We start from the raw sequence: 54677 nt of genomic DNA, 5'->3' as shown, positions 1-54677 counted from the left end.
ACCGGGTGCTGGTGCTCGACGGCGGCAGTATCGCGGTGGACCAGCGCATCGATCTGGAACGTCCCCGCCACCACAGTGATCCGGCCTTCAACCACTACCGGTCCCTGCTGCTGGCCAGCCTGGGCGTCGGTCCCGCCGGTCAGCCGGCCCCTCGCGCGGAAGAGAAGCAAGCCTCATGAGTACTCCCCGTCAGCTCAGCCTGAACGCGTTCATCTACCCGTCCGGCCATCACGAGGCGGCATGGCGGCATCCCGACAGCCAGCCGCATCGGATCTACGACGCCGCCTACTACCAGGAGATCGGCCGCACGGCCGAGGCCGCGAAACTGGACGCGGTGTTCTTCGCCGACGGTCCGGCGCTGCGCACCAACGTCGAGCACAATGCGGGCTCCGGCCTGGAACCGATCACGCTGCTCACCGCGATCGCCACGGCGACAACACATCTCGGGCTGATCGCGACAGCCTCGACGACCTATTACGAGCCGTACAACCTGGCCAGGCTGTTCTCCACGCTCGACCACATCTCCGGTGGCCGCGCTGGCTGGAACATCGTCACCACCGGCACCGATCTCGCCGCCGCCAACTTCGGGTTGGCCAAGCACCCCGACCACGCCGAACGCTACGCGCGGGCAAGGGAATTCGTGGACGCGGTGGTCGCGCTGTGGGACAGCTGGGAAGACGACGCCATCGTGCTGGACCGGGCAGGCGGGCGGTACGCCGATCCCGCGAAGATCCACCCGATCGACTTCGTCGGCGAATATCTGCGGGTGCGTGGGCCGTTCAACGCGCCGCGCACGCCGCAGGGTTACCCGGTACTGGTTCAAGCCGGGGCTTCCAACGAAGGGCGTTCGTTCGCGGGCAAATACGCGGAGGCGATCTTCACCGCTCATCAGCGGCTCGAGGACGCGCAGGCCTTCTACGCCGATATCAAGGCCCAGGCGGCAGGTTTCGGACGCGCGCCCGAACACGTCAAGATCTTGCCCGGGATCAGCCCGTTCATCGGCGATACCGAGGCGGCGGCCAAGCGGCTCGAACGGGAGTTCAACGAGCTGACCGTTCCGGAGTACGGTCTGACCCAGCTGGAGAACATCGTCGGCAAGAGCCTGCGGCACCTGCCGCTGGACGGCGATATTCCGGTCGATCTGTTCGACGACGCCGGCGACGTCACCGACAACGGCCGCAGCAGGTTGCAGGTCGTCGCGGGCATCGTGCAGCGCGAGCGGCCGACCGTGCGCGCTCTGCTGCACCGCCTCGCCGGTGCGCGCGGGCACCGGGTGTTCGCGGGTACGCCGGAACAGGTCGCCGACACCATCGAGGAGTGGTTCCGCGGCGGCGCCGCAGACGGTTTCAACGTGATGCCGCCGTACTACCCCGGCGGCCTCGAGGTGTTCGCCGCGACCGTCGTTCCGATCCTGCAGGAACGTGGCCTCTTCCGCACCGAGTACAGCGGCACCACGCTGCGCGATCATTTCGGCCTGCCCCGCCCCGAAAGCCGTTTCGCCCGCCGCCCCGCGCTCGCCCGGTGAGCCCACCGGTCCCACGCGTGCCCGAACCGGCTGTCGCGCAGCGGGATTCTGCGGGATCCCGGGTAGGTCCTACCCGGCGGGCATCTGGCTCGACCGGCGCGGCGGTCGCGCCGTCGGTGTAGCGGCAATGGTGTTGTTCGCCTTGGGTTTCGGCGTGTTGCCGGACACCTCGTCGCTCATCGGACGGCGTGGTCGCGGTGCTGCTCGGGCTCGCCGACGGGGTCAGCAACGGCGTGATCATGACCGTCGGCGCCGACGCGGCGCCGGACGGCAGGCGGGCCGAATTCCTCGGCGCCTGGCGGCTGACCCATGACGTCGGCATGTTCGCCGGTCCGCTCGTGGCGGGCGCGATGTATCGCTGGTTTCCCGGCCACAACGGTGTCCGCGTGCAACCGCTTCCGGTCGATCCCTGAACCGCCGTGCCGTCGCCGAAGTCCGGCATCCCGGCATGGGCGGGAATCAGCGGACGCGGGTGCCGAGCAGGTGCCGCACGCCCGCGACGAACAGTTGCAGGCCGAAGTCGAAACGTGCCGTGGGATCCGGGATCTCGTCGAGCGGGGTGTCGTCCTCGGGTAGTGCGCCCGCGGAATCCATCTGCATCCTGGACTGTTCGTCGACGGTCTGGCCGAGCACGTAGTACAGCAGCGTGAAGGAGCTGAGTTCGGCCTCGGAGCGGGGCATGCCCGCCCGGATGGCGGCGCTCACCATGCGTTCGCGGCCTTTGCTCGTGGTGAGCCGGGAAGCGTAAGTGGCCGAGACCAATTCGGCGCCGTCCCGGTAAGCGAGCAGGCAGTCGCGCAGCCGGTGCGCCAATTCGATGACCTGGCCGGACCATTCGGTCGCGACGATCGGATCGTCCATCGGCGCGAGGATCTTGTCCGCGACCGCGCCGAGCAGCGCCTGCTTGTTCGGGAAGTGCCAGTACAGGGCGCCAGGCTGCACCTGGAGCGAGCCGGCCAGCCTGCGCATGGTCAGATCGGCGAGGCCGTACTGGTCGAGAATCGCGATGGCGCCGTCGACCACGTCCGCTCTGTGCAGCTGCACCCGATTTCCTCCGTCTATCCATGGCAGTACCTGTCTGAGCACGCACGCTACCGCCTCGGGACGCTCGGTTGTGCCGCCGCGTCCGAGTCACGCCTCGGGTGCCGCAGTGTTTTGACTCACTGCCCGCGCTACCCTAACCTGAACGCCGTTCAAGTTGCACGGCCACCTCGGCCGGACGAAGGGATTCGTGCAGTGACCCAGGCCCCCGTTGATACCTATCCGCCCGCCCCGCCGGCGGCCGCCGCGATCCTGTCCGTCGCCCGGGCGCAGGTGCTCGAGCGCGGTGTCGGGCTCACTCAGGAGCAGACCCTCGAGGTGCTCCGCCTCGGCGACGACCAGCTCGAGGAGCTGCTCGCCCTCGCCCACGACGTGCGGATGAAGTGGTGCGGCCCGGAGGTCGAGGTCGAAGGCATCATCAGCCTCAAGACCGGTGGCTGCCCCGAGGACTGCCATTTCTGCTCCCAGTCCGGCCTGTTCCAGTCGCCGGTGCGGGCCGCCTGGCTCGACATTCCGAGCCTGGTCGAAGCCGCCAAGCAGACCGCCAAGACCGGTGCCACCGAATTCTGCATCGTGGCCGCGGTGCGCGGCCCGGACGCGCGCCTGATGGCGCAGGTCGCCGCGGGCGTCGAAGCGATCCGCAACGAGGTCGATATCCAGGTCGCGTGCTCGCTGGGCATGCTCACCCAGGACCAGGTCGACCAGCTCGCCGCGATGGGCGTGCACCGCTACAACCACAACCTGGAGACCTCCCGCTCCTACTTCCCGAACGTGGTCACCACGCACACCTGGGAGGAACGCTGGGACACCCTGCGCATGGTGCGCGCGGCGGGCATGGAGGTGTGCTGCGGCGGCATCCTCGGCATGGGCGAAACGCTGGAGCAGCGTGCGGAATTCGCGGCGAACCTGGCCGAGCTGGAACCGGACGAGGTCCCGCTGAACTTCCTCAACCCGCGCCCCGGCACCCCGTTCGGCGATCTCGAGGTCCTGCCCGCCGCGGACGCGCTGCGCGCGGTCGCCGCGTTCCGGCTCGCCTTGCCGCGCACCATCCTTCGTTTCGCGGGCGGTCGCGAGATCACCCTCGGCGACCTCGGCGCCAAGCAGGGCATCCTCGGCGGCATCAACGCCGTCATCGTCGGCAACTACCTGACCACGCTCGGCAGGCCCGCCGAGGCGGATCTGGATCTGCTGGGCGAGTTGAAGATGCCGATCAAGGCGCTCAACGAAACCCTCTGACCCGGCCCATGAGTAGTGTCATGCCCATGGACGAGCGCTACAACCCGTTCACCGGCAAACGGATCGTGCCCGGTCTCGACGACGCCGTACCCGCGGCCGCCGCACTGGGTCTGGAACCGCCACGGTTCTGCGAGCAGTGCGGTCGCCGGATGATCGTGCAGGTGAGTCCGGACGGCTGGTGGGCCAAATGCTCCCGGCACGGTGTGATCGACGCCGCCAGTCTGGAACTGCGCTAGTGCCGGGGACGCCGACCGCCGCGCCGCACGAGGTGCGCGGCGCCGCCGTGCTCACGCTGCTCGTGGTGCTGGCCAGTGCGCTCGTCGGGGTGCTGTGGGGCGCGGTCGCGCCGACCGAGCAGCTGTTCGTGGTGGAGCAGGGCCGCGGCGCCGTGCTGACGGGGGAGAGCGCGCATCAATTCGACGCGGTCGCCATGTTCGTCTGCTTCGGCGCGGTCACCGGTCTGCTCACCGCGATCGCGGCGTGGCGCCGGCGGGCTCTGCGCGGGCCGCTGCTGCAGATCGGGCTGCTGGTCGGCTCGCTCGTCGGGGCCGTCGTGATGGCGAAGCTCGGCGAGCAGGTCGCCGAATGGGCGCATCCGCGGCCGCATGATCCGCCGATCGGGCAGATCGTCGAGTTGCCCAGCGAAATGGGCAGCTGGCTGGCGCTGATCGTGCAGCCGTTGGTCGCCTCGCTCATCGTGCTGTTCTGTGCGGCGCTGAGTCCGTCGGAAGATCTGGGCACCGGTACCGGTCTCACCCGTCCGATAGCGCCGTTCGGGTCGTTCGGCGCGCCGGCCTACCCCGCGGGCGACGCGTCGTACCCGGCGGGTGGAACGGCCGTGCCCTACGGTGATTACGAGCCCGCCGGGGAGGCCGATTCCGGATCGCCGCCGCAGACCCGGCCCAGCCACTGACGGTGTTGTCCGAACCGTTGCCCGGCCGACAGCTCAGAGGTACCGCAGGCTCCTAGAATTGGGGGACACGCTGTGCGTTCGGAGAGGAACGGGTTGTGGCGTTCGTCGGTAGCGGGCTGGTCGTCGAGGAGCTCGACGCAAAGTTCTGGCGGGTGGTCGAACCGCTCGTGTATCAAGGTGATTCCCAGGAATTCGTGATTCCGGCCGGGTTCCGCACCGACTTCGCGTCGGTGCCGCGGGCGCTGGTGTGGCTGGTGCCGCGCTACGGCGCCTACACCCGCGCCGCCATCCTGCACGACTTCCTGCGCAGTACCGGAAGGGTGAGCGTCGCCGACGCGGACGGCCTGTTCCGCCGCTGCCTGCGCGAGATGAACGTGGCGGTGCCGCGGCGCTGGATGATGTGGGCGGCAGTGCGTTTGGCCAGCGGCCTGCGCGGCGCGAGCCTCGGCGCCGTCGCGGTCTGGGTGCTGATCGCCGTCCCGTCCGTGCTGTTCCTGGCGGTTCCGGTCATCGTCGTGCAGCTGTTCCTGGTGCTGTTCTGGTTCGTGGAGTTGTTCTGCTGGGCCGTCTCCCGCCTCTTCACCCGCACCGCCGCGCCACCGCCCGCACCGCAGATGAAGACGGCCTGACCGCGCGCATGAGCCTGCCCACACTGGTGGTGGTCAGTGGACCGCCCGGCGTCGGCAAGACCACCCTCGCGCACGGTCTGGCGCGGCGGCTCGGCTGCCCGGCCGTGTGCCGCGACGAGATCAAAGAGGGGATGGTGCATGCCACTCCGGGATTCGTTGCCGGGGTGGATAATTCACTCGACCTGCGGACGTTGTCGGTGTTCTTCGAAACGCTGGAGCTGCTCGTGCGCGCCGGGGTGACGACGGTGGCGGAGGCGGCTTTTCAAGACCGGTTGTGGCGGCCGGGACTGACCCCGCTGCTGGGTCTGGCGCAGGTGCGCGTCGTGCACTGTGTGGCCGCGCCCGAAGTCGCCGCCGAGCGAATCCGGCAGCGCCGGAACGAGAATCGGCTCCGGCGCGCGCATTCGGCGCCCGGGTCGGCGGTGCCGGTCGGCAGGCCGTTCGACCGGGTCGCCCTGGATGTGCCCTGCCTCGAGGTCGACACCGCCGCCGGCTACGACCCGTCGCTCGACGAGGTGCTCGCCTTCGTCAACCGGTAGTGCCGGTCGCGATGACACGGGCGCGTAGCGCGGAAAATGGGTGGAGGGGCGTCGTGGGCCCGCGTAGGGTCGCGGAGCGGAAAGGAGGTCCGGTGCGAAATGAAAAGAGCGGGGCGGCGGCAGAACCGGCCTCCGCGCCGAGCCGCGAGCGAGCGGATCTGGTGGCCTGGCGGCGGCGGGATGCGTTGCGGCGTAGCAATGCCGCGCAGCCGCTGCCGAACAAGCGGCGGTACCGGCGGGTCACCAAGCATCGCAAGGCAGTAGCCGAGTAAGCCTGCTGGACGGGAGACGAAGCCGCGCTTTTCGGTAAGCGCGCCATCAGGTCTCCTCGATCAGCGCCCTGGCGACGGGTAGCAGGGCAGACCCACCGGGACCTGCCCGCCGACCCGCTCGAGCACAGCCGCCGCCCAGTCCGGCCCGACGCCGCCGTACAGTTCGATCAGGTGCAGGCCCTCCGGTTCCGCGGCCGGTTCCGCGGCGATATCGGCCGCCTCCGCGGCGGCGCGGGCGGCCGCGGCTACGTCCCCGCTGAATCACTACCGCCCGGCTGCCTCGAGCCCCCAATGAGGTCGTCAGGTGCGGGGGCGCAGGGCAGCGAACTCGTCGGTGACGCGGATGCCGGAGTCGGTGTAACGGTAGACGGCGGCGGGGCGGCCGCCGGCCCGGCCGGGGGCTCTGGTCTGCCCGGTGGGGGTGATCACCTTGCGGCGACTGAGGACTCGTTGCAGGTTCGTCGTATCGACGTCGTAACCTAGTGCTGCGCAGTAGATTTCACGCAGGGTGGACATGGTGAAATCGGCGGGGGCGAGGGCGAACGCGATATTGGTGTAGGAGAGTTTGGCGGCCAGCCGGGTACGCGCGTGATCGACCACCGTGCCGTGATCGAAGGACATCGGCGGCAGCGCCGAGACGGGATGCCAGGCCGTGTCCGAGGGCAGCTGAGGATCGGCGGTGAGCGGGACCAGTCCCAGATAGGCCGAGGCGATCCGGCGCGGCGCGGGCACCCGGTCGGGCGCGCTGAACACCGACAACTGCTCGAGGTGGGCCAGCTCGCGCACGTCGACCTTCTCGGCGAGCTGCCTGCCCGCCGAGGTGTCGAGGTCCTCGTCGTCGCGCAGGCGCCCGCCGGGCAGCGACCAGGTGCCCTTCTGCGGGTCGAGCGCGCGCTCCCAGAGCAACACGGCCAATTCGGTCCGCTGGCCGGGCGGGCAGCGCCCGATGATCTCCTTTCCGGCCTTCGCAGAGCCGGGACCTGCGGCGATGTTGGCGGGGAAGCGGCGAACCTGGAACACCGCGGTGAGCGTTTCGTGGATGGTGCTACTATGGGCCACGTTTTCGATTATAAGTCGAAAACCTGGTTAGGTGCGAATCGGTGGTGTAACTGGTCGCACGACGAAGGGAGCCATCATGGCGACGATGGGTGCGAAACTGGCGCCTCCGCTGATGGAGCAGGTGTTCGACGGGCCGTCGGGGTTCACCGGTGTCGAGGCGACGCCGCAGTGGGCTCAGGAAGTCAAGCGACTGGCCCGCGAGCGAAACGCGACGATTCTCGCGCACAACTATCAGCTGCCGGAGATCCAGGACGTGGCCGATCACGTCGGTGATTCGCTGGCCCTGTCGCGGATCGCCGCGGAGGCGCCCGAGGACACGATCGTGTTCTGCGGGGTGCACTTCATGGCGGAGACCGCGAAGATCCTGTCTCCGGAGAAAACCGTGCTGATCCCGGATCAGCGCGCGGGCTGCTCGCTGGCCGATTCCATCACCGCGGACGAATTGCGGGCCTGGAAGGCCGAATTCCCGGACGCGCTGGTGGTGTCGTATGTGAACACCACCGCCGAGGTGAAGGCGCTCACCGATATCTGCTGCACCTCGTCGAACGCGGTCGACGTGGTCGCCTCGATCGACCCGGACCGGGAGGTGCTGTTCCTGCCGGACCAGTTCCTCGGCGCGCACGTCAAGCGGGTCACCGGCCGGGCGAACATGCACATCTGGGCGGGGGAATGCCACGTGCACGCGGGCATCAACGGCGACGAGCTGACCGAGCAGGCGCGCACCCACCCGGACGCGGAGCTGTTCGTGCATCCCGAATGCGGTTGCGCCACTTCGGCGTTGTACCTGGCGGGCGAGGGCGCGTTCCCATCCGAGCGGGTGCACATCCTGTCCACCGGCGGCATGATCGATGCCGCCCGCGAGGTGCGTGAGCGGCGCGGCTCCGGTCAGTCGACGCAGGTGCTGGTCGCCACCGAGGTCGGCATGCTGCATCAGCTGCGAAAGGCCGCGCCCGGCATCGACTTCCAGGCCGTGAACGACCGGGCCTCGTGCAAGTACATGAAGATGATCACCCCCGCCGCGCTGCTGCGCTGCCTGGTGGAGAACCGCGACGAGGTGCACGTCGACCTGGAAACCGCGGCCCGCGGCCGTAGTTCGGTGCAGCGGATGATCGAGATCGGCAATCCGGGCGGTGGTGAATGACGCCGACCCCTGCCCGCGCGGCAGTGGTCGGGCAGTCGTTCGAGTGGGAGGCCGAGGCCGACCTCGTGGTGATCGGCGGCGGCGTCGCCGGGCTGACCGCGGCGCGCACCGCGTCGCTGCGCGGGCTGCGGGTGCTCACGCTCAGCAAGGGCGGAGCGACCGACACGTCCACGCAATATGCCCAGGGCGGCATCGCTGTCGTTGCGCCGGAAGGCGATTCGGTCGAATCCCATGTGCAGGACACGGTGGAGGCCGGTGCCGGGCTGTGCCGGGTCGACGCGGTGCGCTCGATCGTCGAGGGCGGCCAGGACGCGGTCGCGGCACTGACCGACCTCGGCGCGGTGTTCGATCTCGGCCGCGACGGTCAGATCTCGCGCACCCGGGAGGGTGGGCACAGCACGCGTCGCATCATCCACGCCGGTGGGGACGCGACCGGTGCGGAGGTGCAGCGGGCGCTCAACGCGGCCGGACTGCCGGTGCTGTTCGGCGCGGCGGCCGGTGACATCGTCACCGGGCCGAACGGTGTGCAGGGCGTCGTCGTGGTGTCCGACAAGGGTTTCGGTGTCGTGCACACCCCCGCGGTGCTGCTCGCCACCGGTGGGCTCGGCCAGCTCTACGCGCTGAGCACCAACCCGCCGGGCGCCACCGCCGACGGCGTCGCGCTGGCGCTGTGGGCCGGCGCGGCGGTCGCCGACCTCGAGTTCGTGCAGTTCCATCCGACCGTGCTCTACACCCCGGGCGGGCTCGGCCGCCGCCCGCTGATCAGCGAGGCGGTGCGCGGCGAGGGCGGGATTCTGGTGGATTCCGAGGGCGATTCGGTGACCGCCGGACTCCATCCGCGCGGCGACCTGGCCCCGCGCGACGTGGTCTCGCGCGCGATCGCGGCCCGGATGCGCGCACTGGGCACCGATCACGTGTACCTCGACGCCCGCCCCATCGACGGCTTCGCGCAACGGTTCCCGACGATCACCGCCTCCTGCCACGCAGCGGGTCTCGATCCCGCGACCGACCTGATCCCGGTCGCACCGGCCGCGCACTACCAATGCGGCGGCGTGGTTACCGACCCGCACGGGCGTACCGCGGTGCCCGGTCTCTACGCCGCGGGGGAGGTCGCGCGCACCGGTTTGCACGGCGCGAATCGCTTGGCCTCCAACAGCTTGCTGGAAGGTCTCGTGGTCGGCGAGCGGGTCGGTGTGGCCGCCGCCGAACGCCGCGGCGTGCCCGCCACGGTGGCCGAGATCCCGGCCCGGTACGCCGAAACGGCCGATCGCCGGGTGCTCCAGCAGCTGATGACCGAGCACGCCTCGGTCGTCCGCGACCGGGCCGGGCTGGACGAGGCGATCAAACGGATGGAAGACGCTGTGACACAGCGCCGCACGCTCAGTGCCGACGGCACGTTAGACGAACGGGTCGCCGGTCTCGAGGACGCGGCGCTGACCCTGGCGGCGCGCACGCTGCTGCTCACCGCCGCGACCCGCACCGAAAGCCGGGGCTGTCACACCCGATCCGATCATCCGCACCCCGACGACCGGTTGCGCCTGAGCTTCTCGGTTCGACTGGACGGCGCCGGCCGGCCGCAACTGGGCCCACCCGCCTGACCCGAACGTCGTGCGGCACACCCGACACGTCGGCCGTGGTGTGCCACGCGGCGAAACACAGACAACTGGAGGAGTGCGTCGATGGCTCTGGATACCGCGTTGGACCGCGATGAGGTGCTCACCCTCATCCGGACCGCGCTCGACGAGGACCTGCGCTACGGACCCGATATCACCACCGCAGCAACGGTTCCGGCCGACGCGGTGGTGAAAGCGTCGGTGGTGCCGCGCCAGCCCGGCACGGTCGCCGGACTCGACGTCGGGCTGCTGGTGCTCGACGAGGTGCTCGGCGCGGGCAGCTACGAGATCACCGGCCGCGTGGCCGACGGAACCCGGGTTGCCCCTGGACAATCCGTGCTCACCGTCGTCGCGCCGACCCGGGGGCTGCTCACCGCCGAGCGCACCATGCTCAACCTGGTCTGCCACCTCTCGGGCATCGCGACCGCGACCGCGGCCTGGGTCGACGCCGTCGCGGGCACCGACTGCCAGATCCGGGACAGTCGCAAGACCCTGCCGGGCCTGCGCGCGTTGCAGAAGTACGCGGTCCGCGTCGGCGGCGGTGTGAATCATCGGATGGGACTCGGCGACGCCGCGCTCATCAAGGACAACCACGTCGTCGCGGCGGGCTCGGTGGTCGAGGCCCTGCGCGCCGTGCGCGCCCTCGCTCCCGATGTCGCCTGTGAGGTCGAGGTCGACAGCCTCGAACAGCTCGACGCGGTGCTCGCCGAGAACGTGGCACTGGTGCTGCTCGACAACTTCCCGCTCTGGCAGACCCAGGCCGCCGTGCAGCGCCGCAACGCCACCGCGCCGGGCACGAAGCTGGAGTCCTCCGGTGGGCTGGCCCTCGACGTGGCCGCGGACTACGCCCGGACCGGCGTCGACTACCTGGCCGTCGGCGCGCTCACGCATTCGGTCCGGGTGCTCGACCTCGGGCTCGATATGTAGCGGAACGATCTCGTTCGCCGATCTAAGGACGTGTTGTCTCGACCCGATCGGTACCTTGATTCACCGCGCGCCCGCTCACCCCTGTGTCACGCTCCGAATATGAAGCCGACGACGGCGCTGCTGGTCTCGGTCGTCGCCGCGCTGGCCGCGCTGTGGTTCGGCGTTCCGGCTGCGGCCGCGGCGCCGGACTGCGCACCGGACAAGGTTGCGCGACAACCGATCACGATCGCGGTCGACGGGGAGCAGGCGAGCGGCTGGGCCTACGAGCCCTACACCTGTAGTCCTGGTGACCTTCCCGCGCGTCAGTTGATCGTGGCGGTACACGGCTTCAACGAGAAGTCGGCCGATTACCCCGACGTGATGTCGGCGCTCGCGCAGCGCAGCGGCGCGACACTGCTCACGCTGGATCAGCGCGGCGGGAACAGCCGGTGGAAGACGGGGGAGTGGAACCCGTGGGCGGGCTGGCACGATGTGGTCGCCGCGGCCCAGTGGTACAAGGGCGAGCATCCGTCGGTCAGCAGGACCGTGCTGTGGGGTTGGAGCCAGGGCGGCATGACCAGCGGGCTGGCCCTGGCGCACGGGCCCGCAGGGTTGTTCGACTACTGGGTGAACACCGCTGGGCCGTCGAACGCCGTCGACTATTGGAACCTGGGCAACAGCCTCGGACTACCGCAGCTCACCCAGATCGAGCGGGACGCGGGGGACTGTTCACCCGCGGAGTGTCCGCAGGCGTACCGGGACCGTTCCACCGCGGCGCTCGCCGCGCAACTGCACGCGCGACGTAGTTTCCTGGTGCACGGCACCGCCGACCCGATTGTCCCGTACCAGCATTCGCTCGACCTTAAGGCGGGACTCGCGGCGGCGGGCAAGCCCTATTCGATGTACACGATCGTCACCGGCCGTGGTCCGGACGGGGCCGTCCTGCCTGGAACGCACTGGATCGGACCGGTCTGGTTCCAAGGTGCGTGTGTGGTCGAGCGGATCCTCACCGATCGTGAGCCGATGGACCGGACCGCGCTCGAATACACCACCGACGTGCTCACCGGCGTCGACACCGCGCCGCCGGCACCGCCCGGTGCGACCTGTGCGGGGTGAACCGCGCTAGGCAGTCAGTTCCCGCTCCAGCGGGGTCCTGAAGCGGGGGATGGCGCGGACCTCGCCGAACCACGCGCCGGTGCGCTCGGCCTCGGCCTCGATCATGGCCTTGGCCTCCGCGCCGACGTCTTCCAATAGCCGCCAGACGATTTCGCCGTCTCTGCGCTGCGCCCAGCCGCCGACGATGCGGCCGTCCCACCAGATCGTCGGGCCGACGTTGCCGTTGCGGTCGAACAATGACGGTGCGTGCGGGCCGAGGTACCACTGCCTGGACTGCCAGCCCATCGGCGTCGGATCGAGCGCGGGCAGCAATGCGGCCCAAGGTGGCGGTGCCGCAACGGGTTCCAGATCGTCGGCGAGCAGCAGGCCGGTGCCGTCGTCGAGTTCGACCTCGACGGTATCGAGAGCGGTGAGCGCCTTGCGGACTTCGCCGACACCCCAGCCGGTCCACCACTTGAGATCGGTGAGCGGCGCGGGACCGAACGCCCGCAACCACTGCCGGAGCAACTCGGTGCGCGCCTGCTCGGCCGAGAGCGCCGGAATGCCTTCAGGGAGCCAGGATTCGATCGGCGACCAGGTGTACTGACTGCTGGTCCAGCTGCCGTTCGGGCGGCCGCGGACGATGCGGCCCTCGCAGCCGAGGGTCACCAGCACCCAGGTGGTGATGTTGGTCGGCTTCGAATACGCCTTCTCCGGTGCGGTGTTCACCTGGGTGCGCAGCCGGGGCACGTCCTTGCTGAGCTGTGCGCCGGTGGCCGCGCCGCGGGCAAGTAGGGCCGCGTGCGTTTCGGCTTCGACTTCGGCGAGCCACGGGGAGACGTCGCCGTCGACGACCCCGGCGACCTCGAGGTACTTGCCGTAGGTGCGCCGCTGCTTGTGCGCCAGCGCATCCGCGCACGAGGACTGCAACACCGGCAGCGACTCGACCGGGACGACGAACATGGTGCGGCGCATCGCCAGCATGCGCAGCAGCGTCCGGTCGTCGTAGAGCGCCCGTTCGACATGTGCGGGGGTGAGCGTATTGCTGCGCGCCCCGACGGACAGGTACACCGTCGCCGGGTCGGTCGCGTGCAAGGCGACCAGCGAGCGAGCTATCTCGGTGACCTGATCGCACCGGTTCGCCGTCGCGAGCCGGTGCCGTACCGCCAGCCGAGCGCGACGCTCGGCCACATCAATCGAACACATAGGCGAAAGCCTAGCGTTCGCCGGTGACCGATCAGAGTCCGAAGTCGTGCGGGTTCAGCCGCAGCGTCGCGGACGGCGGCGATCTCGGCCCGGTCGAAGCTGCCGTCGGCGTTGCCGACCATGATGCCGGTCTGGATCACGGCGGTCGCCTCGGTCGGCTTGCCCGCTGGGCGCGTCGTGTGCCGTACTCAGCTTCAGCGCGTGTCGGGTGCGCGGTGTCAGGGTTCCGCCGTAGTCATCTGGCTGTCGTCGCGTCTCGAACGGCTCGGGAAAGCGGGCGGGGGCCTGTACCAAGCGACAGATAGGTGGGGGTTCACAGAGGACCCATACGGTTCACAGGAGCTACAACCCCTGTGAACCGTATGGAAGGTCTGTGGGCCCTTGGTCGACTGGGTGGGGCGCCCCGAGGCGCAACGACACCCACTGGCTACCGCAGTGATGCCCCCGAGCCTGGTAGTCAGGCCCAGGCACGGAGGTGCGTCGCTGTGGGCGGGCCGTCGAGTTGCGCGGCAGCGGAAGTGGTGACGTGTCGGTGGGCAGGGGGCGGGGCGGGCTGCGTGTCATCATTCGAGGATGAGGCGCGGGAAAGTACTGGTCGCAGTGGGCGTGCTGTGGGGTGCGCTGGTGGTGGGTGCGCCGGTGGGGGCGGCGGAGGCGGAGTGCGTGCCGCAGGTGGGGGTGCGGGCGGTGGCGTTGACCGTGGATGGGGAGGAGGCGACCGGGCGGGTGTACGAGCCGTCGGGGTGCGGGGTGGCGGCGCCGGCGAAACTTGTTGTCGCAGTACATGGGCACGACGGGTCGTCGGCTGACTATGCCGGGTATCTGATGTCGATCTCGCGGCGTACCGGGACGCCGGTGCTGTCGATGGATCTGCGGTCGGCGGACAGTGTGTGGCGGACCGGCGAGTGGAATCTGTGGGCGGGGCAGCGCGATATCGTGGCGGCGACGCAGTGGTATCGCAGCGAGCAGCCGACCATCGAGCGCACCGTGCTGTGGGGCTGGAGTCAGGGTGGCATCATGAGCGGCCTCGCGGCGATGCACGGTCCGCGCGGACTTTTCGACTACTGGGTCGACAATTATGGTCCCGCAGACGATTTCACGATGTGGCTGGCCGCGGGCAAGGTCGATCCCGCACTGCCCGGACAGATCGAACGCGACGCGGGCGGCTGCACGCCGCTCGTCTGCCCGCAGGCCTACATCGACCGTTCCCCTGTGCTGCTGGCCAGTCGGTTGGACGTGCGCCGCACCTTCCTGATCCACGGCACCGGCGACGATGTGGTGCCCTACCCGACCTCCCTGGAAATGCGCGCCGGACTGCTCGCCGCAGGCAAACCCGTCTCGATGTACACCGTCGTCACCGGCCGCGACCTGAACGGCACCGTGGTCCCCGGGGACCACAGCGTCGGCCCGGCCTTCTTCGAGGGCGGCTGCGTAGTAGAACGTCTGCTCCTCGGCGCCGAACCTGCCGACGGCCCCGACCGCGACTACCTCATCGACGTCGCCCGCAACCTGGTCACCGCCCCCGCCGCCCCTCCGAATGCCAAGTGCGCCGCATGATCTCGGCCCGAGCAGAAAACCCGCCCCCGCTGGACACCAGCTGCGTCGGGTTCCCGGTCTGAGTATTGCCCGCTCTCCCCGAATGCCAAGTGCGCCATATGATCCCGGGCGGGCACTCGGTCCGCCGCTCCCGTGGATGCCGAGTGCACGGAACACCGATGCGCGTCTGTTCGCTCGACGCCTTCGACGAGACCTGAACGTGGAGCGGGGCCGGGGGCTGCGTGGTCAGTCGGCCGTCAACGTGCTGGGAATTTCACCGCGGTAAGGCATCCACCTGTATCCGGGTTGGAAGACGGTGTAGTCCTCACCTAAGCCCCACTCGGCGTGCAGGGCGTCGCAGAGAACGAGACCGCTGATCGTCCCGTCACGTAACTCGTCCAGCCAATCGTTTTCGAGTTCGGCAGGGTCGACCATGTCTTCGGGATCCCAGCCGACCCGTGCAGCCACGTATCCATCGAAAGTGGTGAGCAGCTCGTACATTTGGTTGCCGAGGTCGGTCAGCTCCGCCGCGGTGAGCGCGAATCGAGGAATCGAACCGTCCAGTGCGACGCCGCACCCGACACCTACCGGCAGCACCGACAATTCGAGGTACGGACCGTCGGAGCGCAGTATCGGAGCGTGTATCGGTATTCGCCGAGCGCCCACGGTCAGCGTTCGCGTCCGGCCGGTAGCGCAGGTGAGCAGGGCTGAACGTGCCGCGTCCATGTTGTCGCCGAAGTTGACTACCAGTTCGAAACTGTACGCCACGCCCACTCCTCTTCTGTGCCGACTGACTCCAGCTGTTGCTGGTCGTCACCCTCGCCGGACAGCTTCCATTCTCGGGGCTGGGGCGGAAAGTTGGGATCGGTAGGTGGCGGGCTCGGCATCTACTCGGCCCATGACATCTTCTCAATCGCCCGCCAATCGACCGCAGTCCACCGGGCTGGACAAGAAGACCAGTGCGATCCTGTCCTACGCGCTGGGCTGGGTCACCGGAATCATCTTCCTCTTCGTCGGAAAGAACGATCCCGACGTGAAATTCCATGCCGCGCAATCGATTGTCTTCTTCGGGGCGGTCTCGGTGGTCAATATCGGGTTGAGCATCCTCGGCTCGATGCTGGCGGCTCTGGGGATCATCTTCAGCCTCGTCGGCCTCGCGGTCGCGGTCTTCTCGTTCGTTGTCTGGATCATGGCGATGGTCAAGGCGAACGGCGCCGGGGGCGTCCGGGCGGAGCTGCCGTTCGTCGGACGGTTCACCGCCCCGTATGCCGATCGCCTGGCCAACTCGATCAACTAGCCGCGCTCCCGCGCCACGCTGTCCGCCACAACTGACCGAAGACGCCAACGGCCCGAGGCTATCTCGGGCCGTTGGCGTCTTCGAAGGCTCAACCGGAGATGGGGGTTCGGTGGTGCAGCGGAAGCGGGTCAGGAACGGTACGGCGGGAGATCGCCGGTCCGGCCCATTGCGGGGCGGGCCGGATATTCCGCTCGCCACCATGGCGGATCCCACACGGGAGGGCCCCGGGGGAGTGGGAACATGATCATGACCGCCCGGGGTTGACGTGATTACACCGACGACGAAGTGAGGGTGCGATGACGAAGCCGACCGATCCGGCCTACCACTGGAACAACGCCGAGCTGGACCTCGACGGGTATCTGGCCCGGATCGGCTTCGACGGGGAACGCGCACCGACGTTGCCGACGCTGCGGGAGCTGGTGCGGTTGCACACCACCACGATTCCGTTCGAGAACCTGGAGATCATCCTCGGCAGGCCGGTCCTGCTCGATCTGGAGTCCTTGCAGGAGAAGCTGATCCGGCAACGTCGTGGCGGATACTGCTATGAGCACGTCACCCTGTTCGCGGCGGTGCTGGAACGTCTCGGCTACAACATCATCGCCTTCAACGGCCGGGTGACGATGGGCGCCGATCAGGGCCTGCGTCCGGCCACGCACGCGCTGCTGCGGGTGACGACCGCCGACGACGACCGGGTCTGGCTCGTCGACGTCGGTTTCGGCTCCGGCCCGCTGGAGCCCTACGAATTGTCCACGGAGACCGGTGAATTCAGTGCCGGCGCGTGGCGGTTCCGGCTGGAGCACACGCTCGGTGAACTGGACACCGACCGTTGGGTGCTGCACCAGTTCGGCAAGGACGGCTGGGTCGACCGCTACACGTTCGCGACCACCCCGCAGTACCGGATCGACTTCGCGGTCGGCAACCACTTCGTCTCCACCTCGCCGCGTTCGCCGTTCACCACGCGGCCGTACGCGCACCGCTTCCTGCCCGACGCCGACCACATGATCGACGGCACCACCGTGGTCACCACGCGCCCGGACGGCAGCAGCGAGACCCGGGAGATCGAGGTGTCCGAGGTGCCGAAGGTCCTGTCCGAGCTGTTCGACATCGACCTCACCGAGGCCGACGCCGCGAAGCTGGCCGAGGGGGACTGGCAGCGGCGGTGAGCGGGCGTCGCAGCTGCCATCCGGAACTACCTGCCGTTACAGTCGGCGGGGTGCGTACCCACCGGAAGTACCTCGTCCTGTTCGCCGCACCCGCGCTCGTGCTCGCCGCCTGCTCGTCCGGACCGGACCAGCCCGACACGGTCGCCGGGCAGTTCGCCGACGCGCTGACCCGCGACGATATCGCCGCGGCGGCCGCTCTCACCGACGATCCGGCGAAGGCCACCGACACCCTGGGCAAGCTCTACGACGGCCTGGGCAAGGAGGTGAAGTTCGATGTCCGTGCGATCGACAAGAACACCTTCACCCTGGCCGCCACCTGGAAGCTCGGCAAGGACGGCAAGTCCGAGTGGACCTACACCACGACCGGTGCCGCGAACGACCGCGGCGACGGCTGGAAGATCGCCTGGAACCCGGACACGGTCGCACCCGGTCTCGCCGCGGGACCGCTGACCTACAGCCCGGTCTACCCGCAGCCCGCCCGGGTGCTCGATGCCGGCGGCGGGGATTTGATGACCCAGCAGGCGGTCACCCTGGTCAATGTGAGCCCCGGCGTCGACACCGGCGCGCTGGCGGGCTTGCTCGGCCCGATCTCGCCGGGTATCACCGCCGCCTCGCTGCAATCGGAACTCGCTGCGGCGCAGGGCAAGCCGATCACTGCGATCAGTTTGCGCGACGCGGATATCGCGCCGATCCAGGCACAATTGGCCGCACTGCCCGGCGTCACGCTCGCCCCGCAGACCCGGTTGCTCACCACGGACAAGACCCTGTCCTCGCCGGTGCTGTCCGGTCTCACCGAACTCTGGCAGCAGAGCGCCGAGGAGAACGCGGGCTGGGCGGTGCGCGCGCAGACCGCGCAGGGCACGCAACGGGTCGGCGGCCAGGACGCGAAGCCGACCACCGATATCGCGACCACGTTGAATATCGACCTGCAGCACGCGGCGGAGGCGGCGCTGGCGCCGATCACCCAACCGGCCGCGATCGTCGCCCTGCAGCCCTCCACCGGCAACGTCGTCGCGGTCGCGCAGAACGATGCCGCCGACGCCCAGGGCCCGATCGCGCTCACCGGCCTGTACCCGCCGGGTTCGACGTTCAAGACGGTGACCGTCTCCGCCGCGCTCGAGGCCGGCACGGTGACCCCGGACACGGTGCTGCCCTGCCCCGGCGTCGCGACCATCGAGGGCCGCCGCATCCCCAACGACAACAACTTCGATCTCGGCTCGGTGCCGCTGCACACCGCGTTCGCGCGGTCCTGCAACACCACGATGGGCGCGCTCGCGGTGAAGCTGCCCGCCGACGCGCTGACCGACGCCGCCGCGCAGCTCGGGCTCGGCATCGACTACGTCACACCGGGTTTGACCACCGTCACCGGCAAAGTCCCGCCGGCCGACACCCCCGCCCTGCGCGTCGAATCCGCCATCGGCCAAGGAAAAGTCACCGCAACGCCGTTCGGCATGGCGCTGGTCGCCGCGTCGATCGCGCACGGCTCGACGCCCGCGCCGGCGATCGTCAAGGGCAAACCCGGCACCGCGGACAAGACGCCCGCGCCGTTGCCCACCACCGTCGTCGAGCAGGTGAAGACGATGATGCGGGAGACCGTGACCGCGGGCACCGCCACGCAGTTGCGCGATATTCCCGGTTTGCTCGGCAAGACCGGCACCGCGGAGTTCATCGATGACAAGCACGCGCACGGCTGGTTCGTCGGGATCGCGGATGACCTGGCATTTGCCGTGTTCATCAATGATGCCAACAGTTCTGGCCCCGCCGTCGACGCCGCGGGCCGGATGCTGCGCGCGGTGCGCTAGTCCCCGCACCGCGATGTGGGCGCAGAATTCGCCCATGCTGAGGAGCGCGGAAGTTCCACGGCCCGCTACACTCGTCCCCGGACCGCGTCAGTAAGCAATAAGCGGGATGTCACGATTTCGAGAAGGTTCGGAGTAGGCGCCATCGATACCGGTCAGTTGATCGCGGAGCATTACCGCCTGGTCGAGCGGATTGGTAGCGGCGGCACAGGCGTGGTTTGGCGTGCCATCGACGAGCGCCTGCAACGCTCGGTGGCCGTCAAGCAGATCCACATCAAGCCGAGCCTGCCCGAGGCCGAGCGTGACGTGGTCCGGCAGCGTGCGATCCGAGAGGCCCGCAACGCGGCCCGCTTCCAGCATCCCAATGCGATCGTCGTGTTCGACATCACCGAGCATCAGGGCGACCCGTGCCTGGTGATGGAGTACCTGAAATCCAACAGCCTGGCCGCGGTGCTCTCCACTCAGGGGCCGCTGCCGCTGACCCATGTCGCCCGCATCGGTGAGCAGGTCGCCTCGGCGCTGATCGCCGCGCATCAGGCCGGCATCGTGCACCGGGACGTCAAGCCGGGCAACATCTTGCTCGACGATCACGGCACGGTGAAGATCACCGACTTCGGCATCTCCCGTGCCGCGGGCGATGTCACGCTCACCGAGACCGGCCTGATCTGCGGTACCGCCGCCTATCTCGCGCCCGAGATGGCGCGCGGCGCCGACCCGACGCCCGCCTCGGACGTGTTCGCTTTGGGCGCAACGCTTTTCCACGCGCTGGAGGGTGAGCCGCCGTACGGCGCGAACGCCAACCCGCTCGCGGTGCTGTACGCCGCCGCCAACGGTCAGGTCAGCGAACCGCGTAATGCGGGCCCGGCCACGGATTTCCTGCTCGACCTGCTCAGCCCGGACCCGCAGGACCGGCCGACCATGCGCGCGGCGCTCGATCATCTCGCCGCCTTCGCCGACTCCGGCCCGGCGCCGGTGGCCGCCGGATTCGTGCCCGCCAGTGAGGCTTTCGTGCGCCGCCGCAACGGCGCGCCGGAATCGGCGACGCGGGCGCTGCGTCCGTCGGCGGTCTCGGGTGCGACGCACCATCCGGCCGAACGGCAACTCCCGACCGACCGGCAGCATGCGCCCGACCGTCAGGCCAGGCAGCGGCCCGCGCCGCGCCCGCCGCAGCACAACACCGCCGCGCACCCGCGCACCGCCACCCAGCCGCGCCCGGCGCCGCGCAAGTCCGGCAGCAAGCGCAAGGCCGTCCTGGTCGGCGCGCTGATCGGCGCGATCATCGCCGCCGTGGCGGTGAGCATCGCCGCGATGTCCCGTGAGGACGCGAATCAGCCTGTGGTGCAGGCGAATCCGCCGAGCTCGAGCGTATCGAGCGGCGGCGCCAGTTCGACTCCGGCCGCCGCCGCGGTGGGCAAGACCAAGAGCGTGGGCAAGGTCGACCAGCGGGCGGCGATCGACCAGGTCGTCGACTTCTACACCAACCTGTCCGATTTGGACCTCCCGGCGGCGTGGAAGCGGTTGACCCCCGCGGCCCAGCAGGTCTACGGCAGCCAGCAGGCCTTCGAGAGCTACTGGACGAAGAATCGGCTCACCGGCTTCAACACCGTCGACACCGCGGACAGCGGCAGCGGTAGTGGCGACGGCTCGGTGGCGGTCAACGTGGCGAGTGTGACCTACGGCGGTTCGAACAAGTCGGTGACGCTGCGGATGATCAACTCCGGCAACGGATCCGCCTTGATCGACACCGATACGCGCTGAGCCGCGGGACGGAAAACTTCTGGTCGACGGTTCCGAGGGGAGGCGGGCTGCGCCGCCGCCCTCGTGTCGGAGCGCACGTTTCCGACGGGTGGCGGGCTGCTGCGTGGCCGCCCTCGTGCCAGCGCGTATGTGCTCGACGTGGTTGCGTCCAGCCTGGTCGACTCGCGCCCGTCCGTCGCTCGCCCTCGATCGGTTACCGTTGTCGGTGCATCGCCGTAGCGGGCGGACACAAGCCGGTGGGGCCGCCCGGCAGTCCGTGGCCCGGATACTCGACGCCGATCAGCGTGGCAAGGGGCGTCGGCAGCAGGGCGCCGCGGGGACTTACGGCTCAGCTGAGTGGACCGGGCGGATAACGGGTGGCGTCGGCCCATTAGGCTGGTAGCTGCAACTTTCCTGTTGCGGATCAGCTGAGGACAAGGATCGACACCACATGACAACCCGCATCGAGCTCGCCCGCGTCGATTTGCGCGGTCGCACTCCCTCCGTTGCCGAGCTGCGCGCCGCGCTGCCGCGCGGGGGAGTCGACGTGGACTCGGTGCTGCATCAGGTGCGGCCGGTGGTGGAAGCGATCCGGGACCATGGTGTTTCGGCGGCGCAGGAGTACAGCGAGAAGTTCGACGGTGTGATCCCGGCCACGGTGCGGGTCCTCGCGGCAGAGCTGGAAAAGGCGCTGGCAGACCTGGACCCGGCGGTGCGCGCGGCGCTGGAAGAGTCCATCGCCAGGGCCAGGAAGGTGCACGCCGATCAGCGCCGCACCGACAAGACCACCGAGGTGGTGCCCGGCGGCACTGTGACCGAGCGCTGGGTGCCGGTCGAGCGGGTCGGGCTGTATGTGCCCGGCGGCAACGCGGTCTATCCGTCGAGCGTGGTGATGAACGTGGTGCCCGCGCAGACCGCCGGCGTCGGTTCGCTGGTGGTCGCCTCGCCGCCGCAGGCGCAGTTCGGCGGCCTGCCGCACCCCACCATCCTGGCCGCCGCGCGGTTGCTCGGCGTCGACGAGGTGTGGGCGGTCGGCGGCGCGCAGGGCGTGGCGCTGCTGTCCTACGGCGGCGTCGACACCGACGGCGCGCAGCTGGAGCCGGTCGACCTGATCACCGGACCGGGCAACATCTACGTGACCGCGGCGAAGCGGCTGTGCCGCGGACTGGTCGGCATCGACGCGGAGGCGGGCCCGACCGAGATCGCGATCCTGGCCGACGCCACCGCCGATCCCGTGCACGTGGCCGCCGACCTGGTCAGCCAGGCCGAGCACGACGTGCTCGCCGCCAGCGTGCTCGTCACCGACAGTGTGGCGCTGGCCGACGCGGTCGATGCCGCGCTGACCCGGCAGCTGAGCGTGGTGAAGCACGCGCACCGGGTCACCGAGGCGTTGCGCGGCAAGCAATCCGGCACGGTGCTGGTCGACGATATCGAGCAGGGCCTGCGGGTGGTGAACGCCTACGCGGCCGAGCACCTGGAGATCCAGACCGCCGACGCCGCCGCGGTGGCGGGCCGGGTGCGCAGTGCCGGTGCGGTTTTCGTCGGCGCGTACGCCCCGGTGAGCCTCGGCGACTACTGCGCCGGATCCAACCACGTGCTGCCGACCGCCGGATGCGCAAGGCACTCTTCGGGTTTGAGTGTGCAGACGTTCCTGCGCGGGATCCACGTGGTGGAGTACACCGAGGCGGCGCTGAAGGATGTCGCCGGACACGTGGTGGCGCTGGCGAACGCCGAGGATCTGCCCGCGCACGGCCAGGCCGTGCAGGCGCGTTTCGAGGCGCTGTCATGAGTCGTCCCGCGACCGTGCCGGGTTCGGGGATCGGCCTCGACGATCTGCCGCTGCGGGAGAACCTGCGCGGCAAGAAGCCCTACGGCGCACCGCAATTGACGGTGCCGGTGCAGTTGAACACCAACGAGAACCCGCACCCGCCCAGCCGGGCCCTGATCGACGACGTCGCCGAGTCCATCCGGCTCGCGGCCGAGGACCTGCACCGCTACCCGGATCGGGACGCGGTCGCGCTGCGCGCCGGGCTCGCCGAATACCTCACCCGGCAAACGGGTGTCGCGGTGACCGGCGACAACGTCTGGGCCGCCAACGGTTCCAACGAGATCCTGCAGCAGCTGTTGCAGGCGTTCGGTGGGCCGGGCCGCAGCGCACTGGGTTTCGTGCCCTCCTATTCGATGCACCCGATCATCTCCGAGGGCATCGACACCGAATGGGTGGCGGCCGAGCGCAGCGCCGACTTCTCCCTCGACGTCGACTACGCGGTGGCCGCCATCGCCGAGCGTTCGCCGAACGTGGTGTTCGTGACCAGCCCGAACAATCCCACCGGACACAGCATTCCGGTGGCCGAGCTGGCGCGGATCATCGAGGCCGCGCCGGGCATCGTGGTGGTGGACGAGGCCTACGGCGAGTTCTCCGCGCAGCCGAGCGCGCTGACCTTGATCGACCGGTTCCCGGCCAAACTGGTGGTGACCCGGACGATGAGCAAGGCCTTCGCCTTCGCCGGCGGCCGCCTCGGCTACCTGATCGCCGCGCCCGCGGTGATCGACGCGATGCTGCTGGTCCGGCTGCCCTACCACCTGTCGGTGGTGACCCAGGCCGCCGCGCGCGCCGCACTGCGGCACGCGGACGAAACGCTCGGCAGCGTAGCGGAACTCGCCGCACAGCGCGACCGGGTGGCCGCGGCGCTGCGCGACCTCGGCTTCGACGTGGTGCCCAGCGACGCGAACTTCCTGCTGTTCGGCCGGTTCAGCGACGCGCCGCGCACCTGGCAGCGCTACCTGGACCACGGCGTGCTGATCCGCGATGTCGGCATTCCCGGCTATCTGCGCACCACGATCGGCCTGGCCGCGGAGAACGACGAATTCCTGAAGGTCAGCCGCATCCTGGTCGACACCGACCTGACGCCCCGATGAATCCGCCTGTGGAGGAAGCAATGACGAACCGAACCGCGCGGGTGGAGCGCATCACCAAGGAATCCAGCATCGTGGTGGAGCTGGACCTCGACGGCACCGGCAAGACCGAGATCGCCACCGGCGTGCCGTTCTACGACCACATGCTGACCGCGCTCGGCGCCCACGCCAGCTTCGACCTGACCGTGCGGGCCGAGGGCGATATCGAGATCGAGGCGCACCACACGGTCGAGGACACCGCGATCGTGTTCGGGCAGGCGCTGGGCAAGGCCTTGGGCGACAAGGCCGGTATCCGCCGCTTCGGTGACGCCTACATCCCGATGGACGAGACCCTGGCGCACGCCGCGGTGGACGTGTCCGGGCGGCCGTACTGTGTGCACACCGGCGAGCCGGAACACCTGTTGCACGCGGTCATCCCGGGCTCCGGCCCCGGCGCGCCGTATTCGACGGTGCTGAACCGGCACGTCTTCGAATCGATCGCGTTGAACGCGCGGATCGCGCTGCACGTCCGCGTGCTCTACGGCCGCGACCAGCACCACGTCACCGAGGCCGAATTCAAGGCGGTGGCACGGGCTTTGCGCGCCGCGGTCGAACTCGATCCGCGGGTCCAGGGTGTGCCGTCCACCAAGGGGACGCTGTGAGCCTGAAATCTGTTGCGCTGCTGGACTACGGCTCCGGCAACCTGCACTCGGCCGAGCGGGCGCTGGCCCGGGCCGGGGCCGAGGTGGAAGTGACCGCGGACCCCGAAATCGCTTTGGCCGCAGATGGTCTCGTGGTTCCCGGCGTCGGCGCGTATGCCGCCTGCATGGCGGGCCTGCGCGCGGTGCGCGGGGAGCGGATGATCGGTCAGCGGCTCGCCGGCGGCAGGCCGGTGCTCGGCATCTGCGTCGGCATGCAGATCCTGTTCGAGCGCGGGGTCGAGTTCGGCGTGCAGACCGAGGGCTGCGCGGAATGGCCGGGCACGGTGGAACGTCTGGCCGCCCCGGTGCTGCCGCACATGGGCTGGAACACCGTCGCCGCGCCGGCCGACAGCATGCTGTTCGCGGGCATGGACGCCGAGACCCGCTTCTACTTCGTGCACTCCTACGCCGCGCAGACCTGGGAGCTGCCGCCCGGTCAGCATTTCGCCGAGCCCAAGCTCACCTGGGCCGAGCACGGCGTGCCGTTCCTCGCCGCGGTGGAGAACGGGGCGCTCTCGGCGACCCAGTTCCACCCGGAGAAGTCCGGCGACGCCGGCGCCCAGCTGCTGCGCAACTGGGTGCAGTCGCTCTAAATCAGTTGGTCTCGGCCCGGTTGACCAGCCACCGGCCGTCCACGTTCACGACGGTGACCAGCAGCGACATCTTGTTGGTCTTGGGCATGCCCTCGGTGGCGTCGCTGGTCGTGGTCTGCACCACGGTGAGCGTGACATCGGCCTGGTTCGCGTCGCCGGACACGACGCGGCAGTCCACCGAATTGACCTCCGCCTTGGTGTGGTGGGCGGCGAGCGCGTCCAGGATCTTCGGTGTGGCCCGCTCGAACTCGTCGCGGAACCCGCCGGTGGTGACGTCGAGCATGCGCCCGGCATGTTCGCCGAAGTTCGCGTAGTCGTAGGTGCCTGCGACCCGGCCGAATTCGCACCCGGCCAGCCGGGCCTCCTCGGGCGGTGCGGCCGCGGCGGTCGGCGCGGTGGCGAGACCCACGAGGCAGCAGGCCGCCGAAAGGGCGGACAGGGCAGCAAGAGTCGAACGTGACATACGGGAACCCCAGGGAGAGTAAGGAATAGGCGATCGGAGTGAGCGCCGAGGCGAGACACTACCGGCCCGCGGGCCGGTCCGGCGCCCGTTGCCGAGGATCGCGGTCTCCGGGCAGACCCTGAGTGCCCCGCGCCGAATATCAGGGACGGCACCGGATCCGCGCGCGCCCGCCCGCGGTTACGGTCGATTCGAGGAGGGCGCCATGCGACGCGGCACCATTGCCTCGGTCGTGCTGACGGGTTACGCGGTGCTCGCGTGCTTCGCCTTCGCGACGACCGCGGCGGAAACAATCTTTCTGTACCCCAACATCTTCCGGGATGTCCCCGACTCGCTGGCGCTGACCGAGCAATTCATGAGTGCGGTCGCCGTCGGCGATGTGATGCGCCCGCTCGGCGCGGCGTTGACGTTGTGCGCGCTGCTCGCGGGCGCGGCGGCGCTGTGGGCCCGGCTGGGCAGGCGATGGCTGGCGCTGTCGCTGGCGTCGCTGGTGAGCGGCCAGTTCCTGCTCTCGGTCCTGTACCAGTGGCCGCGGGCGTCGATCCTGTTCGACGATCGGGCCGGGCACACGCTCGACGAGATCCGGCGTGCCGCAACCGAGTTCCAGGTCGGACAGGGGTTGCGCATTCTGGCGGCGGCGCTCACCGCGCTGTTCGCCGTGGTGGCGGCGCTGGTCTGCTATCGCGCGCGGATCCGGGCAACTGTCTCGGCCAGCTCCGTCGATCATGTGGTGGGCGTTCCCGGCACGGGCTAGATTGGCCGTCATGGCGATCGCGCGCGACGGGGCGCCGGACAGGCTCGGTGCTATGCCGACGCGACTGGTGGACCAGGTCGCGCTGCTCGCCAACCGGGCGGCCGAGCGAGCGCTGGACAGCACCGGTTCGCGGCGGCACCACTACGCCCTGCTCGCGGTGCTGGGTGAGACGGGCGCGGCCGGGCAGGCCGAGATCGGTAAACGCACCCGGATCGACCGCAGCGATATCGTCACCGCGGTCAACGAACTGGCGGCCCGCGGCTTCGTGGAACGCGGGCCCGACCCAGGCGATCGCCGGCGCAAGATCGTCACGCTGACCGAGACAGGCGCGGCGCATCTCGCCGAACTGGACCGTCGACTCGCCGGGGCGCAGGAGGAATTGCTCACCGGGCTGGCGCCCGCCGAACGCGCCGAACTCGTCCGGCTGCTCACTCACATCCTCGATCGACACCACCCGCCGAGGTGATCGGCGCGCCCATTCCCGCAGGCCGGAGGCAGACGGGTGAGACGGAACGACTAGGCTGTTCAAAGTGAGTCTTGTGCTGCTACCCGCCGTCGATGTCGCCAATGGAGAGGCCGTGCGCCTCGTGCAGGGAGAGGCCGGTAGCGAAACCAGCTACGGCTCGCCCCGCGAGGCGGCGCTGGCATGGCAAGAGGCGGGTGCGGAGTGGGTCCATCTGGTCGACCTCGACGCCGCCTTCGGGCGCGGCTCGAACCGGGAGCTGCTCGCCGAGGTGGTCGGCGAACTCGACGTGAAGGTGGAGCTGTCCGGCGGTATCCGCGACGACGACTCCCTGGCCGCGGCGCTGGCCACCGGCTGCCACCGGGTGAACCTCGGCACCGCCGCGCTGGAGGATCCGATCTGGTGCGCCAAGGCCCTCGCCCAGCACGGTGAGCGGATCGCGGTGGGTCTGGACGTGCGGATCATCGACGGCGAACACCGGCTGCGCGGGCGCGGCTGGGTCAGCGACGGCGGCGATCTGTGGGAGGTGCTCGAGCGCCTGGAACGGGACGGCTGCACCCGCTACGTGGTCACCGACGTCACCAAGGACGGCACCCTCACCGGGCCGAACCTGGACCTGCTGCGTGAGGTGTGCGCCGCGACCGACGCGCCGGTCATCGCCTCCGGCGGCGTGTCCACCATCGACGACCTGATCGCGATCGCCGAGCTGGTGCCGGACGGCGTCGAGGGGTCGATCGTCGGCAAGGCGCTCTACGCGGGCCGGTTCACCCTGCCCGAGGCGCTGGCCGCGGTGAGATGAGCCAGGATTCCCCGGCGCTGCCCGACCTTTCGGCGCTGCTCGGCATCGCGCGCGAAATCCTGGACTCGGTCACCTCCCGGTTCGTCGAGGGTGTCGGCGCGCCGAGCGCGGTGACCAAGGGCCGCAACGATTTCGCCACCGAACTGGACCTGGAGCTCGAGCGCACCATCTCGGCGCAGCTGCAGCAGCGCACCGGGATCGGCGTGCACGGTGAGGAATTCGGCGGGCCGGACCTGGTGTCGGGCACCTCGTGGGTGCTCGACCCGATCGACGGCACCTTCAATTACTCGTCCGGGCACCCGCTTTCGGGCATGCTGCTCGCCCTGGTGCACGAGGGCGAGCCGGTGCTCGGACTCACCTGGCTGCCGCTGCTCGGGCAGCGTTACGCCGCCCAGGCCGGCGGGCCGGTGCTGCTGAACGGTCAGCCGCTGCCGCCGTTACCGCACGGCAAGCTCGCCGAGGCGATGATCGGCTTCGGCGCGTTCAATGTCGATGCGCGCGGCCGGATTCCGGGCCAATTCCGGTTCGATCTGCTCGGCCCGCTGAGCCGGCTCTCCTCGCGGGTGCGGATGCACGGCTCGACCGGAATCGACCTGGCGTTCACCGCCTCCGGGGTGCTCGGCGGCGCGATCGTGTTCGGGCATCATCCCTGGGACAACGCCGCGGGTGTGGCGCTGATCCGGGCGGCGGGCGGTGTCGTCACCGACCTGGCGGGGGAGCCGTGGACCATCACCTCGGGTTCGGTGCTCGCCGCGGCGCCCGGCGTGCACGAGGAACTGCTCGAGATGATCTGCACGGTCGCCGATCCGGCGACCGCGGAGGAAGGGTGAGGCAATGACGTTGGCGGTACGCGTGATTCCGTGTCTGGATGTCGACGCGGGCCGGGTGGTCAAGGGCGTGAACTTCGAAAACCTGCGCGACGCGGGCGATCCCGTCGAGCTGGCCGCGACCTATGACGCGCAGGGCGCCGACGAACTCACCTTCCTCGACGTCACCGCCTCGACCGGCGACCGCGGCACCATGATCGACGTGGTGACCCGCACCGCCGAGCAGATCTTCATCCCGCTCACCGTCGGCGGCGGCGTGCGCACCGTCGACGACGTGGACCGGCTGCTGCGCGCGGGCGCGGACAAGGTGTCGGTGAACACCGCCGCGATCGCGCGTCCCGAGGTGCTGCGCGAGATGTCGGAGCGGTTCGGCTCGCAGTGCATCGTGCTGTCCGTCGACGCGCGCACGGTGCCCGCGGGCCAGCCCGCGACGGCCTCCGGCTGGGAGGTCACCACCCACGGCGGCAAACGCGGCACCGGCATCGACGCGGTCGAATGGGCCACTCGCGGCGCCGAATTGGGCGTCGGGGAGATCCTGTTGAACTCGATGGACGCCGACGGCACCAAGGCCGGTTTCGACCTCGCGATGATCCGCGCCGTGCGTGCCGCGGTGACCGTGCCGGTGATCGCGTCCGGCGGCGCGGGCGCCGTCGAGCATTTCGCCCCCGCGGTCCAGGCCGGCGCCGATGCGGTCCTGGCGGCCAGCGTCTTCCACTTCGGCGAACTCACCATCGGCCAGGTGAAGGACTCGATGCGCGCCGAGGACATCGTCGTCCGGTAGTCCGCGCAACCCAGCCGACCCCAGCCGCAGGCGTTGTCGTACGGCAGATTCGGTGCGTAGTGGCGCCATACCCGTTCCGGTGTGGTGTGTCCGAGCCGGGCGCACGCCGCGGCCGCCGGGTCGACGAGGGTCTGGAGTGCGCCACGGGACGTCCCAGATCCGGACGTTGCGCGGGTTTCGGGAGACGAGCAGCCCGTCGGCGCGCAACCGCAGTGCGGTTCGCGGTGGTCCCCGCTGACTGTCGCCGGGGATCGCGCCGCGCTGCGGGTGCACAACGAGCACGACCCGCTCAGCCGGACGGCCGAGCGGGTCGTCGGGTGCGTTCAGGCACCTGCCACTTTGAGCAGGACCGCGCCCGCGATGATCGCGGCGAAGGACACGACCTTGGGCAGGGTGATCTTCTCGTGGTAGACGAGTGCGCCGAGGATGACCGTGCCGAGCGCGCCGACACCGGTCCAGATGGTGTATCCCACACCGACATCCAGGGTGCGCAGCGCCAGGCTCAGCGTGAAGATGCCGCCCGCCGCGGCGAACAGGGTGAAGACCGAGGGCCAGAGTTTGGTGAAACCGTTGGTCGCATTGGTGCCGAGCGCGAACGCGATCTCGAAAACGATGGCGATGCCGAGAAATAACCAGGCCATGACGAAAGCTCCTGTGCTGGTAATGAAGTGAGGGATCAGGCGGCTACGGGCCGGGTGGCGCGGGCGGCGATGGTGTCGGCGAGTTTCAGGCCGAGTACGCCGCCGATGATCAGGACGAAGGCGAGCACCTTCCAGACGTTCAGCGTCTCGTGGAAGATCACCGTGCCGAGGGTGACGGTGCCGACCGAGCCGATGCCGGTCCACACGGTGTAACCCACCCCCACGTCGAGGGTGCGCAGCGCGAGGCTGAGGAAGAAGATGCCGCCGGCCGCGGCGGCCGCGGTGAGCAGGGACGGGCCGAGCACGGTGAATCCGTGCGTGGCGTTGGTCGCCAGCGCGAAGACCACTTCGAACACGGCGGCGATCAGCAGGTAGATCCAGGCCATCGGAACAGCTCCTTATTTGTATGTATATGCAACTAAGTTGCGTGCGGAGAAGTATGCATGTACAAATAATCTGTGTCAAACACGGTGCGGGACGAGCAGATGTGGAGTCGGCTGTCCGCCTTGTATGTCCAGGTGGAAGGCCGATTGGCGACAGCGGTGCAGCGTGGGCACGGGCTCGGGTTGTCGGAGTTCCGTGCCCTCGGGTTCCTGTGCGAGGCCGAGGACGGCGAGCTGCGCATGCAGGATCTGTCGAACCGGCTCGGGTTGAATCAGAGTTCGGTGACCAGGCTCGTCGGACGGCTCGACGCCGCGGGCCTGGCCTATCGCGATCTCTGCCCGGACGATCGGCGCGGGGTCTACACGGTGATCACCGACGAGGGGCGGGCCCGGTACGAGGCGGCCCGCGGCACCTACCGCGACACGCTCGCCGCGGCCTTGGACGAATCCGACGACGACACCGTGGCCGCCCTGCGCCGGGCCCGGGTCTGAGCTTTGTTATAAACGGTCACATGAGTCTCGATCCCGCCATCGCCGCCCGGCTCAAGCGCAACGACGCGGGCCTGGTGTCCGCCGTCGCGCAGGAGCGCGGCACCGGCGACGTGTTGATGGTCGCGTGGATGGACGACGAGGCGCTGGCCCGCACGCTGGAAACCCGCAAGGCGACCTATTATTCGCGCTCGCGGCAGCAGTACTGGGTCAAGGGGGAGACCTCCGGCCACACGCAGTACGTGCACGAGGTCCGGCTCGACTGCGACGGGGACACCGTGCTGCTGGTCGTCGATCAAGCAGGCGCGGCGTGCCACACCGGGACGCACACGTGTTTCGACGCGGACGTGCTGCTCGCCGATCCGGCCTAGCCGGGGCCTATGTGCCGCGTTCCGCGGCGCCGCCGGTGTCGGGGCGGCTGAGCGCATCGGTCAGATGGTCCGCGAGCAGCTCGCTGAGTTCGGCGAGCTGAGCCGTCTGCTCCGGCTCCAAACCATCGAAAACCATGTGCCGCACGGCATCCAGGTAACCGGGGGCCGCCTCGACCACCTTGTGGTAGCCGTCGTCTGTGAGTACGGCCTGCACGCCACGGCGCCCGGCGGTAGCCGAGCGTTGCGCCCAGCCCATCCGCTCCAGCTTCGACACCACATGCGAAAGTCGTGATAGCGATGCATTTGCCTTGTGCGCGAGGTCACTCATCTGCAGCCGGTGCCCGGGCTCCTCGGACAGCAGGGTCAAAACCCAGTATTCGAAATGGGTGACCCCGGATTCTCGTTGCAGCTGCGTGTCCAAAGCGCCTGGTAGACGCGTCATCAGCGCAACAACCGCGCGCCAAGCTCGTTGTTCTACGGGGTCTAACCACTTCGTCACTGGTGTGCCTTCTTTCAAGCCAAGTGACGTGGTTTTGTTAGTAAGCCTAGCGATTATTGAAAAGCGTGTTCACAGTCACCCGTGACTCTGAGTTTGCCACGACTTCGCTCGGCCGTCATGAAGTTGGCAGGTGAGGTGAGTTCACTCACAGACCGCCGGGGCCGGTCATGGGTTTTGCCGCATCGGCGGGCGGGGTCGCTTGTGCATGTGCACGCTTCGGGCGCCGCCTGCGCCACCACCGGGAGACGGTGAGGGCGAGCACGGCGAGCCAGATCACGGCCGCGACGATCGCGCCGACCAGCGTCGCGCCCCGGAAGGCGGGCGCGTCGACGTCCAGAATTCGTTGTCCGGCATGGGCTGCGTTGCTGCCGCCGAGCACGATGGTCAGCGTCATCAGATTGGGAATCGCGACCAGCGCGGCGATCACCACGGCCGCGCCCGCCAGGAACCGGCCGGCCCGGCGCCGCCACACCCGCCCCGCGAACAGCAGCAGGAGCAGCGGGACGAGGGTGCACACGCCGCCGTAGACCAGGCCCCAGCCGATGCCCTTGGCGAAGCTGCCGTTGACCATCTCCGCGATCCGCTGCGCCCACCAGCGCGGAATGAACGCAGAGAGGATGAAGTAGGCGACGAACAACAGGACGAGCAAAGCCAGCCCACCGGCGAGCCAGGTCCGCCACGCGGGACCGGTCGATTTCTGCTCCAGCTGTCCGTCGGTCGCAGTCATGACCCCAGGGTAAGCCGGGCATGCGGCGGAAACGGGCTGATCTTCCCGGCGTTTCGGTACGTCCGTGCCGGGATCTGCGCCGGACTTGCCTACTTCGCCCGCTCGCGCAGGAACTTCAGCGCCTCGTCGGCGTGCACGTTGGCCCGCAGTTCGCCGGTGATGATCTTGCCGACGGTGCGGTCCTGGTCGATCACGAAGGTCTGGCGCTTGACCGGAGCCAGCTTGCCGAGCAGTCCGCGCTTCACGCCGAACTGCGCGGCGACCACGCCGTCCGGATCGGAGAGCAGGGGATAGCCGAGTCGCTGCTTGTCGGCGAAACCCGCCTGAGTCGCCACCGCGTCGGCGCTGATGCCCGCGCAGGACGCGCCGAGCGCGGCGAAATCGGCCGCTACATCACGGAAGTGACAGGCCTCCGCCGTGCAGACCGGCGTGTTGGCGGCGGGATAGAAGAAGAGCACCAGCGGACCGTTCGCGAGCAAGGCATCGAGCGAACGGAGCGTGCCGGACTGATCGGGGAGCTCGAACTGGGGAGCGAGCTGTCCTGTCTGCATAAAAGAGACAGTACCGGGCACTTGTCGCACCCGGTACTCTCCGTGTTCCGGACCCGTCCTCAAACTCCGATGAGGGCGGCCACTTCGGGGTTCTTGACCTGCATGACGTCGAGGATGCCGTGGGCACGCAGGAACGGTTTGAGTTCCTTGAGCCGGTCGGCGTGCATGGCGTACTCGCCCGGAAAGTGGTTCCGGTCCAGTGATTCGAGTGCCTTCGCGTAGGTGACGAAGGTGGCCAGCGCGCTCTGCGCGCCCGCCGCCTGCGCGGCCTTGTTCGATTGCAGTCCGACCATCCGTGGGGGCTGGTTCGGCGCACCGCCCGGTGCGGCGTGCCTGCCCTCCGGTTGCGAGGGGTACATCAGTTGACTCCTCTCGATATGGATACCGCGTGCGAGATGGAACGGAGCGAGTGTAGAGACGTCGATCACAGCGCCGCGCGCGGCATCGGAACCGGGCGGTTGCTTTTGTGATGGAAGTGAACCGAGTCAGGGTGCGCGCGAAAAAGCGCTGGGGGTACCTGGGATGATGGCCCTATGCACGGCGCGTCGACTCCCACCACCACGACCCGCGAACAGTTCCATCAGCTGGCCGCGGCGCATCGAGTGGTACCGGTGACCCGAAAGGTGTTGGCGGACTCCGAAACTCCGCTCTCCGCGTACCGCAAGCTGGCCGGCGACCGGGCGGGAACCTTCCTGTTCGAGTCCGCCGAGAACGGGCGATCGTGGTCGCGCTGGTCGTTCATCGGCGCGGGCAGCCCCTCGGCGTTGACCGTGGTGGACGGCGAGGCGGCGTGGCTGGGCAACATCCCGGTCGATGCCCCCTCTGGCGGCGATCCGCTGGTGGCGTTGCACGAGACGCTGCAACTGCTGCGCACCGAGCGGTTGCCCGGCCTGCCACCGCTGACCAGCGGCATGGTCGGCTACCTCGGCTACGACGCGGTCCGGCGCATCGAACGCCTGCCCAACCTGGCCCTCGACGATCTGCAACTGCCCGAGATGGTGCTGCTGCTGGCCACCGACCTGGCCGCGTTCGATCACCACGAGGGCGCGATCACCCTGATCACCAACGCGGTCAACTGGAACGGCACCGCCGAACGGGTCGACGAGGCCTACGACGAGGCGCTGGCCCGCCTGGACCGGATGACCGAGGCCCTGGCGGCCCCCGCGCCCTCCACGGTCTCGGTGTTCGACCAGCCCGACCCGGAGTACCGGCGCAAACGCACCACCGAAGAATTCGGCGCCGGGGTGCGTCGCCTGGTCAAGGAGATCGAGGCGGGCGAGGCGTTCCAGGTGGTGCTCTCGCAGCGCTTCGAGATGGACTACGACGGGGCCCCGCTGGACCTGTACCGCATGCTGCGCGCCTCGAACCCGAGCCCGTACATGTACCTGCTGCACATCCCGGACGGCGACGGCGGCACCGCGTTCTCCATCGTCGGCTCCAGCCCCGAATCGCTGGTGACGGTGAAGGACGGGGTGGCGACGACCCATCCGATCGCGGGCACCCGCTGGCGCGGCGCCACCGAAGAGGACGACATCCTGCTGGAGAAGGGCCTGCTCGCCGACGAGAAGGAGAACGCCGAGCACCTGATGCTCGTCGACCTCGGCCGCAACGATCTCGGGCGGGTCTGCCAGCCGGGCACCGTGCGGGTCACCGAGTATCGGCACATCGAGCGCTACAGCCATGTGATGCACCTGGTTTCGACGGTGTCGGGCCGGCTCGCGCCCGGCAAGAACGCGCTCGACGCGGTGCGCGCCTGCTTCCCCGCGGGCACGCTGTCCGGTGCGCCGAAGGTGCGCGCGATGGAACTCATCGAGGAACTCGAGCCCACCCGGCGCGGCGTCTACGGCGGCGTCGTCGGCTACCTCGACTTCGCCGGCGACGCGGACACCGCGATCGCCATTCGCACCGCGCTGCTGAAGGACGGGACCGCGTACGTGCAAGCGGGCGCGGGGGTGGTCGCCGACTCCGATCCCGAGTACGAGGACGTCGAGGCCCGCAACAAGGCCATGGCGGTGCTGCGCGCGATCGCCTCGGCGAAAACGGTCCGCGCGTTCGGCGCGGAGCCGGACACGACGAACGGCGACACCGCATGAGCGAAGCCGATCCGAGCCGGGCTGCCGCGGATTCGAGCGAAGCCGCCGCGGATTCGAACCAGGCTGCTGCGGATTCGAAGCCCGCCGCCGAAGGCGCGGACGCGGCAGCCGCACCCGGCTCGCGACGCAGGTATCCGATCGGCGCGCTGGTCCTGCTGGCTTTCGCCGCCGCGGCGCTGTGGGGCGCCTCGCGACTGACCTGGGTGACGGTCACCTCCTCCGACGGTCTCACCGAGCCGCGCACCGATCGCCTCAACGGCGGCGTCTGGTTCGGCGCGCTCACGCCGCTGGCGCTGGTGCTGCTCGCGTCCGTCGCGGCGGTGCTGGCCACCCGGGGCTGGCTGCGCCGCGTGCTCGGGGTGCTCATCGCGCTGGTCGCCGCGGTCGCCGCGGTGCCCGCCTTCGCGCTGCTCACCAGCTCCGGCAAGATCGCCGAACGGGCCGCGACGCTGGCCGAACTGCCGGGCAGGGCGCAGGTGGAGCAGGCCACGACCGCACCCCTGCCCGCGGTGCTGGCCCTGCTCGGCGCGGTGGCGGCGTTCGTGGCGGGCGCACTGCTCACCCGGATGCCGCAGGACACCGCGCGCCTGTCCGGCAAGTACGACAACCCGGTGTTCCGGCGCGCGGCGGCCACCGAACAGGTCACTCAGCGCCGCGACGCGCAGGCGGGCACGGAACCGAACTCCGGTCAGCTGTCCGAGCGGGTGCTGTGGGACGCGCTGGACGCGGGCACCGATCCGACCGAAGACGCCGTGACCTCGGACTCGCGACCAGGAGCGGCGGACAAGGGCGAGGCGGGCGGTCGTGCCCGCTGAGATATCCGCGCGCGGCGACTGTGGTGGGCCCCACCTTGCGCGTGGATTGGTTGCCTGGTCCACAACAAGACCCGCCGAAAACGCGGCCGGTACGTCCATTTATTCTTTGTCAGCATCGGTGAGACAGCGCCTGGGGGGATTCTCAGGTAGCAAGTCCGTCTCCCCAGAAAGGATTCGAGCCAGATGACGGTACTCGACTCGATTCTCGACGGGGTCCGCGCGGATGTGGCCGCTCGGGAAGCCCTCCTCGATTTTCAGGCGATCAAGGCGGCCGCAGCGAAGGCGTCGAGCCCGCTCGACGCGCGCGCGGCGCTCCTCGAAGACGGTATCGGCGTCGTCGCCGAGGTGAAGCGGGCCAGCCCCTCCAAAGGCGAACTGGCCGACATCCCGGACCCGGCCAGCCTGGCCAAGGCGTACGAGGACGGCGGCGCGCGGATCATCAGCGTGCTCACGGAGGGTCGCCGCTTCCACGGTTCGCTCGACGACCTCGACGCGGTCCGCGCCACGGTGAGCATCCCGATCCTGCGCAAGGACTTCGTCGTCGGCCCGTACCAGATCCACGAGGCCAGGGCGCACGGCGCCGACGTGATCCTGCTGATCGTCGCGGCGCTGGAGCAGGACGTGCTGTCCTCGCTGATCGACCGCACCGAATCGCTCGGCATGACCGCGCTCGTCGAGGTGCACACCGAGGAAGAGGCCGACCGCGCGCTGGAGGCGGGCGCGTCGGTGATCGGGGTGAACGCGCGCAACCTGAAGACGCTCGAGGTCGACCGCGACGTGTTCGCGCGGATCGCGCCCGGTCTGCCCACCGAGGTCATCCGGATCGCCGAGTCCGGCATCCGCGGCACCGCCGACCTGCTGGCCTACGCCGGCGCGGGCGCCGACGCGGTGCTCGTCGGCGAGGGCCTGGTGACCAGTGGCGATCCGCGTGCGGCGGTGTCCGAGCTGGTGACCGCCGGTACCCACCCGTCCTGCCCGAAGCCCGCGCGGCGGGGCCGGTGACGACGGTGAGCGGTCTACCCGCGGCCAGCGAAGGCGTCGCGCACCGCAGCGCGCACGAGCCCGACACCGGCGGCCACTTCGGCGTCTACGGCGGTCGGCATGTGCCCGAGGCGCTGATGGCGGTCATCGAAGAGGTCACCGCGACCTATGAGAAGTCCCGGCTGGACCCGGACTTCCTGAACGAACTCGATCGGTTGCAGCGGGACTACACCGGGCGGCCGTCGCCGGTGTTCGAGTGCACCCGGCTCGCCGAGCACGCGGGCGGCGCCCGCATCCTGCTCAAGCGCGAAGACCTGAACCACACCGGTTCACACAAGATCAACAACGTGCTCGGTCAGGCGCTGCTCGCCAAGCGGATGGGCAAGACGCGCGTGATCGCGGAGACCGGCGCCGGTCAGCACGGCGTCGCCACCGCCACCGCGTGCGCGCTGCTCGGCCTGGACTGCGTGATCTACATGGGCGCCGTCGACACCGCGCGGCAGGCGCTGAACGTGGCGCGCATGCGTCTGCTCGGCGCCGAGGTGATCTCGGTGACCACCGGTTCGCAGACGCTCAAGGACGCCATCAACGAGGCGCTGCGCGACTGGGTCAGCAACGCCGACGACACCTACTACTGCTTCGGCACGGCCGCGGGCCCGCACCCGTTCCCGATGCTGGTGCGCGACTTCCAGCGCGTCATCGGCCTCGAGGCCCGTGTGCAGGTGCAGGAGTCGACCGGGCAGCTGCCCGACGCGGTCGTCGCCTGCGTCGGCGGCGGCTCCAACGCCATCGGCATCTTCCACGCCTTCATCGACGACGCCGAGGTCCGGCTGATCGGTTACGAGGCGGCCGGTGACGGCGTCGAAACCGGAAGGCACGCAGCCACGTTCACCGGCGGTACGCCGGGTGCGTTCCAGGGCGCGTACTCCTACCTGCTGCAGGACGAGGACGGCCAGACCATCGAGTCGCACTCCATCTCGGCAGGTCTGGACTACCCGGGCGTCGGCCCCGAGCACGCCTACCTCAAGGACATCGGCCGCGCCGAATACCGCCCGGTCACCGACACCGAGGCGATGGACGCGCTGCTGCTGCTCAGCCGCACCGAGGGCATCATCCCGGCGATCGAGTCCGCGCACGCGGTCGCGGGCGCCCTGCAGCTGGGCAAGGAACTCGGCCCCGGCTCGATCATCCTGGTCAACCTCTCCGGGCGCGGTGACAAAGACATGGACACCGCGGCGCGCTGGTTCGGGCTGTTGGATGAAGGGGCTACGCAGTCATGAGCGAACGAAGTGAGCGAATCATGGGCACAGCGTCCATGGCGTCGACGGAGCCGAGCGCCAGCGAGGCGCAGTCGTGAGCCAACAGTCTCGGCTTGCCAATACGTTTGCCGCGGCCCGTGGTGAGGGTCGAGCGGCGCTCATCGGCTACCTGCCCGCGGGCTACCCCGATCTGGCCGGTTCCATCGAGGTCTGCCGCACCATGGTCGAATCCGGTTGCGACATCGTCGAAGTCGGCGTCGCCTACTCCGACCCGGTGATGGACGGCCCGACCATCCAGGCCGCCGCCGATCAGGCGCTGCGCGGCGGGGTGCGGGTGCGCGACGTGTTCTCCGTCGTCGAGGCGATCACCGGGGCCGGTGGCCAGGCGGTCGTCATGAGCTACTGGAATCCGGTGCTGAAGTACGGCGTCGACCGTTTCGCGCGCGATCTCGCCGCCGCGGGCGGCGCCGGAATCATCACGCCCAACCTGATTCCCGACGAAGCCGACGACTGGTTCGTCGCCTCGTCCACACACAACCTGGATCGCATCTTCCTGGTCGCGCCGTCCTCCACCGAGGAGCGCCTGGTGAAGACCTTGGAGGCGTCACGCGGGTTCGTCTACGCGGCGTCGACCATGGGTGTCACCGGTGCGCGTGACGTGGTCTCCTCGGCGGCGCCCGCGCTGTGCGCGCGGATCCGGGCACACTCCGATATCCCGATCGGCGTCGGTCTCGGCGTGCGCTCGGGTGCGCAGGCGGCCGAAATCGCTTCCTACGCAGACGGAGTCATCGTCGGCTCGGCCCTGGTGAGTGCCGCGGGCGAGAGCCTGGACGCGGTGCGCGCGCTGACCGCCGAGCTGGCCGAGGGCGTGCGTTCGGCGACTGTCGCATCGTAGTCCCGAGGGGGTCCGCAGCCGAGTTCTGCGGGCTCCTCGGTGCTCGTCGTCGCGGACGTGACGGCTCCCCAGTAGGCCGCCACGGTGCGGTGGTTCCAGCGCGCTGCGCGATCTCCGCTACGGTGGCCCCGTGACCTTACGAGTCCTGGCGTACATTCCCAGCCCCCCGCAGGGCGTGTGGCACATCGGTCCCTTCCCGCTGCGGGCCTACGCGCTGTGCATCATCCTCGGCATCATCGTCGCCATCTGGTGGGGCGAGCGACGGTGGCGCGCCCGCGGCGGGCAGCCCGGCACCATCCTGGACGTCGCGATGTTCGCGGTACCGTTCGGTCTGGTCGGCGGCCGGTTGTATCACGTCGCCACCGACTGGCAGAAGTACTTCGGCGCCGACGGCGACCCCAAAGCCGCGCTGCAGATCTGGAACGGCGGCCTCGGCATCTGGGGCGCGGTGCTGCTCGGCGGCGTCGGCGCCTGGATCGGCTGCCGGGTGTATCGAATCCCGTTGCCCGCCTTGGGTGACGCGATCGCGCCGCCGATCCTGCTGGCCCAGGCGATCGGCCGGCTCGGCAACTACTTCAACCAGGAGTTGTACGGCCGCACCACCGAATTGCCGTGGGGCCTGGAGATCTACTTCCGCTACGACGACAACCTGAAGCCGGACGCGATGAACGGCGTCTCCAACGGCGTCGTCGACAAGGTCGTGCATCCGACCTTCCTGTACGAACTGCTCTGGAACGTGCTGATCGTCGTGCTGCTCGTGCAGCTGGACAAGCGCTACCGGATCGGGCACGGCCGGCTCTTCGCGCTCTACGTCGCGGGTTACAGCTTCGGCCGCTTCTTCGTCGAGCTGATGCGCGACGACGAGGCCACCAAGATCGCGGGCATCCGCATCAACTCGTTCACCTCCGCGCTCGTATTCCTCGCCGCCATCGCCTATTTCGTGTTCGCGACCAAGGGCCGGGAGACCGCCGAGCAGTTGCAACCCGCGACAGGGCAGCGGCCGTGGCCGTGGCAGCTCGGCGCGTTGCGCGCGGCGGCGGCGTCCGGTGCGGGTGCCGTTGCGCTGAGCAAGGATTCGGCCGACGAGACGACGGCGGACGCGTCCACCGAGTCCGCGGACGAAGCCGCCGCGGGTGAGCCGGATGAGGTTGCCGCGGGCGACGATGCGGCTGGCGACGCCGCCGAGGCCGAGTCGGGTGCGACCGAGGCCGCTTCGACACCCACCGGCAAGGCAGACGGGGCGAGCACCGCGGACGCCGCGGCTGAGACGAGCGAGTCGACCGCCACCGCGCCGGCGTCCACCGGCAAGGCTGCCGAGCAGACAACCGCTGCGGACGCCGCGGCCGAGACGAGCGGGGCGACCGCCACCGACGCCGCCTCGGCGTCCACCGGCAAGGCCACCGCCGAGGGTGCTTCGGACGACTCCGCCGAAGCCGCGTCCGCCGACACCTCCTTGTCGAAGGGCACCTCCGACGACGCCACGGAAACCGGCAAATCCTGACCGTCGCGGTGCCGCTGTGCGTGCGGCGGCACCGCTCACGTCGGAGTGCATCCGCCGCCAGTCGACGGGTCCTGGCAAGTTCTGCGCGGCGCGGTGCCGCTGTGAGTGGGGCGGCACAGCTTCTGTCGGGGTGTACCCGACGTCGTCGGCAGATCCCGGCAAGTCCTGCGCGACATGCCGCCGTGGTCGTGATCGGCACCGCCCACCGTTTGCTCCGAATTCTCCGTGGCGGATAACGGAACCGAGGCACTGGCGATAATTCGGGTGAATGCCCCGAACGGTAAGGGGGCGACAAAATACGTCGGCCCGGCCAGAATGTCTCGTGATCGTCGCGAGCAGCTTCCCGCTCGGCGGCTGGATCCATGCCGGGGGCCGGATGAGGGCGCGCCCCGGACGACTGAGGAGGACATGTCAGTGACCGACCCCTACCAGCAGAACCCCGGTGCAGGCGGCCCGCAGTACGGCCCGCCCGGTACGGGTCCGGACCTGAACAAGCCGCAGGACACCGCAGGCCAGCCGCAGTACGGTCAGCCCGCCGATGCCTATGCGCAGCCCGCTGACCCGTACGCCCAGCCGCAGTACGGTCAGCCCAACCCGTACGGCCAGCAGCCGGGCGGCTACCCGCCCGCCGCCTACGGCCAGCCGCAGGGCTACAACCCGAACGATCCGGAGGCCCCGTTCGGCCGCGACCAGTTCGGTGTGCCGTTCTCCGAAAAGCAGAAGCTGATCGCCGGGCTGTTGCAGATCTTCCTCGGCGCGTTCGGCGTCGGCCGTTTCTACACGGGCTATACCGGCATTGCCATCGCCCAGATCGCGGTCACCTGGCTGACCTGTGGTGTCGGCGGCATCTGGCCGCTCGTCGACGGCATCCTGATGCTGGTCGGCAAGGTGCCCGACAGCGACGGTCGCCCGCTGCGCGACTGAGCCATCCGATCGAGAAGGCGGGCACTTGCGGGTGCCCGCCTTTTCTGTCCGACTTCTCGACGCGCAGACCCGGTTGGACCGTACAACCCTTTGGTTCACCATGATCGATATAGGGTTCTTCGCAGAAATACCGGCGTAGCCTTGGCCGGATTTGCGTGTTGTGTGTGGAGCTCCATACACCGAAGAGAGGGAACCCGTGCGTCGCAAGCTGTTCGCCGCCGCCATGCTCGCCATCGTCGCCGCCACCGGGCTCACCGCCTGTGGCAGCAGCAGCGATCCGAATGTGTTGAAGGTCGGCACCGAAGGCACGTACTCGCCGTTCAGCTTCCAGGGCGCGGACGGCAAGATCACCGGCTACGACGTGGAGGTGATCCAGGCGGTCGGCGAGAAGCTCGGCAAGAAGGTCGAATTCGTGCAGACGCCGTGGGACGCCATCTTCGCGGGCCTCGAGTCCAAGCGGTTCGACCTCGTGGCCAATCAGGTCACGATCAACGACGAGCGCAAGAACAAGTACGCGCTGTCGAGCCCGTACACCACCTCCGACGGCGTTATCGTCACCCGATCGGACAACAACGGCATCACCACGCTGGCCGACCTGAAGGACAAGACCTGCGCTCAATCGGCGACCAGTAACTGGGGCAAGGTCGCGGCGGGCGCGGGCGCGAAGGTCGAAGCGGTGGAGGGTTTCGTGCAGGCCATCCAGCTGCTGAAGAACGGCCGGGTCGACGCCACCGTCAACGACTCCCTCGCCGTCGCCGAGTACACCAAGAAGACCGGTGACAACGGCGTGAAGATCGCGGGTAAGACGGGCGAGACCAGCCAGCAGGCGTTCGCCGCCCGCAAGGGTGACGGGCTGATCACCGATGTCGACAAGGCGCTCACCGAGCTGCGCGCCGACGGCACGCTGGCCAAGATCTCGGACAAGTACTTCGGCACCGACGTCAGCAAGTAGCCGACGCCGTTCATGGATGCCGCCACTCGGGAACTGATCTGGCACAACCTGTGGCCGATGCTGCAGGCCACGGTCAACAAGACGATTCCACTCACCGCGATCAGCTTCGTCATCGGTTTGGCGATCGCGTTGTTCGTGGCGCTGGCCCGGATGTCACCGGTGTGGCCGCTCTCGGCGGCCGCCCGGTTCTACATCTCGATCATTCGGGGTACGCCGCTGCTGGTGCAGCTGTTCATCGTGTTCTACGCGCTGCCGCAGTTCGACATCGTGATCGATCCGTTCCCCGCGGCGGTGATCGCGTTCAGTCTCAACGTCGGTGGTTACGCGGCCGAGATCGTCCGCGCGGCGATCCTCAGCGTGGCGAGAGGCCAGTGGGAGGCCTCGCTCGCGCTCGGCCTGCGCTATCCGCAGATGATGCGGTTGGTCATCCTGCCGCAGGCGTCGCGGATCGCGGTGCCGCCGCTGTCGAACACCTTGATCTCGCTGGTCAAGGACACCTCGCTGGCCTCGACGATCCTGGTCACCGAGCTACTACGAGTCGCGCAGCTGGCCGCGGCCCCGACGTTCGACTTTTTCGCCCTCTACGGTGTGGCTGCGGTCTACTACTGGGTGATCTGCCTGATCCTCGGTTTCGGCCAGACCCGCCTGGAGACCCGGCTGGCCCGGCACGTCGCCACCTGAGCCCCCTTCCTTTCCCGGCTTGGCTGCCCGCGTGCCGAAAGCTAGTTTGGCCGGGATCGGAAGGAGGCGGCGGTGGACGGCTGGTATGCGCTCGAAGCCAGTGCGCCGCATCGTTATCGGGTGCCGTGGGACGACGAGCTGCCGGTGGCAGTGCCGGCCGGGTTGCGCTGGACGAGCATTACTTTCGCGGCTTCCTGATCTACCGGGCGTGGCGCGGGCAGTGGTTTCTGCGGCTCCGGTGGGCGGCGCGGCCGCCGGTGGAAGCGGATCGGCCCGTCGCGTGTGACGACTGCCTGCTCGCGGTCGGACCGATGAACGAAGTCGTCGTCGAGATGCGGCGGACGGTCGACGGCCGGCCGCGCCGATATCGGGTCGCGCGGCGCGGCGCGGCCGATTCCTCTTCGCGCACAGTGCGATTTGATCTCGGCCGGGCGGTCACCGCCGGGGCCGACGAGATATTCGACGTCGAGCAAGCGGGTGCGTTGTTCCTCGGCTACTACCGCGCCGGGACCGTCCCGGACGCGGAATACACACTGCGCGAACTCGATTCCGCCGAAGGACGGACCGAATTCGGTGTGCAGAGCCATGTCCTGACCGTTGACTACGGGTGCTATCGGCCGGTGCTCGCGACGGTCGCCGAGGGTGAATTCGCGGCGCTGCTGCCCGAAGCCGAGGAGGATCCCGAACTCGGCGACGAATCCGCGGTGCTGGTCCTGGCCGCGCTCCCACCGGGCCGGGCCTGGGCGGACCTCGATGACGAGGAGGTCGCTGGGAGTCCCGAGTTTCTGCAAGTCGCCGGGTCGGGCGGTCGCTACCTGGTCGAGTGGCGGCTGTGGGACGGTGCGGAGTATCGGCAGTTCGCGATCGGCCGGCATGCCACCTCGCCCGTCGAAACCGTGCGCGAGTCGCTCCGGCAGTGCGGCGAGTGGATGGGGGAGTTACAGAACCAGCTGGCCGAACTGGCGGTGACGGTGGATCTGATCGACCTCCCTACGACCGAATGGGCCACGATCTCGACCGAGGTCGCGTCCGCCACGATCGTGTCTTCGGATGCGGCCGCGCCGCACCCTGTCCCCGAGCCGTCGACGGACAACACGCCCGCGCCGCCCGACGAGCTGCTGGCGCCGGTCATCCCGCTGCACGCACCCGAACTCGGCGTGGTGGACCAGCACCCGGCAGCCGCCGCCAGGGCGGACCTGTTCATGGTGGACCGGGCCGCGGAGGACAAAGTCATACAGGACCGGGCGGCGGTGGACCTGCCTGTGCAGGACCGGATGGTGGAGGACCGGGCGCTGGTGGACGGGGCCGCAATGGACAGCGTCCCTCAGATCTCCCCATTGCCGACCGCCGACGTCCCGGTCTACTTCGACGATCACGTGGAGTACGTCTACCCGAACGAGGTCTTCGCCCCCGCCGAAGTGGACGTGCTCCTGGTGCACTACACCCGCACCGGCAGGGTCCCGGAACTCGGCTTCAGCTACCGCGAGATCGCTCTCGAACGGTGACGCGGGAGCGTTCGCGAACGCCTCGATTTCACCCGGTTCCGCCTCGCGAATTTCTACCAGCGAGTAACATTTTCCGGCGTCGTTCCAAATACGTACCGCTGGCCTGCGGTGTTGCGCCATTCGTAACAGTTGTAGGTTTCACCAAGTCGCGATCGTTTTTTTCACCCAGCTTTCACCTGGGGCACAGCGGGCTATGGCCACCCGGCGGGACTAGGCTCTACCCGTGATGCGACGGACGAAGATTGTGTGCACGCTCGGCCCGGCTACTGCCACCGAGGACCGTATCCGCGAACTCGTCGAGAGCGGCATGGACGTGGCTCGGCTGAATTTCAGTCACGGCGAACACGCGGATCACGCCGAAAACTACAAGAAGGTGCGGCAGGCTTCCGATCACCTCGGCAGAGCGGTCGGCATTCTGGCCGACCTGCAGGGGCCGAAGATCAGGCTGGGCCGCTTCATCGAGGGCAAGACCGTCTGGGCGACGGGCGAAGAGGTCAGGATCACCGTCGACGACATCGACGGCACGCACGACAGGGTCTCCACCACCTACAAGGAACTCGCCAAGGACGCCAAGCCCGGTGACCGCCTGCTCGTCGACGACGGCAAGGTCGGCCTCACCGTGATCGAGGTCGTCGGCAACGACGTGGTCTGCCGGGTGACCGAAGGCGGCCCCGTCTCGAACAACAAGGGCGTTTCGCTGCCCGGCATGGACGTCTCGGTGCCCGCGCTGTCCGAGAAGGACATCGAGGACCTGGAATTCGCGCTGAAGCTCGGGGTCGACTTCATCGCGCTGTCGTTCGTGCGGTCCCCGTCCGACGTCGAGCTGGTGCACGACGTGATGGACCGGGTCGGCCGCCGGGTGCCGGTGATCGGCAAGCTGGAGAAGCCCGAAGCCATCGACAACCTGGAAGCGATCGTGCTCGCGTTCGACGCGGTCATGGTCGCCCGCGGTGACCTCGGCGTCGAGCTCCCGCTGGAGCAGGTGCCGATCGTGCAGAAGCGGGCCATCCAGATGGCCCGCGAGAACGCGAAGCCGGTGATCGTGGCCACCCAGATGCTGGAGTCGATGATCGAGAACTCGCGCCCCACCCGGGCCGAGGCCTCCGACGTGGCCAATGCGGTGCTCGACGGCGCCGACGCGGTGATGCTCTCCGGCGAGACCTCGGTCGGCGCCTACCCGATCGAGACGGTGCGCACCATGGCGCGCATCGTGCACGCGGTGGAGACCGAGTCGACCCGGGTGCCCCCGTTGACCCACGTGCCGCGCACCAAGCGCGGTGTCATCTCCTACGCGGCTCGCGACATCGGCGAACGGCTCAACGCCAAGGCGCTGGTGGCCTTCACCCAGTCCGGCGACACCGTGCGCCGCCTGGCCCGGCTGCACACCCCGCTGCCGCTGCTGGCGTTCACGCCGCTGCCGGAAGTGCGCAGTCAGCTCGCGCTGACCTGGGGTACGGAAACGTTCATCGTGCCGACGGTGGACAGCACCGACGCTATGATCCACCAGGTCGATGTAGCACTTCTCTCAATGGAGCGATACCAAAAAGGTGATCTGGTGGTAATCGTTGCGGGCTCCCCGCCCGGTACTGTCGGTTCCACTAACCTGATCCACGTACATCGCATCGGCGAGGAGGATCACTAGTCTATGAGCGGGTCTCTCGGTGGAACGGTCGTCGACGCGTCGGCGGCCGGACGGTCTGATCTCGACGTTTTGCTCGGTCTGCTCGATCTGGAGCAGATGGACGAGGACGTGTTCGTCGGTCAGCACCCGGAGAAGGTGTGGAGCCGCACGTTCGGCGGTCAGCTGGTCGCGCAGGCGATCATCGCGGCCGGCCGCACGGTCGGCGACCGGCCCGTGCACGCGATCAACGCGCATTTCGTGCGCGGTGGCGACACGAAGAAGCCGATCGAGTACCGGGTGGACCGGCACCGGGACGGCCGCGCGTTCGCCAACCGCACCGTCACCGCCTACCAGGACGACCAAGAGCTCTTCGTGATGCTGGCGGCGTTCCAGGACTGGAACAAGGGGCTCGAGCACGGACACCCGCTGCCGGAGGTACCCGACCCGGAGACGCTGCCCCGGGTGGAGGAGAGCTTCCAAGGCTTGGAAGACAAGCTGGAGATGTTCATCAAGGCGCCGCATCCGATCGATATGCGCTATACCAACGACCCGGCCTGGATCCTGAAGGGCACGGGGGAGCGGCTCAATCACAACCGGGTGTGGATGCGCACGGACGGGCAGTTGCCAGACGATCCGCTGCTGCACGTGGCGGCGCTGGGCTATTCCTCGGACACCACCGTGCTGGATTCGATCATCACCACGCACGGTCTTTCCTGGGGCCTGGACCGGATCGTCGCCGCGACGGTGAATCATTCGATCTGGTTCCACCGGCCGTTCCGGTTCGACGAGTGGGCGCTCTACGCCACTGAATCCCCGGTGGCGTCGGGTTCGCGCGGCCTGGCCACCGGCCGATTCTTCTCCCGCAGCGGCGAGTTGCTCGCCACTACCGTGCAGGAGGGCCTGATCCGGCACTTCCCGGCGCGCTCGACCACCACCGCGGGCTGAACCCATCGTTGTGCCCGGCGACCCGAAAACGCCGGGCACAGCGGGAGTTGCCTGATAGCAGTCAGATTCGCTCGCGCTCGGTGTCGAGATCGACATCGGCGCGTTCCATGGCGCGGATCGTGAACGGAATGCCGCCGCCGGGCTCGCTGTGTGCGACGCCGGAGATCCCTTGCCGCAGTTGCTGTTCCAGTCGCGCCATCGCGGCGTCGGTGAGTTCGGCGCGGGCGCCGACCAGGCTGAGCGCGATCTCGTAGGCGCCGCGGTCGCCCGGGTCCTGCTCGGGATGCGCCGCACGCCACTGGGTTTCGAGGGCCTCGTGGACCGGGTCGTCGGTGTCCACCGGCAGGGTGAAGCGCCACGCGAACACCTCCCGATCCTGGAGATGCTCGTCGACCACCGCGCGGACGGTCTCGACGACGCGTTCGAGGGTTTCCGATGTCACATACACATGGAGCGAAACATCCGAAATGCGTTTCGGCATGTCTGATTCCTGTCGTGTGTCGAACCAGCAACGGCGGAAGTTGTTGTCCGCGGGAGTGTAATCCCTCGCGCCCGGAAATGGACATAGCAGCCCTGCATTGCTGTGTCGAACTGCGCAATTGCCGCGGTCTGCGCGCTTATCGGCGGTGTGCGGCGAGGAAAGAAGCCAGCGGCGCGGTTTCCAGGCGCGGCTCGATGATCAGGCCGGACAGTTCGGGGCCGGCCGGGCGCGGCTGCTCGTGCGGAGCCAACGCGAGGATCAACGGCACCAGTGCTTCGGCGATCCGGTCGCCCACCTCGCAGTAGGCCTGCTCGGACAGGCCGATCGGGTCGGCGATGTTCTCCCGGCCGACCAGCGCGAGATCGTTGCGCGCACGGTGCAGTTCGGCGATCGAGCGCGCGCCCGTCACGTGCGCGATGCGGTGCGCCTCCAGCAGCGTGAAGGTGCGGGCGGCCACCCCGAAGCCCATCTCGCTCACCTGGTCTCGGATCTGCTGGGTCATCGTGAGGACCAGATCGGCGTTGTCCACCATTTCCGGCTTCAGCCGGCGTGCCTTGAACTCGCTCGCGTCGGCGCCCAGGCCCTCGATCGCCTGTGCGGCCAGCGGTTCGACCGGAAAGCCCACCAGTGCACGGGTTCCCGCGCTCTCGGCGGTCAAATTCGGCAGCGCGTGTTCGACGGCGAGAGCGCGGGTGACGCGCTCGGCAATCACCGAACGGCAAACATTGCCGTTGCAGACGAACAGGACGTGCATAGGGATACGGTAAACGTTCGAATACACCGTGGATGTCCGAAAACCTCCGAATTCGGCTACCTGGACGAGTGTTCATCTGCGGGTCGAGCGCCGTACACGAACTGCGCCGCACAAAGTCTCGGATCGAGATGTGCGCCGCATTCATCGGATGATCATGTGCAACTGTGTTCTCCTGCACTTACCCCACCCATGGCGTATCGAAACACATCGTTGTGATTGCCTCGTGATCGGAGTGGTCGTTAGTCGAATTCGTTGCCGTAGAGCGTCTTCTCGTCCACCACGGGCGCGACCTTGGCGGGCTCGTCGTACACCCGGCCGCGGGTGCTGAACATCCGGCCGCGCGAGTCGACCACCGGCGCGAACCGCGCCATCCCCGTCGGCCGCGCCATATCGTCGTACATCGCGTCGATGCCGCCGCGCATGAAGTAGGCCTCGTGCCAGAACCCCGCGCCGCCGGAGTCGCGCAGAAACCGGTGCCACCACTCGCGGTGCGGGTCGGACCGGGTCCAGCGCTCCAGGCTGTCCAGATCGCGCCAGTACTGGCGGGCGCCCCAGTGCGGCGGGAACAGCGACCAGATCACGTCTTCGTGCAGCAGTAGCCCGTCCGGCCGATCCTGGTGCGAGCGATACAGTTTCGGGCCGAGCCCGAGCAGCCGCAGCAGGCCGCGTGGCTTGTGCACCCGCATCCCCAGGTAGATGACCACCAGATCCGGATAATCCCGCAGATCGACCGTCGTCCTGTGCACCCGCATCGCAACCTCCGCTGACTCGGGCCTCCTATCACCCTATGCGTTGAATACGAGACGCATGAGCGATCAGTTCAGATCGGGCCGCGGTGCTCGCGGAAAGCCCTGGCGGCCCGGCGTGGCGCGTCGGCGGTTGCGCGGTCCTGTCGGTGCGCACCGCTAATCTGCGGAGATGGCCACACCGGACGCGGCACTGCGCCGCCTGCTGCGCGATATCGGAAAGCTCTTGCAGCCGTACGGGTTCGAGGGCTCCGAGCCCAGCTGGGTACGGGTCGAAGAAGGCGGTGTGGCGGTGGTCGGCCGCACCAGGGCGCTGCGGTCCTGGACCGACGGGCAGCAGGTGCTGCGCTTCGGTTTGAGCCTGCGCGTCACGCCGATCGCATGGTGGGAATTCGGCAATTGGCGCGCCGCGCAACTGGGCCGCGCGCCCAGTCCGCTCGAGGCGGCCACCGGTCCCGATCTGATCGCCGACGGCCTGCCCGAATCCGTGACGGCGTTGTGGTCGCTGCGGACCGAACCCGACCAGCCGGGCCAGGTGCAGAGCGGCGATGTCGAGGTCATCCGCGCCGAGCTACCGCGTCGCGTGCACGCCTACGCCCGCCGCGCCCGCCAACTCCTGGAGCCCGACCGCTACCTCGACGAATTACTGGCCCAGCCCGACCGGCAGGTCGCGACCTGGGAGGCGATCACCGTCCTGCTCGCGGAGCGCGGACCCACCCCGGAACTCGACGACGCACTCGACCAGTTGCGCGCCCTCGCCCCGTCGGCCCACACCGACGAGGTCCTCGCCTACGCCCGCTCCCGAGCTGCCGTCGCCTGAGCTGGTCGAGAACGCCCGAATGACGCATCGGGCGGCGCGAGTGTTCGGGCGCTTCGCCTGTGGTCCAGTGAACAACGCCGGCGGTAGCGCGGTGTTCGGGTGGTTCGTTCGTACGCCCGCGCGCCCTGCGCACATCCCAGCCTCGCGCGCACATCTCAGCGCCCCGCGCACGAAACAGCCGAACAAATCGCGCGCAGCTCGACAAAACATGCGCGGCGCAACGACGATGCCGGTGTTCGGCCGATCTGCCCGCGCTTCGATGGTTGTTGCCACGCGTGGTAGCTGCCGTCTGATCAGCACGCTGCTTCGATAGGCGGGAGTTGCGTCTGGTCCCTGCGGTGTTCGGGCAGTTGTCGACTCGACTGTTCGCCATCGTGCGGCGTAGCCCTGCCGTGGCTGCTTCGAGGTTGGCCACGAGATTGCTACCCCCGGCGAACGGGCGGGGTGCAGGCGCGAACTATCATGGACGAGCTGCGGCATCGCTCGTCGAGGGGTGTCGCGCGGCGGTGGGGCCCGCCGTACCCGAACCGCGGCGACGTTGCCGACAACGGTCCCTGCTTGTGATGGCATGCGCCCGCGGCGGGCGCTACACGAGTGGGAGCCTCGGCATGACGACAACGGGTACCGGCTGCACACAGACCGATATCGATCCCGATCTGTTCGATCCCGCGACGCTACGCGCCAGAGTGAGTGCGCAGGCGCCGATCTTGGCGGTCATCGCGCTCGGCGGTGGGCTCGGCGCCGCCCTGCGCTACGGCGCGACTCTGATCTGGCCGACCGCCCCAGGAGCGTTCCCGGTCACCACGATGGTCGTCAACGTCACCGGGTGTGCGGCCATGGGGGTCTTCATGGTGCTGATCACCGAGGCGTGGACCGCGCCCCCGCTGCTGCGCCCTTTCGTCGGGACCGGCATCCTCGGCGGCTACACCACGTTCTCCACCTACGCCGCAGACAGCGACCACCTCATCCAAAACGGTAGTCCGGCAGTCGGTTTGGCTGTATTGGTGGCCACGCCGGTGGCGGCCCTCATCGCGATCTGGACCGCCGCCGGGCTCGCCAGGCGGTTCGTCGGTGTCGGTGCACGGCGTGTCGCGCTCGAGGTCCAGGTCACCGAGCCGGAGGATCCGCAGTGAACTGGGCCCTCGTCGTCGGCGCCGCGATGGTCGGGGCGCCGGTGCGCTATCTCACCGACCGGTTCGTGCAGAGCCGGCACGACAGCCTGTTCCCATGGGGCACGCTCGCGGTGAACACCGTCGGCTGTCTGATCCTCGGCTTTCTCACCGCGACGGTGAGCACCGATTCGCATCTGCAACTGCTGGTCGGCACCGGCTTCTGCGGTGCGCTGACCACCTACTCGACCTTTACGTTCGAGTCGGTCCAGCTGGCCCGCAATCACGCCCGCTTCTACGCCGTCGCCAACATCGTCGGCAGCATCATCACCGGGCTGGGCGCGATCTTCCTCGGATCGGCACTCGCCCAGGCCATTTGGGGCTGAGCCGGCTCAGGCGCCGGGCTTGTGCTCGGCGATCTGGATGAGGTTGCCGCAGGTGTCGTCGAGGACGGCGGTGGTGACGGTGCCATGGTCCAGCGGCGCCTGGGTGAACCGCACGCCGAGCCCGCGCAGCCGCTCGTACTCGGCGTGGATGTCGTCGACGGCGAAGGACGTGAACGGGATGCCGTCCTCGACCAGCGCGTTCTTGAACGGGCGCGCCGCCGGATGGGCATCGGGTTCCAGCAGCAGTTCGACGCCGTCAGGGGCCTGCGGGGAGACGACGGTCAGCCAGCTGTACTCGCCGACCGGCACGTCCTGCTTCTTCACGAAGCCGAGTTTCTCGGTATAGAAGCGCAGTGCTTTGGCCTGATCGTCGACCCACACACTGGTGACGTTGATGCGCATGTCCTACTCCTTCGTCCAGCGATCGGTGAGATTTCGCAGCGGTTCTCGGTTCAGAAAGTGGAACTTGTACCGGCCCTCCCGGCTCGCGGTCACCAGCCCGGCGACCGCGAGCACCTCCAGATGCTGGGAAATCGCCTGCCTGCTCGACGACATCCCGTGTCGCATCGTCAGCCGTCCGCAGAGTTCGAACAGCGTCTGACCGTCGCGCTCGGCGAGTTCGTCGAGGATCACTCGGCGCGTGGGATCGGCCAGCGCCTTGAACACCTCGGCAGAGTCGGTACCTTCGCTCACGCCCTCACTATAGGCAAGTAAATGCTTGCATGTCACGTCCATCGGCGAAACGTGCTGCCGACCGGTACGCGGGTCGAGCCGGATGGCATGTGTCGCCGCTCAGCTCGTCACCAGGTCCATGCGGAGGAATTCGGTGATGCGGAGCAGCTTCGGCGGGCGACTCACCTCCTTCGAAAGCGCTTGGAACGCTTCGGCTTCGCCGATCAGGCGGGGAGCCCCGAGTTGCAGGTCCCGGCCGTCGATGCGCAGCCCGGCGTGACCGGCTTTCAGGATGTTCTGCACCCAGTCCGCACCCGATCCGTAGACCAGGATGAACAGGTAGCCGCCCTCGACCGGATGGGCGTCCAGCGGTGTGCGGTAGGTCGCGCCCGAGGTGCGTCCGACATGGGTCAGCACCGGCCACTTCCCGCTCGCGACGGCGCGTGGATTGAACACCCGCTTGTTCACGTGTCCCCACCATTTCGGCATCGGCATCGGAGTCTCCTTCACTTGCTGCCTTACGTGCGTAAGACTGGCTTACACTTGTAAGGTAGGCTTACGCGCGTAAGGCTGTCAACCATCTGTTTTCGAGGAGCCGCCATGTCCCGACCGCCGCTACCGCTCAGCAGAGACCGCGTCCTCGAGGCCGCGGTCCAGGTCGCCGACCGCGGTGGGGCGGAAGCGATCACCATGCGCCGAGTGGCGCAGGAGCTGGGCGTCGAGGCGATGTCGCTCTACCACCACGTGCCCAACAAGGACGCCATCCTCGACGGCGTCGTCGACACCGTGTTCGCCGCGATCGACCTGCCGGACACCGCGCAGCCGGACTGGCGCGACGCCCTCCGCACGCGCGCATACTCCGCCCGTAAGGTCCTGTCGCAACACCGCTGGGCCCTCGGCCTCCTGGACTCCCGGCGCAATCCCGGCCCCGCCACGCTGCGCCACCACGACGCCGTCCTCGGCGTGCTCCGCAACGCCGGATTCACCCTCCCGACCGCCGCGCACGCGGTGTCCCTGATCGACAGCTACATCGGCGGCTACGTCCTCCAGGAAGCGAATCTTCCCGCGGCGACCCCCGGTGATGTCGAAACCGTCGCAGGCGGCATCCTCGACCACCTACCCGATGACCTGCCGTACCTGCGCGAGATGATCGTCGACCACGCCCTGCGCCCCGGCTACGACCACACCGCCGAATTCACCTACGGCCTCGACCTCATTCTCGACGCCCTGGAAGCCAAGCGCGCGTAGGCCTTTCGGCGGCCCTGCGTCACTCGCTACGCCGCCCCGGCTGGGCGCCCTGCGTTCGATCCCGCACGTATCCAGATCGCCGATCTATCACTTGACCAGCTCGCCGCCGCGCTCTGGCGTGGCCTGGATCGGCAGTGCGTGAGGTCATCGGACTGCTGTGGGCTCCGGATCCGACGCGCTGGTGTCGACTCCGTGGTGGATCGCCGCCCAGGCGAGGTCAGCTGTCGGAGGTGAGCTGGCCTTCGGCGAGGTAGGTGTCCACCGGTGCGCCCTGCTCGTCATCGATTGTCACCAGGTACCAGGGGCTGGAGCGCACGTCCGGGTTGAGGGTGAGCCCGTTGTCGTCGTGCGCGGGCGTGTATTCGAGGTCGACCTCCACGACGATGCCGTGCCTGCCGAGGGAGACGTGCCGAACCCGATCACCGACACCGAACTTGGCTTCCGACATGCTGCACGCTCCTTCGTTCCCGCAATCGCCACTGTATCCGGTGTGCCCCCAACGAGATTGCCCAATCCACCCCACTCGACGCGTCCACGTGGAAGCAGGGCCGACCCCCACCGCAGGCATGCAGCCTAACCGCCGGCCCCGCCCCCACTCGGTAACCGAGCCCCCTACACGCCCCCACCCCACCAAGATCAACGATCACCCGACGACCCCCTAGGCGCCACCCTTATATAAGGACCACCACCCCGATCCGAGTCCACCGCCGACCCGAGCCGCCACCACAGCGAGTGGCCCGTCCAACCGCGCCGGTCCAGCCCGCACCGAACAGGACCAGACCTGTTGCCTGGCCGCGCCGGCATCCAGGCCGCGTCCCCGCAAGCGTGTCCGCCCTGGACAGAGTGCTGCGAGCCGCACCTCACCCGGAGTGATGACGAGCAACCACGCCCCGCCTGCCCCCTGCTCAACTACGGCAGCAATGTGCGCGGGGAACCGAGCGAACCGCAACCCATCCACCCCACGCACCCACGGCAAAGCGTTCGGGGGGCGAAGCCCTGCCGGGCGGGTCCTGAGAGTTGAACCCGGCGTTATAACGAGCGAACCCCGGCCCGCACCTCCCACCTAACGTGCCCACGGCCACGGGAGTTCGAGGGCGAAGCCCTGCCGGGCGGGTCCTGAGGGTTGAACCCGGCGTTATAACGAGCGAACCCCGGCCCGCACCTCCCACCTAACGTGCCCACGGCCACGGGGGTTCGGGGGCGAAGCCCCGCTGAGCGGGTCCTGGGGGTTGAACCCCGGCGTTATAACGAGCGAACCCTGGCCCGCACTTCCCCACCTAACGTGCCCACGGCAAGGGGGGTTCGGGGGGCGAAGCCCCGCCGAGCGGGGCACGGGGGTCGCACCCCCGGGTGAAATGACGAGCGACCCCGGCCCGCGCCTTCCGCGGACAGGGGTCGCCCAGAGCGAGTGCCGAGTGTGGGACTCGAACCCACACGTCCTTTCGGACAACGGTTTTTGAGATTGTCCCTCTCGACGTTTGCAGGAATGGGCGGGCGTGGGCTCTCGTAGCTAGCGCCCGCTGACCTGCTTTTTTGATCGTTGGTGGCGTTGGTCGGATGGGGCTGGTTGGGGGACTGCTGCGGACCCTCTGCGGACTGCCCTTCGCGGATAGGTTGTCTATCCGCCCTGTCACCTAGACTTCCCCGG

At 68.9% G+C, this 54677-nt stretch carries 63 protein-coding genes and 1 pseudogene (1 of these 64 running past the window's edge); 45 read left to right on the top strand and 19 right to left on the bottom strand.

Features of this window, described 5'->3' with window-relative positions; translation table 11 throughout:
* From NBRGI_RS38575 to NBRGI_RS38565, 3 genes are all read left to right on the top strand, one after another.
* Positions 1-179, top strand: the 3' end of a protein-coding gene (locus tag NBRGI_RS38575) for an ABC transporter ATP-binding protein (RefSeq protein WP_029902550.1). The gene continues 583 nt to the left of window position 1, outside the view; only the last 179 of its 762 coding nucleotides appear in the window; its start codon lies off the left edge, out of view; its stop codon occupies positions 177-179.
* Entirely contained in the window at positions 176-1525 is a 1350-nt protein-coding gene (locus NBRGI_RS38570; protein ID WP_029902547.1) for an LLM class flavin-dependent oxidoreductase, read from the top strand. The genes NBRGI_RS38575 and NBRGI_RS38570 overlap by 4 nt, the downstream gene beginning before the upstream one ends.
* A gap of 188 nt (positions 1526-1713) precedes the next feature.
* Positions 1714-1938 carry a hypothetical protein gene (locus NBRGI_RS38565; RefSeq protein WP_029902545.1) on the top strand — a complete coding sequence of 75 codons (225 nt, stop codon included), beginning with the start codon at positions 1714-1716 and terminating at the stop codon, positions 1936-1938.
* Positions 1939-1984: 46 nt separating this feature from the next.
* On the opposite strand, the gene NBRGI_RS38560 is transcribed toward NBRGI_RS38565, so the two are convergent.
* Positions 1985-2569 carry a TetR/AcrR family transcriptional regulator C-terminal domain-containing protein gene (locus tag NBRGI_RS38560; protein ID WP_014983236.1) on the bottom strand — a complete coding sequence of 195 codons (585 nt, stop codon included), beginning with the start codon at positions 2567-2569 and terminating at the stop codon, positions 1985-1987.
* A gap of 192 nt (positions 2570-2761) precedes the next feature.
* On the opposite strand from NBRGI_RS38560, the gene bioB reads away from it, so the two are divergent.
* From bioB to NBRGI_RS46975, 6 genes are all read left to right on the top strand, one after another.
* The gene (gene bioB, locus NBRGI_RS38555) at positions 2762-3802 is read left to right on the top strand and encodes a biotin synthase BioB (RefSeq protein WP_081878417.1); all 1041 of its coding nucleotides are present in this window, start codon (positions 2762-2764) and stop codon (positions 3800-3802) included.
* Positions 3803-3828: 26 nt separating this feature from the next.
* Positions 3829-4038, top strand: coding sequence for a biotin synthase auxiliary protein BsaP (gene bsaP / locus NBRGI_RS38550; RefSeq protein WP_148311124.1), 210 nt, complete (start codon positions 3829-3831; stop codon positions 4036-4038).
* The gene (locus NBRGI_RS38545) at positions 4038-4715 is read left to right on the top strand and encodes a DUF2567 domain-containing protein (protein WP_029902538.1); all 678 of its coding nucleotides are present in this window, start codon (positions 4038-4040) and stop codon (positions 4713-4715) included. The genes bsaP and NBRGI_RS38545 overlap by 1 nt, the downstream gene beginning before the upstream one ends.
* 95 nt (positions 4716-4810) lie before the next feature.
* Positions 4811-5344, top strand: coding sequence for a DUF1353 domain-containing protein (locus NBRGI_RS38540; RefSeq protein ID WP_029902536.1), 534 nt, complete (start codon positions 4811-4813; stop codon positions 5342-5344).
* A gap of 8 nt (positions 5345-5352) precedes the next feature.
* A complete protein-coding gene (locus NBRGI_RS38535; protein ID WP_029902534.1) occupies positions 5353-5883 on the top strand; it encodes an AAA family ATPase in 531 nt (176 codons plus the stop codon).
* Between the two features lie 92 nt (positions 5884-5975).
* Entirely contained in the window at positions 5976-6155 is a 180-nt protein-coding gene (locus tag NBRGI_RS46975; RefSeq protein WP_081878415.1) for a hypothetical protein, read from the top strand.
* A gap of 60 nt (positions 6156-6215) precedes the next feature.
* On the opposite strand, the pseudogene NBRGI_RS50040 reads toward NBRGI_RS46975, so the two are convergent.
* Both NBRGI_RS50040 and NBRGI_RS38530 read right to left on the bottom strand, forming a co-directional pair.
* Positions 6216-6377 (bottom strand): annotated as a pseudogene (locus NBRGI_RS50040) (DUF6506 family protein); the annotation flags it as partial.
* Positions 6378-6455: 78 nt separating this feature from the next.
* A complete protein-coding gene (locus tag NBRGI_RS38530; RefSeq protein WP_029902532.1) occupies positions 6456-7214 on the bottom strand; it encodes an NUDIX hydrolase in 759 nt (252 codons plus the stop codon).
* A 76-nt stretch (positions 7215-7290) separates the two neighbouring features.
* On the opposite strand from NBRGI_RS38530, the gene nadA reads away from it, so the two are divergent.
* The 4 genes from nadA to NBRGI_RS38510 all read left to right on the top strand — a co-directional run bounded on the left by nadA (position 7291) and on the right by NBRGI_RS38510 (position 11990).
* Positions 7291-8355: a quinolinate synthase NadA gene (gene nadA, locus NBRGI_RS38525; RefSeq protein ID WP_042256081.1), complete on the top strand. Its 1065-nt coding sequence runs from the start codon at positions 7291-7293 to the stop codon at positions 8353-8355.
* Positions 8352-9953, top strand: coding sequence for an L-aspartate oxidase (locus NBRGI_RS38520; RefSeq protein WP_029902530.1), 1602 nt, complete (start codon positions 8352-8354; stop codon positions 9951-9953). The genes nadA and NBRGI_RS38520 overlap by 4 nt, the downstream gene beginning before the upstream one ends.
* Positions 9954-10034: 81 nt before the next feature.
* Positions 10035-10895, top strand: a complete 861-nt coding sequence (gene nadC / locus NBRGI_RS38515; protein WP_029902528.1) for a carboxylating nicotinate-nucleotide diphosphorylase — start codon at positions 10035-10037, stop codon at positions 10893-10895.
* Between the two features lie 99 nt (positions 10896-10994).
* Entirely contained in the window at positions 10995-11990 is a 996-nt protein-coding gene (locus NBRGI_RS38510; RefSeq protein ID WP_029902526.1) for an alpha/beta hydrolase family protein, read from the top strand.
* 6 nt (positions 11991-11996) lie between these two features.
* Here the strand turns inward: NBRGI_RS38510 and NBRGI_RS38505 are convergent, their stop codons facing one another.
* A complete protein-coding gene (locus tag NBRGI_RS38505) occupies positions 11997-13175 on the bottom strand; it encodes a winged helix DNA-binding domain-containing protein (protein WP_029902524.1) in 1179 nt (392 codons plus the stop codon).
* A gap of 573 nt (positions 13176-13748) precedes the next feature.
* Between NBRGI_RS38505 and NBRGI_RS38495 the strand changes: the two genes are divergently transcribed.
* Positions 13749-14732, top strand: a complete 984-nt coding sequence (locus NBRGI_RS38495; RefSeq protein ID WP_029902520.1) for an alpha/beta hydrolase family protein — start codon at positions 13749-13751, stop codon at positions 14730-14732.
* 225 nt (positions 14733-14957) lie between these two features.
* On the opposite strand, the gene NBRGI_RS38490 is transcribed toward NBRGI_RS38495, so the two are convergent.
* Positions 14958-15479, bottom strand: a complete 522-nt coding sequence (locus NBRGI_RS38490; RefSeq protein WP_148311123.1) for a hypothetical protein — start codon at positions 15477-15479, stop codon at positions 14958-14960.
* 130 nt (positions 15480-15609) lie between these two features.
* Here NBRGI_RS38490 and NBRGI_RS38485 point away from each other — a divergent pair, with 130 nt between their 5' ends.
* The 8 genes from NBRGI_RS38485 (at position 15610) to hisH (ending at position 24896) form a co-directional block, all read left to right on the top strand.
* Positions 15610-16008, top strand: coding sequence for a DUF4870 domain-containing protein (locus NBRGI_RS38485; protein WP_029902516.1), 399 nt, complete (start codon positions 15610-15612; stop codon positions 16006-16008).
* 296 nt (positions 16009-16304) lie between these two features.
* Complete coding sequence (locus tag NBRGI_RS38480) at positions 16305-17171, top strand: arylamine N-acetyltransferase family protein (RefSeq protein ID WP_029902513.1); 867 nt, start codon at positions 16305-16307, stop codon at positions 17169-17171.
* 50 nt (positions 17172-17221) lie between these two features.
* Positions 17222-18973: a penicillin-binding transpeptidase domain-containing protein gene (locus tag NBRGI_RS38475; RefSeq protein ID WP_029902512.1), complete on the top strand. Its 1752-nt coding sequence runs from the start codon at positions 17222-17224 to the stop codon at positions 18971-18973.
* A gap of 210 nt (positions 18974-19183) precedes the next feature.
* Positions 19184-20728: a serine/threonine-protein kinase gene (locus NBRGI_RS38470; protein WP_235211252.1), complete on the top strand. Its 1545-nt coding sequence runs from the start codon at positions 19184-19186 to the stop codon at positions 20726-20728.
* A 430-nt stretch (positions 20729-21158) separates the two neighbouring features.
* Positions 21159-22496 (top strand): histidinol dehydrogenase, encoded by a 1338-nt coding sequence (hisD, locus tag NBRGI_RS38465; protein ID WP_029902508.1) that lies wholly within the window; start codon positions 21159-21161, stop codon positions 22494-22496.
* On the top strand, positions 22493-23626 hold the full coding sequence (locus NBRGI_RS38460) for a histidinol-phosphate transaminase (protein WP_029902506.1): 1134 nt from the start codon (positions 22493-22495) through the stop codon (positions 23624-23626). Before hisD ends, NBRGI_RS38460 begins: the two co-directional genes overlap by 4 nt.
* A gap of 20 nt (positions 23627-23646) precedes the next feature.
* Positions 23647-24264: an imidazoleglycerol-phosphate dehydratase HisB gene (gene hisB / locus NBRGI_RS38455; RefSeq protein WP_029902504.1), complete on the top strand. Its 618-nt coding sequence runs from the start codon at positions 23647-23649 to the stop codon at positions 24262-24264.
* Complete coding sequence (gene hisH, locus NBRGI_RS38450) at positions 24261-24896, top strand: imidazole glycerol phosphate synthase subunit HisH (RefSeq protein ID WP_029902502.1); 636 nt, start codon at positions 24261-24263, stop codon at positions 24894-24896. Before hisB ends, hisH begins: the two co-directional genes overlap by 4 nt.
* A 1-nt stretch (position 24897) precedes the next feature.
* Here hisH and NBRGI_RS38445 read toward each other — a convergent pair whose 3' ends face one another.
* Entirely contained in the window at positions 24898-25359 is a 462-nt protein-coding gene (locus NBRGI_RS38445) for a hypothetical protein (protein WP_148311122.1), read from the bottom strand.
* A gap of 202 nt (positions 25360-25561) precedes the next feature.
* Between NBRGI_RS38445 and NBRGI_RS38440 the strand changes: the two genes are divergently transcribed.
* From NBRGI_RS38440 to hisF, 5 genes are all read left to right on the top strand, one after another.
* On the top strand, positions 25562-26110 hold the full coding sequence (locus NBRGI_RS38440; RefSeq protein ID WP_051728358.1) for a hypothetical protein: 549 nt from the start codon (positions 25562-25564) through the stop codon (positions 26108-26110).
* Between the two features lie 10 nt (positions 26111-26120).
* Entirely contained in the window at positions 26121-26576 is a 456-nt protein-coding gene (locus tag NBRGI_RS38435) for a MarR family winged helix-turn-helix transcriptional regulator (RefSeq protein WP_014983284.1), read from the top strand.
* 64 nt (positions 26577-26640) lie between these two features.
* Entirely contained in the window at positions 26641-27372 is a 732-nt protein-coding gene (priA, locus tag NBRGI_RS38430) for a bifunctional 1-(5-phosphoribosyl)-5-((5-phosphoribosylamino)methylideneamino)imidazole-4-carboxamide isomerase/phosphoribosylanthranilate isomerase PriA (protein ID WP_014983285.1), read from the top strand.
* Positions 27369-28202, top strand: a complete 834-nt coding sequence (locus NBRGI_RS38425) for an inositol monophosphatase family protein (RefSeq protein WP_029902496.1) — start codon at positions 27369-27371, stop codon at positions 28200-28202. Before priA ends, NBRGI_RS38425 begins: the two co-directional genes overlap by 4 nt.
* A 4-nt stretch (positions 28203-28206) precedes the next feature.
* A complete protein-coding gene (gene hisF / locus NBRGI_RS38420) occupies positions 28207-28980 on the top strand; it encodes an imidazole glycerol phosphate synthase subunit HisF (protein WP_014983287.1) in 774 nt (257 codons plus the stop codon).
* A gap of 323 nt (positions 28981-29303) precedes the next feature.
* Here the strand turns inward: hisF and NBRGI_RS38415 are convergent, their stop codons facing one another.
* Both NBRGI_RS38415 and NBRGI_RS38410 read right to left on the bottom strand, forming a co-directional pair.
* Positions 29304-29621, bottom strand: a complete 318-nt coding sequence (locus tag NBRGI_RS38415) for a DMT family transporter (RefSeq protein WP_029902494.1) — start codon at positions 29619-29621, stop codon at positions 29304-29306.
* Between the two features lie 35 nt (positions 29622-29656).
* A complete protein-coding gene (locus tag NBRGI_RS38410) occupies positions 29657-30007 on the bottom strand; it encodes a DMT family transporter (RefSeq protein WP_029902492.1) in 351 nt (116 codons plus the stop codon).
* A gap of 72 nt (positions 30008-30079) precedes the next feature.
* Between NBRGI_RS38410 and NBRGI_RS38405 the strand changes: the two genes are divergently transcribed.
* Together NBRGI_RS38405 and hisI are read left to right on the top strand one after the other, a co-directional pair.
* Positions 30080-30496: a MarR family winged helix-turn-helix transcriptional regulator gene (locus NBRGI_RS38405; protein WP_029902490.1), complete on the top strand. Its 417-nt coding sequence runs from the start codon at positions 30080-30082 to the stop codon at positions 30494-30496.
* 20 nt (positions 30497-30516) lie between these two features.
* Positions 30517-30864 (top strand): phosphoribosyl-AMP cyclohydrolase, encoded by a 348-nt coding sequence (gene hisI, locus NBRGI_RS38400; RefSeq protein WP_029902488.1) that lies wholly within the window; start codon positions 30517-30519, stop codon positions 30862-30864.
* 7 nt (positions 30865-30871) lie between these two features.
* Here the strand turns inward: hisI and NBRGI_RS38395 are convergent, their stop codons facing one another.
* The 4 genes from NBRGI_RS38395 to NBRGI_RS38380 all read right to left on the bottom strand — a co-directional run bounded on the left by NBRGI_RS38395 (position 30872) and on the right by NBRGI_RS38380 (position 33000).
* Positions 30872-31306 (bottom strand): MarR family winged helix-turn-helix transcriptional regulator, encoded by a 435-nt coding sequence (locus NBRGI_RS38395; RefSeq protein WP_226887431.1) that lies wholly within the window; start codon positions 31304-31306, stop codon positions 30872-30874.
* A 202-nt stretch (positions 31307-31508) separates the two neighbouring features.
* Positions 31509-32090 (bottom strand): hypothetical protein, encoded by a 582-nt coding sequence (locus NBRGI_RS38390; RefSeq protein ID WP_029902484.1) that lies wholly within the window; start codon positions 32088-32090, stop codon positions 31509-31511.
* A gap of 89 nt (positions 32091-32179) precedes the next feature.
* The gene (locus tag NBRGI_RS38385) at positions 32180-32641 is read right to left on the bottom strand and encodes a peroxiredoxin (RefSeq protein WP_029902482.1); all 462 of its coding nucleotides are present in this window, start codon (positions 32639-32641) and stop codon (positions 32180-32182) included.
* Positions 32642-32700: 59 nt separating this feature from the next.
* Positions 32701-33000 (bottom strand): hypothetical protein, encoded by a 300-nt coding sequence (locus NBRGI_RS38380; RefSeq protein WP_029902479.1) that lies wholly within the window; start codon positions 32998-33000, stop codon positions 32701-32703.
* A gap of 174 nt (positions 33001-33174) precedes the next feature.
* Between NBRGI_RS38380 and NBRGI_RS38375 the strand changes: the two genes are divergently transcribed.
* From NBRGI_RS38375 to NBRGI_RS38320, 12 genes are all read left to right on the top strand, one after another.
* Positions 33175-34734, top strand: a complete 1560-nt coding sequence (locus NBRGI_RS38375) for an anthranilate synthase component I (protein WP_029902477.1) — start codon at positions 33175-33177, stop codon at positions 34732-34734.
* On the top strand, positions 34731-35549 hold the full coding sequence (locus NBRGI_RS38370; protein WP_200882281.1) for a TIGR02234 family membrane protein: 819 nt from the start codon (positions 34731-34733) through the stop codon (positions 35547-35549). The genes NBRGI_RS38375 and NBRGI_RS38370 overlap by 4 nt, the downstream gene beginning before the upstream one ends.
* A gap of 183 nt (positions 35550-35732) precedes the next feature.
* Positions 35733-36551, top strand: a complete 819-nt coding sequence (trpC, locus tag NBRGI_RS38365; protein WP_029902473.1) for an indole-3-glycerol phosphate synthase TrpC — start codon at positions 35733-35735, stop codon at positions 36549-36551.
* Complete coding sequence (gene trpB, locus NBRGI_RS38360) at positions 36548-37810, top strand: tryptophan synthase subunit beta (protein ID WP_029902471.1); 1263 nt, start codon at positions 36548-36550, stop codon at positions 37808-37810. Before trpC ends, trpB begins: the two co-directional genes overlap by 4 nt.
* A gap of 73 nt (positions 37811-37883) precedes the next feature.
* On the top strand, positions 37884-38684 hold the full coding sequence (trpA, locus tag NBRGI_RS38355; protein WP_014983300.1) for a tryptophan synthase subunit alpha: 801 nt from the start codon (positions 37884-37886) through the stop codon (positions 38682-38684).
* Between the two features lie 130 nt (positions 38685-38814).
* Positions 38815-40185 carry a prolipoprotein diacylglyceryl transferase gene (gene lgt, locus NBRGI_RS38350; protein WP_029902468.1) on the top strand — a complete coding sequence of 457 codons (1371 nt, stop codon included), beginning with the start codon at positions 38815-38817 and terminating at the stop codon, positions 40183-40185.
* A 408-nt stretch (positions 40186-40593) separates the two neighbouring features.
* Complete coding sequence (locus NBRGI_RS38345; RefSeq protein WP_228833366.1) at positions 40594-41109, top strand: TM2 domain-containing protein; 516 nt, start codon at positions 40594-40596, stop codon at positions 41107-41109.
* A gap of 196 nt (positions 41110-41305) precedes the next feature.
* Positions 41306-42061, top strand: a complete 756-nt coding sequence (locus tag NBRGI_RS48585) for an amino acid ABC transporter substrate-binding protein (protein ID WP_172595780.1) — start codon at positions 41306-41308, stop codon at positions 42059-42061.
* 12 nt (positions 42062-42073) lie between these two features.
* Positions 42074-42742: an amino acid ABC transporter permease gene (locus tag NBRGI_RS48580; protein ID WP_029902463.1), complete on the top strand. Its 669-nt coding sequence runs from the start codon at positions 42074-42076 to the stop codon at positions 42740-42742.
* 125 nt (positions 42743-42867) lie between these two features.
* Positions 42868-44247: a hypothetical protein gene (locus NBRGI_RS38330; protein WP_029902461.1), complete on the top strand. Its 1380-nt coding sequence runs from the start codon at positions 42868-42870 to the stop codon at positions 44245-44247.
* Positions 44248-44470: 223 nt separating this feature from the next.
* Positions 44471-45889, top strand: a complete 1419-nt coding sequence (pyk, locus tag NBRGI_RS38325) for a pyruvate kinase (protein ID WP_029902459.1) — start codon at positions 44471-44473, stop codon at positions 45887-45889.
* A 3-nt stretch (positions 45890-45892) separates the two neighbouring features.
* Positions 45893-46813: an acyl-CoA thioesterase gene (locus NBRGI_RS38320; protein WP_029902456.1), complete on the top strand. Its 921-nt coding sequence runs from the start codon at positions 45893-45895 to the stop codon at positions 46811-46813.
* Positions 46814-46874: 61 nt separating this feature from the next.
* Here NBRGI_RS38320 and NBRGI_RS38315 read toward each other — a convergent pair whose 3' ends face one another.
* The 3 genes from NBRGI_RS38315 to NBRGI_RS38305 all read right to left on the bottom strand — a co-directional run bounded on the left by NBRGI_RS38315 (position 46875) and on the right by NBRGI_RS38305 (position 48800).
* Entirely contained in the window at positions 46875-47255 is a 381-nt protein-coding gene (locus NBRGI_RS38315; RefSeq protein WP_235211251.1) for a hypothetical protein, read from the bottom strand.
* Positions 47256-47430: 175 nt separating this feature from the next.
* The gene (locus tag NBRGI_RS38310) at positions 47431-48048 is read right to left on the bottom strand and encodes an arsenate reductase/protein-tyrosine-phosphatase family protein (protein WP_029902453.1); all 618 of its coding nucleotides are present in this window, start codon (positions 48046-48048) and stop codon (positions 47431-47433) included.
* A gap of 239 nt (positions 48049-48287) precedes the next feature.
* On the bottom strand, positions 48288-48800 hold the full coding sequence (locus NBRGI_RS38305; protein WP_029902451.1) for a phenylacetaldoxime dehydratase family protein: 513 nt from the start codon (positions 48798-48800) through the stop codon (positions 48288-48290).
* A gap of 166 nt (positions 48801-48966) precedes the next feature.
* On the opposite strand from NBRGI_RS38305, the gene NBRGI_RS38300 reads away from it, so the two are divergent.
* The 3 genes from NBRGI_RS38300 (at position 48967) to crcB (ending at position 51109) form a co-directional block, all read left to right on the top strand.
* A complete protein-coding gene (locus tag NBRGI_RS38300) occupies positions 48967-49614 on the top strand; it encodes a hypothetical protein (RefSeq protein ID WP_029902449.1) in 648 nt (215 codons plus the stop codon).
* A gap of 608 nt (positions 49615-50222) precedes the next feature.
* Positions 50223-50747 carry a fluoride efflux transporter FluC gene (locus NBRGI_RS38295; RefSeq protein ID WP_029902447.1) on the top strand — a complete coding sequence of 175 codons (525 nt, stop codon included), beginning with the start codon at positions 50223-50225 and terminating at the stop codon, positions 50745-50747.
* Positions 50744-51109, top strand: coding sequence for a fluoride efflux transporter CrcB (crcB, locus tag NBRGI_RS38290; RefSeq protein WP_029902446.1), 366 nt, complete (start codon positions 50744-50746; stop codon positions 51107-51109). The genes NBRGI_RS38295 and crcB overlap by 4 nt, the downstream gene beginning before the upstream one ends.
* A gap of 6 nt (positions 51110-51115) precedes the next feature.
* Here the strand turns inward: crcB and NBRGI_RS38285 are convergent, their stop codons facing one another.
* The 3 genes from NBRGI_RS38285 to NBRGI_RS38275 all read right to left on the bottom strand — a co-directional run bounded on the left by NBRGI_RS38285 (position 51116) and on the right by NBRGI_RS38275 (position 52276).
* Positions 51116-51511, bottom strand: coding sequence for a VOC family protein (locus NBRGI_RS38285; RefSeq protein ID WP_029902444.1), 396 nt, complete (start codon positions 51509-51511; stop codon positions 51116-51118).
* 3 nt (positions 51512-51514) lie between these two features.
* On the bottom strand, positions 51515-51802 hold the full coding sequence (locus NBRGI_RS38280; RefSeq protein ID WP_029902442.1) for an ArsR/SmtB family transcription factor: 288 nt from the start codon (positions 51800-51802) through the stop codon (positions 51515-51517).
* A 99-nt stretch (positions 51803-51901) separates the two neighbouring features.
* Positions 51902-52276: a nitroreductase/quinone reductase family protein gene (locus tag NBRGI_RS38275; RefSeq protein WP_029902440.1), complete on the bottom strand. Its 375-nt coding sequence runs from the start codon at positions 52274-52276 to the stop codon at positions 51902-51904.
* A 105-nt stretch (positions 52277-52381) separates the two neighbouring features.
* On the opposite strand from NBRGI_RS38275, the gene NBRGI_RS38270 reads away from it, so the two are divergent.
* Positions 52382-53029, top strand: coding sequence for a TetR/AcrR family transcriptional regulator C-terminal domain-containing protein (locus tag NBRGI_RS38270; protein ID WP_029902438.1), 648 nt, complete (start codon positions 52382-52384; stop codon positions 53027-53029).
* Positions 53030-53246: 217 nt separating this feature from the next.
* Here NBRGI_RS38270 and hspQ read toward each other — a convergent pair whose 3' ends face one another.
* Positions 53247-53477, bottom strand: a complete 231-nt coding sequence (gene hspQ, locus NBRGI_RS38265; protein ID WP_014983318.1) for a heat shock protein HspQ — start codon at positions 53475-53477, stop codon at positions 53247-53249.
* Positions 53478-54677: the final 1200 nt, after the last annotated feature.

Source organism: Nocardia brasiliensis IFM 10847 (genome assembly GCF_000710915.1).
Classification (GTDB): Bacteria; Actinomycetota; Actinomycetes; order Mycobacteriales; family Mycobacteriaceae; genus Nocardia; species Nocardia brasiliensis_A.
The sequence above is the reverse complement of the archived record's forward strand: the minus strand, read 5'-3'. Positions and strand labels throughout refer to the sequence as shown.

Excerpts from the sequence above, each read along its gene's own strand:
- NBRGI_RS38460 (WP_029902506.1), top strand. The coding sequence starts at position 22,493 with ATGAGTCGTCCCGCGACCGTGCCGGGTTCGGGGATCGGCCTCGACGAT.
- NBRGI_RS48580 (WP_029902463.1), top strand. The coding sequence starts at position 42,074 with ATGGATGCCGCCACTCGGGAACTGATCTGGCACAACCTGTGGCCGATG.
- NBRGI_RS38300 (WP_029902449.1), top strand. The coding sequence starts at position 48,967 with ATGGCCACACCGGACGCGGCACTGCGCCGCCTGCTGCGCGATATCGGA.
- NBRGI_RS38415 (WP_029902494.1), bottom strand. The coding sequence starts at position 29,621 with ATGGCCTGGTTATTTCTCGGCATCGCCATCGTTTTCGAGATCGCGTTC.
- bsaP (WP_148311124.1), top strand. The coding sequence starts at position 3,829 with ATGGACGAGCGCTACAACCCGTTCACCGGCAAACGGATCGTGCCCGGT.
- NBRGI_RS38480 (WP_029902513.1), top strand. The coding sequence starts at position 16,305 with ATGACGAAGCCGACCGATCCGGCCTACCACTGGAACAACGCCGAGCTG.
- nadA (WP_042256081.1), top strand. The coding sequence starts at position 7,291 with ATGGCGACGATGGGTGCGAAACTGGCGCCTCCGCTGATGGAGCAGGTG.
- NBRGI_RS38320 (WP_029902456.1), top strand. The coding sequence starts at position 45,893 with ATGAGCGGGTCTCTCGGTGGAACGGTCGTCGACGCGTCGGCGGCCGGA.
- NBRGI_RS38390 (WP_029902484.1), bottom strand. The coding sequence starts at position 32,090 with ATGACTGCGACCGACGGACAGCTGGAGCAGAAATCGACCGGTCCCGCG.
- NBRGI_RS38440 (WP_051728358.1), top strand. The coding sequence starts at position 25,562 with ATGCGACGCGGCACCATTGCCTCGGTCGTGCTGACGGGTTACGCGGTG.
- trpC (WP_029902473.1), top strand. The coding sequence starts at position 35,733 with ATGACGGTACTCGACTCGATTCTCGACGGGGTCCGCGCGGATGTGGCC.
- hisI (WP_029902488.1), top strand. The coding sequence starts at position 30,517 with ATGAGTCTCGATCCCGCCATCGCCGCCCGGCTCAAGCGCAACGACGCG.
- NBRGI_RS38275 (WP_029902440.1), bottom strand. The coding sequence starts at position 52,276 with ATGCCGATGCCGAAATGGTGGGGACACGTGAACAAGCGGGTGTTCAAT.
- NBRGI_RS38495 (WP_029902520.1), top strand. The coding sequence starts at position 13,749 with ATGAGGCGCGGGAAAGTACTGGTCGCAGTGGGCGTGCTGTGGGGTGCG.
- NBRGI_RS38505 (WP_029902524.1), bottom strand. The coding sequence starts at position 13,175 with ATGTGTTCGATTGATGTGGCCGAGCGTCGCGCTCGGCTGGCGGTACGG.
- NBRGI_RS38410 (WP_029902492.1), bottom strand. The coding sequence starts at position 30,007 with ATGGCCTGGATCTACCTGCTGATCGCCGCCGTGTTCGAAGTGGTCTTC.
- NBRGI_RS38380 (WP_029902479.1), bottom strand. The coding sequence starts at position 33,000 with ATGTACCCCTCGCAACCGGAGGGCAGGCACGCCGCACCGGGCGGTGCG.
- NBRGI_RS38295 (WP_029902447.1), top strand. The coding sequence starts at position 50,223 with ATGACGACAACGGGTACCGGCTGCACACAGACCGATATCGATCCCGAT.
- NBRGI_RS38520 (WP_029902530.1), top strand. The coding sequence starts at position 8,352 with ATGACGCCGACCCCTGCCCGCGCGGCAGTGGTCGGGCAGTCGTTCGAG.
- NBRGI_RS38485 (WP_029902516.1), top strand. The coding sequence starts at position 15,610 with ATGACATCTTCTCAATCGCCCGCCAATCGACCGCAGTCCACCGGGCTG.
- NBRGI_RS38310 (WP_029902453.1), bottom strand. The coding sequence starts at position 48,048 with ATGCACGTCCTGTTCGTCTGCAACGGCAATGTTTGCCGTTCGGTGATT.
- NBRGI_RS38285 (WP_029902444.1), bottom strand. The coding sequence starts at position 51,511 with ATGCGCATCAACGTCACCAGTGTGTGGGTCGACGATCAGGCCAAAGCA.
- NBRGI_RS38510 (WP_029902526.1), top strand. The coding sequence starts at position 10,995 with ATGAAGCCGACGACGGCGCTGCTGGTCTCGGTCGTCGCCGCGCTGGCC.
- NBRGI_RS38370 (WP_200882281.1), top strand. The coding sequence starts at position 34,731 with ATGAGCGAAGCCGATCCGAGCCGGGCTGCCGCGGATTCGAGCGAAGCC.
- NBRGI_RS38270 (WP_029902438.1), top strand. The coding sequence starts at position 52,382 with ATGTCCCGACCGCCGCTACCGCTCAGCAGAGACCGCGTCCTCGAGGCC.
- NBRGI_RS38435 (WP_014983284.1), top strand. The coding sequence starts at position 26,121 with ATGGCGATCGCGCGCGACGGGGCGCCGGACAGGCTCGGTGCTATGCCG.
- NBRGI_RS38535 (WP_029902534.1), top strand. The coding sequence starts at position 5,353 with ATGAGCCTGCCCACACTGGTGGTGGTCAGTGGACCGCCCGGCGTCGGC.
- NBRGI_RS38425 (WP_029902496.1), top strand. The coding sequence starts at position 27,369 with ATGAGCCAGGATTCCCCGGCGCTGCCCGACCTTTCGGCGCTGCTCGGC.
- NBRGI_RS38305 (WP_029902451.1), bottom strand. The coding sequence starts at position 48,800 with ATGCGGGTGCACAGGACGACGGTCGATCTGCGGGATTATCCGGATCTG.
- NBRGI_RS38570 (WP_029902547.1), top strand. The coding sequence starts at position 176 with ATGAGTACTCCCCGTCAGCTCAGCCTGAACGCGTTCATCTACCCGTCC.
- nadC (WP_029902528.1), top strand. The coding sequence starts at position 10,035 with ATGGCTCTGGATACCGCGTTGGACCGCGATGAGGTGCTCACCCTCATC.
- hisF (WP_014983287.1), top strand. The coding sequence starts at position 28,207 with ATGACGTTGGCGGTACGCGTGATTCCGTGTCTGGATGTCGACGCGGGC.
- NBRGI_RS38395 (WP_226887431.1), bottom strand. The coding sequence starts at position 31,306 with ATGACGCGTCTACCAGGCGCTTTGGACACGCAGCTGCAACGAGAATCC.
- hisB (WP_029902504.1), top strand. The coding sequence starts at position 23,647 with ATGACGAACCGAACCGCGCGGGTGGAGCGCATCACCAAGGAATCCAGC.
- NBRGI_RS38345 (WP_228833366.1), top strand. The coding sequence starts at position 40,594 with ATGTCAGTGACCGACCCCTACCAGCAGAACCCCGGTGCAGGCGGCCCG.
- hspQ (WP_014983318.1), bottom strand. The coding sequence starts at position 53,477 with ATGTCGGAAGCCAAGTTCGGTGTCGGTGATCGGGTTCGGCACGTCTCC.
- NBRGI_RS38445 (WP_148311122.1), bottom strand. The coding sequence starts at position 25,359 with ATGTCACGTTCGACTCTTGCTGCCCTGTCCGCCCTTTCGGCGGCCTGC.
- NBRGI_RS38375 (WP_029902477.1), top strand. The coding sequence starts at position 33,175 with ATGCACGGCGCGTCGACTCCCACCACCACGACCCGCGAACAGTTCCAT.
- NBRGI_RS38385 (WP_029902482.1), bottom strand. The coding sequence starts at position 32,641 with ATGCAGACAGGACAGCTCGCTCCCCAGTTCGAGCTCCCCGATCAGTCC.
- hisD (WP_029902508.1), top strand. The coding sequence starts at position 21,159 with ATGACAACCCGCATCGAGCTCGCCCGCGTCGATTTGCGCGGTCGCACT.